This window comes from Streptomyces sp. NPDC043176, from assembly GCF_056436715.1.
Genome location: NZ_JBWKCA010000031.1, coordinates 1 through 57,671 on the forward strand (window position 1 = coordinate 1; position 57,671 = coordinate 57,671).

At 72.5% G+C, this 57,671-nt stretch carries 44 protein-coding genes and 1 pseudogene (1 of these 45 running past the window's edge); 28 read left to right on the forward strand and 17 right to left on the reverse strand.

Translation table 11 applies throughout. The annotated features are described in order from the left end of the window. Positions 1–88: 88 nt before the first annotated feature. Positions 89–481 carry a nuclear transport factor 2 family protein gene (locus tag AC067A_RS33460; RefSeq protein ID WP_479246829.1) on the reverse strand — a complete coding sequence of 131 codons (393 nt, stop codon included), beginning with the start codon at positions 479–481 and terminating at the stop codon, positions 89–91. Positions 482–604: 123 nt separating this feature from the next. Between AC067A_RS33460 and AC067A_RS33465 the strand changes: the two genes are divergently transcribed. From AC067A_RS33465 to AC067A_RS33475, 3 genes are all read left to right on the forward strand, one after another. Further along, on the forward strand, positions 605–1,198 hold the full coding sequence (locus AC067A_RS33465) for a TetR/AcrR family transcriptional regulator (protein WP_479246830.1): 594 nt from the start codon (positions 605–607) through the stop codon (positions 1,196–1,198). Between the two features lie 211 nt (positions 1,199–1,409). Next, positions 1,410–3,605 (forward strand): TerD family protein, encoded by a 2,196-nt coding sequence (locus AC067A_RS33470; RefSeq protein ID WP_479246930.1) that lies wholly within the window; start codon positions 1,410–1,412, stop codon positions 3,603–3,605. 249 nt (positions 3,606–3,854) lie between these two features. After that, positions 3,855–4,151 carry a hypothetical protein gene (locus AC067A_RS33475; protein ID WP_479246832.1) on the forward strand — a complete coding sequence of 99 codons (297 nt, stop codon included), beginning with the start codon at positions 3,855–3,857 and terminating at the stop codon, positions 4,149–4,151. A gap of 70 nt (positions 4,152–4,221) precedes the next feature. Here AC067A_RS33475 and AC067A_RS33480 read toward each other — a convergent pair whose 3' ends face one another. Beyond that, positions 4,222–4,431, reverse strand: coding sequence for a ferredoxin (locus AC067A_RS33480; RefSeq protein WP_479246834.1), 210 nt, complete (start codon positions 4,429–4,431; stop codon positions 4,222–4,224). Between the two features lie 13 nt (positions 4,432–4,444). Next, positions 4,445–5,635 carry a cytochrome P450 gene (locus tag AC067A_RS33485; RefSeq protein ID WP_479246835.1) on the reverse strand — a complete coding sequence of 397 codons (1,191 nt, stop codon included), beginning with the start codon at positions 5,633–5,635 and terminating at the stop codon, positions 4,445–4,447. A 495-nt stretch (positions 5,636–6,130) separates the two neighbouring features. Here AC067A_RS33485 and AC067A_RS33490 point away from each other — a divergent pair, with 495 nt between their 5' ends. The 3 genes from AC067A_RS33490 (at position 6,131) to AC067A_RS33500 (ending at position 10,065) form a co-directional block, all read left to right on the forward strand. Next, complete coding sequence (locus AC067A_RS33490) at positions 6,131–7,543, forward strand: family 2B encapsulin nanocompartment shell protein (protein WP_479246837.1); 1,413 nt, start codon at positions 6,131–6,133, stop codon at positions 7,541–7,543. 306 nt (positions 7,544–7,849) lie between these two features. Beyond that, positions 7,850–9,166, forward strand: coding sequence for a family 2 encapsulin nanocompartment cargo protein terpene cyclase (locus tag AC067A_RS33495; protein WP_479246839.1), 1,317 nt, complete (start codon positions 7,850–7,852; stop codon positions 9,164–9,166). 14 nt (positions 9,167–9,180) lie between these two features. After that, positions 9,181–10,065, forward strand: coding sequence for a geranyl diphosphate 2-C-methyltransferase (locus AC067A_RS33500; RefSeq protein ID WP_479246841.1), 885 nt, complete (start codon positions 9,181–9,183; stop codon positions 10,063–10,065). 61 nt (positions 10,066–10,126) lie between these two features. Here AC067A_RS33500 and AC067A_RS33505 read toward each other — a convergent pair whose 3' ends face one another. Continuing rightward, on the reverse strand, positions 10,127–11,617 hold the full coding sequence (locus AC067A_RS33505) for an MFS transporter (RefSeq protein ID WP_479246843.1): 1,491 nt from the start codon (positions 11,615–11,617) through the stop codon (positions 10,127–10,129). Positions 11,618–11,750: 133 nt separating this feature from the next. Here AC067A_RS33505 and AC067A_RS33510 point away from each other — a divergent pair, with 133 nt between their 5' ends. Continuing rightward, positions 11,751–12,191, forward strand: a complete 441-nt coding sequence (locus tag AC067A_RS33510; RefSeq protein ID WP_479246845.1) for a MarR family winged helix-turn-helix transcriptional regulator — start codon at positions 11,751–11,753, stop codon at positions 12,189–12,191. Positions 12,192–12,359: 168 nt separating this feature from the next. Here AC067A_RS33510 and meaB read toward each other — a convergent pair whose 3' ends face one another. From meaB to AC067A_RS33525, 3 genes are read right to left on the reverse strand one after another with little or no spacing between them, the layout of a single operon-like run. Next, a complete protein-coding gene (gene meaB / locus AC067A_RS33515; protein WP_479246847.1) occupies positions 12,360–13,343 on the reverse strand; it encodes a methylmalonyl Co-A mutase-associated GTPase MeaB in 984 nt (327 codons plus the stop codon). After that, positions 13,340–15,514, reverse strand: a complete 2,175-nt coding sequence (gene scpA, locus AC067A_RS33520) for a methylmalonyl-CoA mutase (protein WP_479246849.1) — start codon at positions 15,512–15,514, stop codon at positions 13,340–13,342. The genes meaB and scpA overlap by 4 nt, the downstream gene beginning before the upstream one ends. Beyond that, complete coding sequence (locus AC067A_RS33525) at positions 15,514–17,325, reverse strand: methylmalonyl-CoA mutase family protein (RefSeq protein ID WP_479246850.1); 1,812 nt, start codon at positions 17,323–17,325, stop codon at positions 15,514–15,516. Before AC067A_RS33525 ends, scpA begins: the two co-directional genes overlap by 1 nt. 140 nt (positions 17,326–17,465) lie before the next feature. Between AC067A_RS33525 and AC067A_RS33530 the strand changes: the two genes are divergently transcribed. From AC067A_RS33530 to AC067A_RS33550, 5 genes are all read left to right on the forward strand, one after another. Further along, positions 17,466–18,170, forward strand: coding sequence for a DUF2470 domain-containing protein (locus tag AC067A_RS33530; RefSeq protein WP_479246852.1), 705 nt, complete (start codon positions 17,466–17,468; stop codon positions 18,168–18,170). 149 nt (positions 18,171–18,319) lie between these two features. After that, complete coding sequence (locus tag AC067A_RS33535; protein WP_479246854.1) at positions 18,320–20,596, forward strand: MMPL family transporter; 2,277 nt, start codon at positions 18,320–18,322, stop codon at positions 20,594–20,596. A gap of 59 nt (positions 20,597–20,655) precedes the next feature. Continuing rightward, positions 20,656–21,156: an HD domain-containing protein gene (locus AC067A_RS33540; protein ID WP_479246856.1), complete on the forward strand. Its 501-nt coding sequence runs from the start codon at positions 20,656–20,658 to the stop codon at positions 21,154–21,156. A 50-nt stretch (positions 21,157–21,206) separates the two neighbouring features. Beyond that, positions 21,207–21,851, forward strand: a complete 645-nt coding sequence (locus tag AC067A_RS33545; protein WP_479246857.1) for an RNA polymerase sigma factor — start codon at positions 21,207–21,209, stop codon at positions 21,849–21,851. Next, positions 21,848–22,912, forward strand: a complete 1,065-nt coding sequence (locus tag AC067A_RS33550; protein ID WP_479246859.1) for a CU044_5270 family protein — start codon at positions 21,848–21,850, stop codon at positions 22,910–22,912. Before AC067A_RS33545 ends, AC067A_RS33550 begins: the two co-directional genes overlap by 4 nt. 4 nt (positions 22,913–22,916) lie before the next feature. On the opposite strand, the gene AC067A_RS33555 is transcribed toward AC067A_RS33550, so the two are convergent. After that, a complete protein-coding gene (locus AC067A_RS33555; RefSeq protein ID WP_479246861.1) occupies positions 22,917–23,846 on the reverse strand; it encodes a glycerophosphodiester phosphodiesterase in 930 nt (309 codons plus the stop codon). A gap of 263 nt (positions 23,847–24,109) precedes the next feature. Here AC067A_RS33555 and AC067A_RS33560 point away from each other — a divergent pair, with 263 nt between their 5' ends. Further along, positions 24,110–24,820: an IclR family transcriptional regulator gene (locus AC067A_RS33560; RefSeq protein ID WP_479246863.1), complete on the forward strand. Its 711-nt coding sequence runs from the start codon at positions 24,110–24,112 to the stop codon at positions 24,818–24,820. A gap of 180 nt (positions 24,821–25,000) precedes the next feature. Next, positions 25,001–25,471 carry a hypothetical protein gene (locus AC067A_RS33565; protein ID WP_479246865.1) on the forward strand — a complete coding sequence of 157 codons (471 nt, stop codon included), beginning with the start codon at positions 25,001–25,003 and terminating at the stop codon, positions 25,469–25,471. Positions 25,472–25,536: 65 nt separating this feature from the next. Here AC067A_RS33565 and AC067A_RS33570 read toward each other — a convergent pair whose 3' ends face one another. From AC067A_RS33570 to AC067A_RS33585, 4 genes are all read right to left on the reverse strand, one after another. Further along, positions 25,537–26,979, reverse strand: coding sequence for a GH1 family beta-glucosidase (locus AC067A_RS33570; RefSeq protein WP_479246867.1), 1,443 nt, complete (start codon positions 26,977–26,979; stop codon positions 25,537–25,539). A 71-nt stretch (positions 26,980–27,050) separates the two neighbouring features. Further along, the gene (locus tag AC067A_RS33575; RefSeq protein ID WP_479246869.1) at positions 27,051–27,962 is read right to left on the reverse strand and encodes a carbohydrate ABC transporter permease; all 912 of its coding nucleotides are present in this window, start codon (positions 27,960–27,962) and stop codon (positions 27,051–27,053) included. Positions 27,963–27,966: 4 nt separating this feature from the next. After that, complete coding sequence (locus tag AC067A_RS33580) at positions 27,967–28,968, reverse strand: carbohydrate ABC transporter permease (RefSeq protein WP_479246871.1); 1,002 nt, start codon at positions 28,966–28,968, stop codon at positions 27,967–27,969. Positions 28,969–29,059: 91 nt separating this feature from the next. After that, positions 29,060–30,412 carry an ABC transporter substrate-binding protein gene (locus AC067A_RS33585; RefSeq protein WP_479246873.1) on the reverse strand — a complete coding sequence of 451 codons (1,353 nt, stop codon included), beginning with the start codon at positions 30,410–30,412 and terminating at the stop codon, positions 29,060–29,062. A 357-nt stretch (positions 30,413–30,769) separates the two neighbouring features. On the opposite strand from AC067A_RS33585, the gene AC067A_RS33590 reads away from it, so the two are divergent. Beyond that, a complete protein-coding gene (locus AC067A_RS33590; protein WP_479246875.1) occupies positions 30,770–31,801 on the forward strand; it encodes a LacI family DNA-binding transcriptional regulator in 1,032 nt (343 codons plus the stop codon). A 116-nt stretch (positions 31,802–31,917) separates the two neighbouring features. Here AC067A_RS33590 and AC067A_RS33595 read toward each other — a convergent pair whose 3' ends face one another. Continuing rightward, complete coding sequence (locus AC067A_RS33595; RefSeq protein WP_479246877.1) at positions 31,918–33,669, reverse strand: glycoside hydrolase family 6 protein; 1,752 nt, start codon at positions 33,667–33,669, stop codon at positions 31,918–31,920. A 16-nt stretch (positions 33,670–33,685) separates the two neighbouring features. Then, a complete protein-coding gene (locus AC067A_RS33600; RefSeq protein WP_479246879.1) occupies positions 33,686–35,224 on the reverse strand; it encodes a cellulase family glycosylhydrolase in 1,539 nt (512 codons plus the stop codon). 275 nt (positions 35,225–35,499) lie between these two features. On the opposite strand from AC067A_RS33600, the gene AC067A_RS33605 reads away from it, so the two are divergent. The 8 genes from AC067A_RS33605 to AC067A_RS33640 all read left to right on the forward strand — a co-directional run bounded on the left by AC067A_RS33605 (position 35,500) and on the right by AC067A_RS33640 (position 48,659). Next, positions 35,500–38,409 carry a glycoside hydrolase family 48 protein gene (locus AC067A_RS33605; protein WP_479246881.1) on the forward strand — a complete coding sequence of 970 codons (2,910 nt, stop codon included), beginning with the start codon at positions 35,500–35,502 and terminating at the stop codon, positions 38,407–38,409. 195 nt (positions 38,410–38,604) lie between these two features. Next, positions 38,605–40,128, forward strand: coding sequence for an arabinosylfuranosidase ArfA (arfA, locus tag AC067A_RS33610; RefSeq protein WP_479246883.1), 1,524 nt, complete (start codon positions 38,605–38,607; stop codon positions 40,126–40,128). A 160-nt stretch (positions 40,129–40,288) separates the two neighbouring features. Further along, on the forward strand, positions 40,289–41,572 hold the full coding sequence (locus AC067A_RS33615; protein ID WP_479246885.1) for an ABC transporter substrate-binding protein: 1,284 nt from the start codon (positions 40,289–40,291) through the stop codon (positions 41,570–41,572). Then, complete coding sequence (locus tag AC067A_RS33620) at positions 41,572–42,582, forward strand: carbohydrate ABC transporter permease (protein WP_479246886.1); 1,011 nt, start codon at positions 41,572–41,574, stop codon at positions 42,580–42,582. Before AC067A_RS33615 ends, AC067A_RS33620 begins: the two co-directional genes overlap by 1 nt. Next, positions 42,579–43,475, forward strand: coding sequence for a carbohydrate ABC transporter permease (locus AC067A_RS33625; RefSeq protein WP_479246887.1), 897 nt, complete (start codon positions 42,579–42,581; stop codon positions 43,473–43,475). The genes AC067A_RS33620 and AC067A_RS33625 overlap by 4 nt, the downstream gene beginning before the upstream one ends. Beyond that, entirely contained in the window at positions 43,472–44,050 is a 579-nt protein-coding gene (locus AC067A_RS33630) for a hypothetical protein (RefSeq protein WP_479246889.1), read from the forward strand. Before AC067A_RS33625 ends, AC067A_RS33630 begins: the two co-directional genes overlap by 4 nt. Before the next feature lie 791 nt (positions 44,051–44,841). Beyond that, a complete protein-coding gene (locus AC067A_RS33635; RefSeq protein WP_479246891.1) occupies positions 44,842–47,574 on the forward strand; it encodes an exo-rhamnogalacturonan lyase family protein in 2,733 nt (910 codons plus the stop codon). A gap of 35 nt (positions 47,575–47,609) precedes the next feature. Next, complete coding sequence (locus AC067A_RS33640; protein WP_479246893.1) at positions 47,610–48,659, forward strand: rhamnogalacturonan acetylesterase; 1,050 nt, start codon at positions 47,610–47,612, stop codon at positions 48,657–48,659. A gap of 131 nt (positions 48,660–48,790) precedes the next feature. Here the strand turns inward: AC067A_RS33640 and AC067A_RS33645 are convergent. Beyond that, positions 48,791–49,035: pseudogene (locus AC067A_RS33645) on the reverse strand (beta-galactosidase small subunit-related protein); the annotation flags it as partial. A gap of 332 nt (positions 49,036–49,367) precedes the next feature. Between AC067A_RS33645 and AC067A_RS33650 the strand changes: the two are divergent. The 5 genes from AC067A_RS33650 (at position 49,368) to AC067A_RS33670 (ending at position 55,168) form a co-directional block, all read left to right on the forward strand. After that, the gene (locus AC067A_RS33650) at positions 49,368–50,432 is read left to right on the forward strand and encodes a LacI family DNA-binding transcriptional regulator (protein ID WP_479246895.1); all 1,065 of its coding nucleotides are present in this window, start codon (positions 49,368–49,370) and stop codon (positions 50,430–50,432) included. Beyond that, on the forward strand, positions 50,413–50,952 hold the full coding sequence (locus AC067A_RS33655; protein ID WP_479246896.1) for a SigE family RNA polymerase sigma factor: 540 nt from the start codon (positions 50,413–50,415) through the stop codon (positions 50,950–50,952). The genes AC067A_RS33650 and AC067A_RS33655 overlap by 20 nt, the downstream gene beginning before the upstream one ends. Beyond that, positions 50,952–51,623, forward strand: coding sequence for a hypothetical protein (locus AC067A_RS33660; protein WP_479246898.1), 672 nt, complete (start codon positions 50,952–50,954; stop codon positions 51,621–51,623). The genes AC067A_RS33655 and AC067A_RS33660 overlap by 1 nt, the downstream gene beginning before the upstream one ends. Positions 51,624–51,791: 168 nt before the next feature. Next, positions 51,792–53,471, forward strand: coding sequence for a rhamnogalacturonan lyase B N-terminal domain-containing protein (locus AC067A_RS33665; protein WP_479246900.1), 1,680 nt, complete (start codon positions 51,792–51,794; stop codon positions 53,469–53,471). Between the two features lie 101 nt (positions 53,472–53,572). Continuing rightward, positions 53,573–55,168: a carboxylesterase/lipase family protein gene (locus AC067A_RS33670; protein WP_479246902.1), complete on the forward strand. Its 1,596-nt coding sequence runs from the start codon at positions 53,573–53,575 to the stop codon at positions 55,166–55,168. A gap of 55 nt (positions 55,169–55,223) precedes the next feature. Here AC067A_RS33670 and AC067A_RS33675 read toward each other — a convergent pair whose 3' ends face one another. Both AC067A_RS33675 and AC067A_RS33680 read right to left on the reverse strand, forming a co-directional pair. Continuing rightward, entirely contained in the window at positions 55,224–56,363 is a 1,140-nt protein-coding gene (locus AC067A_RS33675) for a pectinesterase family protein (protein WP_479246904.1), read from the reverse strand. A gap of 23 nt (positions 56,364–56,386) precedes the next feature. Beyond that, positions 56,387–57,671: the 3' portion of a pectate lyase family protein gene (locus tag AC067A_RS33680; protein WP_479246905.1), read on the reverse strand. It continues 11 nt past the right edge of the window; only the last 1,285 of its 1,296 coding nucleotides appear in the window; its start codon lies off the right edge, out of view; the stop codon is at positions 56,387–56,389.

Consider the following 57,671-nt stretch of genomic DNA (forward strand, 5'->3'; position numbering starts at 1 on the left):
CAGTCATCTGGCACAACCGGACCAACGGAACACCGCTGACCAGGTCACTTACCGCCTACGACCACTGACCAACTTCGGACTTACTCGTCTAGTCCGCGGTTCCGGTGGTCAGCGGGACCTCGCCGGCGGTCTTGCTGAAACCGAGGGCCTCGGCGATCCGGCCGTCGGTGACGCGCATGACGTTGACGCCGTGGACCCACTCGTCGGCACCCTCGCCGAAGCGGTAGGTCCACAGGACGGTGGCGCGGTCGCCCGCGACGATCACCTCCCGGGGCGTGAACCGCACCGCGCGGTCCTCGGCGAGCGCGGTCCACCAGGCCGTACAGGCCTCGCGGCCCACGACCCGTTCGCCCACCGGGGCGGGGCGGACGCTCTCCATGACGCAGTCGTCGGCGATCAGGCCGGCCAGGAAGCCGCCCTCGTGCTCGGTGAACGCGCGGTTGAACAGGTCGATGACCTCGGCGGTGCCGCGTACGGACATGACTCCTCCTTCGGGAAGGACCCGGCGGGACCGTGAAGGCCCCGAAGAGATAGACCGGTCGGTCTCCCGACTCCATAGATAGACCGGTTGATCTACCGCGTCAAGGGGTGGCACACTCGACCCATGACCACCACCGCGAAGCCGGGCCCCCGTGAACGGCTGCTGCGCGCCGCCCAGGAGCTCACGTACACCCAGGGCGTCGGCGTCGGCGTGGACGCGCTGCTCAAGTCGGCCAACGTCGCCCGCCGTTCGCTGTACGAGCACTTCGGCGGCAAGGACGGACTGATCGCCGAAGCGCTCCGGCGCAGCACGGCCGAGGACGAGGAGCAGTACCGCACGACGATGGCCGCCGCGGGCGACGAGCCCCGCGCCCGGCTCCTCGCCGTCGTCGACCGCCTCGGCGTGATCGCCTCCGCCCCCGACTTCCACGGCTGCCGCTACCTCGCCGCGGACTTCGCCCTGACGGACCCGGCCCACCCCGCGCACGACGTCACCCGCGCCTACCGGCGCACCGTGCACGGCCTCATCGCCGACGAGCTCGTCGCCCTCGGCCACGCACAGCCGGGCTTCGCCGCCGACCAGTTCCTGCTCCTCGTCGACGGCCTCCTCGCGGCGGGAGCGACCCGCCCCGACATCAGGCCCGCGCCCGCGGCCCGCGCACTGGCCGAGCACATCATCGACTCCGGCCTCCCCGGCGCCCGCACGCCCGCGTCCTGAACCGCCGGGCGTCGTCTCCGACGTACGCGGGGGCGGCGACACGGAGGGCGAGGGCGCCGGGGCGCGCCCGGTTTCCCGTGCCGTCTCGCGCGCGGCTCCGCGTACGGCCTGTGCCCCGGAAGGAAATCCGCGTGCGAGGCTCCGCGTACGGCCTGTGCCCCGGAAGGAAATCCGCGTGCGAGGCTCCGCGCGCGGCTGGCAGCATGCCGGCATGGTCCACGCTCTCGAACGTCTGGTCGTCCGGCACACCCTCCGTCTCCCCGTACCGGCCGGCGCCGCCGGAGACGGAGCCGGCGCGGCGCGCCGGTTCGACGCGGCGCTGATGTCCGTGGGGTTCAAGCTCTCGGCCGAGCTCCTCGCCGAACTCTCCGGGCGCGCGCCGGAGACGGTCGTCGCGATCGCCGGCCGGACCCTGGCCACCGTCCGGGAGATCGTCGGCGACCACGTGCGGCACAACGTCTACTTCGTGGACTTCCCCGCCAACGTGCCAGACACCTTCGACTTCTGGATGTCCTGCGTCGCCGAGGCGCTCGCCGACGAGAAGTCCCGGGCCGCCACGGGGGAGCAGCTGAGCAGCGGCGTCCTCGACCTGCTCACCCTCCCCGCCTACGGCGACTACCGCCACACCTACGACGAGATGCTGGCCGCGCACGACGAGCTGATCGCCGCCGCCGGCGACCGCGTGACCGTCCTGCACCCCGGCCGAGGCCTCGCCGGCGAGGCCTCGGCCCTCTACCTGGCCCTCGCCGGCAGCGTGACACCGCTCGGCGAGGATGACCTGAAGGACCTCGCGGTGCTCGCCGAGCACTGCGCGGACGGGCCCCAGCCCGAGACGATCCCGGTCCGCGAGAGCCGTGCCGTCGTCAACCGGGTCCGGCTCGCGCTGGGCGCCGACCTCCTCGTCGACACCGTCACCGACGTCCTGCGCCTCGCCTGCGCGCTCTCGGACGGAGACGTCGCCCTGCGGGAGCCCACCCGGTTCCGCGCGCTGTCCCGCCCGGTCCGCCGCGCCCTGCTCGCCTGCCTCGACGCCGTCGTCGCCGCCGCTCCCGACAAGCTCGCCGACGTCACGGCGCACCGCGAACGGTGGAAGCGCCTCGGCGAGCGGCTGCACCCGCACGAGTACCCGCGGTGGCCGCACGCCGCCGAGGTCTTCGCCGTCGCCCGCGGCGAGCGGCGTGCCCGGTCCTTCGACAGCCACGTCGAGGAACGCCTCGGCCGCGACGACGTCACCGGCGCCGCGGAGCTCCTGACCGCCGCCCCGGGCCGGCTGTTCCGCGCCCTCGACCGCCTGCTGCGCACGGCGGACACGCCCGAGGCGCGGGACGCCGTCCTGGCCGCCGCCGAACGGGTCGCACCACGGGTCGCCGGCCGCGTCGTCCTCGCCCTCCGCGAGCACGTCCGGAACCGGACGGACGCGGACGGCGGACAGCGGGTGTTCGTCAACAGGACGGGGGGCGCCTGGGTCCGCGCCGAGACCCGGCCGCCGCTGCCCGAGGACGTACGCGAGCGCCTCACCGCCCTTCTGGACGCCGAGACCCGCCGCCGGCTGCCGGCCCCCGGCCACCTCGTCGTCGACCCGGCCGTCCTCGACGTCGCCCTCCCGCTCAGCGGCCGGGCGACCGCCGCGGGCCTGGGCGTCCTGCCGCGCGGCTCCGTCTCGTCCGTGGAAGGCGACCTGCTGCGCTTCTTCACGTACTGGAAGCAGACCCGCCGCAGCACCGACTACGACCTGTCGGCCCTCGTCCTGGACGCCGACTACGCGACCGTCACCTGGCTGTCGTACACCGAACTCACCGCCCTCGAAGGCGCGCACTCCGGGGACATCACCGACGCCGCCGACGGCGCCTCCGAGTTCATCGACCTGCGGCTCGGGGCCGTGCGCGGCACGTTCGTCGTCCCCCAGGTGAACATCTACTCCGGTGAGGACTTCGAACAGGTGGAGGAGTCCTTCTTCGGCTACATGCTGCGCGACGCCGAACAGCGGGGCCGCCCGTTCGAACCCCGTACCGTCCGCATGAAGTCGGACCTGCGCGGGCCCGGCCGGGTCGCGCTGCCGCTCGCCTTCCGGCGCGACGACGACGGCCGCTGGCACGCACACTGGCTGCACCTCTACCTGCGGGGCGCCCCGTCGGCCAACCGCGTCGAGGAGAACCGCGTGTCGGTCTCCGTACTGCTCCGTGGCCTGCTCGCCCGCACCCCGCTGACGGTCCGCCACCTCGTCGCGCTCATGGCGGACACCGCCGCGACGACACGGCTGTGGGACGGTGGGACCGCGACTCCCTGGGACAGCGGCACCGCACCGGAGGGCCCCGTCACGTACATCGGCCTGGAACGCCCCGAGGGGCTCCCGGCGGGCTCGCGCGTCCTCACGCCGGAAAATCTGCGCGACCTGATCCCGTCCTGACTGCTACGGTCGTCCCGGGCGAGGCCATGAAGGGGCTTCCTTCTCACACTCCCTGAATAGCCTCTTCGCCTTCCTCGCCCCCCTACACGGCACCCCGGTCCACGCGGCCGGGGTTTCGCGTGTGACCCCTCTTCCTTCCGCGGGCCCCGCTCCTTCCCGTAGGCCCCGCTCCCTTCCGCGGGACCCCCGTTCGGATGCTCCGACAGCGGCCGGACCGTGTCCACGCGCGCGCCGGCCCGTTGTGTGGGTGTGATCTCAACCCGACGCATTTCCTCCGTCCTGGCCGTCGCCGCCGCCTTCTCGGCCCTCGGCGGGGCGGCGACCACCGCCGCCGCCGCCACCGGCCCGCTCGGCCCGCCGATCAACCCGGTCACCGAGCTCGACGCCCTCACCACGACCGGCATCCCCGAGGAGTCCCGCGACCGGTTCCCCGGCATCTCCGGACAGCTGGGCGGCCTCAACCGGCTCAACGACCTGCACCAGATCCACCAGCTCACCGACCTGGCCGCACCGGCCACCGGGCTGCTCCCCGAGGTCTCCGCCTGACCGTCCGTCCCCAGGACGACCTCCGCCGGACCGGCGCCGCGCCCCCCAGGGCACGGTGCCGGTCCGGCGTTCAGGCCCCGGCCTCGTCGGCGGTCTCCCGGACCGCGACGGCCTGCACGGGGCAGGCGCGTGCGGCCACCCGGACCAGCGCCCCGCCCCCGTCCTCCCGGCCCGGCAGCACCGTGCCGAACCCGTCGTCGTCCTGCGTGAAGACGTCCGGCGCGGTCAGGGCACACTGCCCGGCGCCGATGCAGACGTCGTGGTCGATCGAGACACGCATCGCGGTGCTCCTCTCACCAGGTGACGGGGAGTTCGAGCATCCCCTGGATCGTGTCGCCCGGCTTGAACGGGACCTCGTCGGCGGGCACCGCGAGCCGCAGCCCCGGCAGCCGCCGCAGCAGGGTCCCGAGGGCGATCTCCAGCTCGGCGCGGGCGAGGTTCTGCCCGAGGCACTGGTGGACGCCGAAACCGAACGCGACGTGATGGCGGGCCGGGCGGGCCCAGTCGAGGGTGTCCGGATCGGGGTAGGCGGCGGCGTCCCGGTTGATGACGGAGGTCGGGAAGACCACGCCCTCGCCCGCCCGGATGACCGTCCCGGCGACCTCGATGTCCTCCCGCGCGACCCGGAGGAGCCCGTCGGCGATCGACAGGAACCGGAGGAGCTCCTCGACCGCGGCGGGCACGAGCCCCGGGTCCGCCCGGAGTTCGGCGAGCCGCTCGGGGTGGCGGAGCAGGGTGTACGTGCCGAGGGAGATCATGTTGGCCGTGGTCTCGTGGCCCGCGACCAGCAGGATCGTGGCCAGTTCCACCAGTTCCTGCCGTCCGGGGCCGTCCTGGGCCGCGCCCCGGGCCACCAGCTCGTCCAGGACGCCGTCGCCCGGATCGTGTCGCTTGCGGTCGATCAGGTCGCCGAGGTAGCCCTCGAGCCGGGCGAGCGCCTCCTCGGTGTCCTCGCCGGTCGGGCCGCGCAGCAGCCGCCGCGACTGCTCCTCGAAGAAGTCGTGGTCGGCGTACGGCACGCCCAGCAGGTCGCAGATGACGATCGAGGGCACCGGCAGCGCGAACGCGCCGACCAGCTCGGCCGGTGGGCCCTGGGCCTCCACCGTGTCCAGGAGCCGGTCCACGGTCTCCTGGATGCGGGGCCGCAGGCCCTCGGCGCGTTTGAGGGTGAAGCTCGGGATCAGCATCCTGCGCTGGGCGTTGTGCTCGGGGTCGTCCCAGCCGAGCAGTGCGGCGCGGCGGCGCCGGCGCAGGGCCGCGGCCCGCTCGGTGGGCAGCGGGAAGTCGTCGCGGGTGGAGTCGGTGGACAGCCGCCGGTCGGCGAGGAGCGTCCGCGCGGCGGTGTGCCCGGTGACGAACCACACCGCCCGCCCGTCCCAGAGGGTCGCCCGCGACAGCGGGCGCTCGTCGTGGTCGCGGGGATAGGCGGCGGGCGGGTGGTAGGGGCAGGTCCGGTCCTGGGGGAACGTCACGGCTTTCGGCATGGGGGGCCTCGCAGACGCGCATCGGTGGCTCGGACGTGGTTGCCGTCTCCACTACATGCCTCAGGCACCTATCAGGTCTACGCGGAGTTCGGCCAAACCACCGGAACGGGCTCGTCCGTCCGATGAGGCCTTCGACGCCCGCGCGCGCGTCGCCCTCCGGACGGACCTCCGTACGTCTGCTCCGAGGACTTTCGCGTGCGGGCCCCCGGTCGGTCCGACGGCACGGGGGCCGTGCGGGTGGTCGCGAAGTGCGCCGGGGGGTGCGGTCGGCCAGCTGGCTCGAATGCCGCTGGTCGCCTGGATAAACCACGCACGAAGCAAGATCACTGCATCGAGGTAATGCCTCCGGACTCTTGGCGCGAGGCGGGCTTACCGGCCGTTACTGTTCCCCGGGATCTGGACGAATTCCCAGAGATTGACCCGCTTTCCCTTCTCTTCCGCCGGTTGGCGCACATACGCCGGCCCGCACCCACGCGTTAAGGAGAGCTCGCCCCCATGACCGTTGAGACCGGTCCGGAAGTCCAGGTGGAGCCGCCCCGGCGGTCCAGCCTGAGCACCGCGGCCGCCCGCAACCTCGCCACCACCACCAAGTCCGCCCCGCAGATGCAGGAGATCAGCTCCCGCTGGCTGCTGCGGATGCTCCCCTGGGTGGAGACCAAGGGCGGCGCCTACCGGGTGAACCGCCGACTGAGCTACACCGTCGGCGACGGGCGCATCGAGTTCGTCCAGGACGGCGGCCGGGTCCGGGTGATCCCCCGCGAGCTCGGCGAACTCGCCCTGCTGCGCGGCTTCGAGGACGACCAGGTGCTCGCCGCCCTCGCCGACCGGTGCGTCCAGCGCGACTTCCGCGCCGGCGAGGTGCTGGTCGAGCGCGGCACCCCCGCCGAGCGGATCCACATGATCGCCCACGGCCGGATCAACCAGACCTCCGTCGGCAAGTACGGCGACGAGGTGGCCGTCTCCGTGCTCGCCGACGGCGACCGGTTCGGCGAGAACGCCCTCCTGGACGCCGACGCCAGGTGGGACTGCACCGCCATCGCCGAGACCTCCGGCACCCTGCTCACCCTGTCCCGCGCCGACTTCGCCTCCGTCGTCGGCCAGTCGCCCGGACTCCACGCGCACATCGAGGCGTTCGGCTCGCTGCCCCGGCAGCGCCAGAACAAGCACGGCGAGGCCGAGATCGCGATGTCGGCCGGCCACACCGGCGAAGTCGCCCTGCCCGGCGCCTTCGTCGACTACGAGCTCAAGCCGCGCGAGTACGAACTCTCCGTCGCCCAGACCGTCCTCAAGGTCCACACCCGGGTCGCCGACCTCTACAACGGGCCGATGAACCAGACGGAGGAGCAGCTCAGGCTCACCATCGAGGCCCTGCGCGAGCGGCAGGAGCACGAGCTCGTCAACAACCCGGAGTTCGGCCTCCTCGCCAACGCCGACTTCAAGCAGCGGATCCAGCCCCACTCGGGACCGCCCACCCCGGACGACCTCGACGAGCTGCTCTGCCGCCGCCGCAGCACCAAGCTCTTCCTGGCCCACCCCCGGACGATCGCGGCGATCGGCCGCGAGTGGAACGCCGCCGGGCTCTACCCGGACACGGTCGAACTCCACGGCCAGCGGGTCCCCGCCTGGCGCGGCGTCCCGATCCTCCCCTGCAACAAGATCCCCATCAGCAAGGAGAACACCAGCTCCATCCTCGCCATGCGTCTCGGCGAGGACAACCAGGGCGTCATCGGCCTCCGCCAGACCGGCCTGCCCGAGGAGTACGAACCGGGCCTCTCGGTGCGCTTCATGGGCATCAGCGAGCAGGCGATCATGTCGTACCTCGTCACCACGTACTACTCCGCTGCCGTCCTGGTGCCCAACGCGCTCGGCGTGCTGGAGAACGTGCAGATCGCGCGTCGGCGCGACTAGGGAGTGTCCTGCCGATCACGGCGGGCCCGCGGGGCCCGGCACGCACGCTCGCCGCGCTGTCGTCGGTCGCCGACGCTCCGCGTCGGCTCCCTCCTCCGCCTCGCGATCGCGCTCGGCATCCGGTGGAGGGATCAGGGAGCCGAGACGGAGCGAGCGAAGCGAGTGCAGTGCACCGGACCCCCGCTCCCTGATCCGGCCTGATCGACAAGACACCCCCTGGAGCCTCTCCGCCCTTCCCACCGGTCCGGGCCGGGCCGGCGCGCCCGGAGCACGGGACGGCCCACCCACCTCTCCAAGGAGCCACGGATGCCCGACCCCGGGCCCTCCCCTCTGCAGTCCAGCCCGCCCTCCGGCGTGGCCGGGTTCGCCGCCCGCGTCCTCGCCGACGCGGCGGCGCACGGCCTCGCCGGAGCGCAGGCCGTCCCCGCCGCGGCGCCCGCCGCGGTCCCGGCGGCCGCGCCCGTCGCAGAAGCCGTCGCCGAACCGGCGGTCGCACCCGTCGCCGGGTCCGGGGGCCCGGCTGCGGTCACCCTGCCCCGGCCCGGCCCGGGCCGGGTCCTGGGCGGCCCCACCGGCCTCGGCACGTCGGCCCTGTCGCTGGTCCCCCGCGCGGAACCCCCGGCGCCCCCCGGACCGCCCGCCGACGCGCTGATCATCCCGGGCCTCTACTACCACCCGGTGCCGGAGCCCGACCCCGTCCGCGTGGACGAGGTCAGCCTCCGCATCAAGTCCTGGGCGGTGGACGAGGTCCAGCTGTTCCCCGACGACTGGGAGGGCGAGTTCGACGGCTTCTCCGTCGGGCGCTACATGGTCGCCTGCCACCCGGACGCCCCGACGGTCGAGCACCTCATGCTGGCCACCCGCCTGATGGTCGCCGAGAACGCCGTGGACGACTGCTACTGCGAGGACCACGGAGGCTCGCCCATCGGCCTGGGCGGCCGGCTGCTCCTCGCGCACACGGCGCTCGACCCGCTGCACTCGACGGGGGAGTACCAGCCGCGCTGGGCGGAGTCGCTCCACGCCGACGCGCCCCGGCGCGCCTACCGGTCCGCCATGGACTACTTCGTCCGGCAGGCGACTCCCTCCCAGGCCGACAGGTTCCGGCACGACATGGCCCGGCTGCACATGGGCTACCTCGCCGAGGCGGCCTGGGCGCAGACGGACCACGTGCCGGAGGTGTGGGAGTACCTGGTGATGCGGCAGTTCAACAACTTCCGCCCCTGCCCCACCATCACCGACACGGTCGGCGGTTACGAACTGCCCGCCGACCTGCATGCCCGGCCGGGCATGCAGCGGGTCCTGGCGCTGGCCGGCAACGCCAGCACCATCGTCAACGACCTCTACTCGTACACCAAGGAACTCGCCGCCCCCGGCCGGCACATGAACCTGCCCGTGGTGCTCGCCGACCGGGAGTCCCTCTCGGAGAAGGACGCCTATCTGAAGGCGGTGGAGGTCCACAACGACCTCATGCGCGACTTCGAGGCGGCCTCGGCCGAGCTGGCCGCCGCCTGTCCCGTCCCCAGCGTGCTCCGCTTCCTGCGGGGCGTGGCCGTGTGGGTCGACGGCAACCACTACTGGCACCAGACCAACACCTACCGATACAGCCTGCCCGATTTCTGGTAAGAACGGATTCTTCTGTGACCAACACCGAGCTCCCCACCGTCAACGGCACCTCCGCGTTCGTCCCCCACCCGGCGACGCCGTACCAGGGAGACATCGCCCGTTACTGGAACGCCGAGGCCAGGCCCGTGAACCTGCGCCTGGGCGACGTGGACGGGCTGTACCACCACCACTACGGCATCGGTGCCGTGGACCACGCCGCCCTCGGGGACGTCGAGGACAGCGCGTACGAGAAGAAGCTGATCGCGGAGCTGCACCGGCTCGAGTCGGCGCAGGCCGAGGTCCTGCTCGACCACCTCGGCCCGATCGGCGGCGGGGACACCCTGGTCGACGCGGGCTGCGGCCGCGGCGGTTCGAGCGTCATGGCCCACCAGCGCTTCGGCTGCAAGGTCGAGGGCGTCACCCTCTCCTCCACGCAGGCCGAGTTCGGCAACCGACGGGCGAAGGAGCTGGGCATCGACGGCCACGTCCGCGCCCAGGTGTGCAACATGCTCGACACGCCGTTCGAGAAGGGCAGCATCGCCGCCTCGTGGAACAACGAGTCGAGCATGTACGTCGACCTGGACGACCTCTTCGCCGAGCACTCCCGGTTCCTGAAGGTCGGGGGGCGCTACGTGACCATCACCGGCTGCTGGAACCCCAAGTACGGCCAGCCGTCGAAGTGGGTCTCCCAGATCAACGCGCACTTCGAGTGCAACATCCACTCCCGCCGCGAGTACCTGCGGGCCATGGCGGACAACCGCCTCGTGCCGCAGGCCGTCATCGACCTGACCCCCGACACCCTCCCGTACTGGGAGCTGCGTGCCACGTCGTCGCTGGTCACCGGCATCGAGGAGGCGTTCATCGAGTCGTACAGGGACGGCTCGTTCCAGTACGTCCTGATCGCGGCCGACCGCGTCTGACCCCCGTCCGCCGAAGGGGCCGGGCCCGTCGCACGACGGACCCGGCCCCTTCGGCGCGGGTTCAGACCGCCGCCTCGGTCTTCTCCGGCACGGGGGCGGGCGTGCTCACCGGGGCGGTACGGGGGGCGTGGCCGCCGCGCAGACCGACCCGGGCGATCACCGCGACCAGCGCGAAGGCGGCGGCCCCGATCCAGAAGGTGAGGGTGAACCCGGACTCGGCGGGCAGGGCCGGGGCGCCGGCGGGCAGGTGCTCCAGCGTCTGCGAGGCCAGGATCGTGGTGACGACGGCGCTGCCGATCGCGCTGCCGGTCGAGCGGGAGATGGAGTTGATGCCGTTGGCGATGCCGCTCTGGTGGTGCGGGACGCTCGCCATGATGACGGCGGGCATGGCCGCGTAACCGAAGCTGACGGCCGCGCCGACGACCACGCCGGCGCCGATCACCGAGGCGATGTGCCCGTGGTCGAGGGCGAGCCAGGCGAAGCCCAGGGCGCCGAGGCCGGCGGCCAGGCCCAGCGCGGTGCGCGGACCGCGGTGGCGGACGAGCCGGCCGCCGACCGGGGAGGCGAGCAGCGAGACGATGGCGCCCGGCAACAGGAACTCGACGGAGGCGCGCAGGATGGACGCGTCGAAGCCGTAGCCGGTGAGGGCCTCGGGCATCTGGACGAGGTAGGAGACGCCGAGGAAGTTCGCGAACATGCCGAAGCCGACGAGGACGCCGGCCAGGTTGGCCATGAGGACCGGACGGTGGACGAACATCCGCATGTCGACCAGGGGCTCGCGGACCTTGAGCTCGGTGAGGACCCAGACGACGGTCATGACGGCGGCGCCGGCGAAGCTGCCGAGGGTGCGGCCGGAGGTCCAGCCCCACTCGTGACCCTGCGAGATGGGCAGCAGGAGCAGCAGCAGGGTGGCGCCGAGGGTCAGTGCGCCGAGGAAGTCGGTGCGGCCGCCGGCCTTGTGGCGGGTCGCCGGGACGAGGGCGACGACCGCGAGCAGGGCGAGCACGGCGAAGGCCGTCGCCATCCAGAAGGCGCTGCGGTAGTCGGCGTCGGAGCCCGAGGTCAGCAGGCCGGTCGCGACGAGCGCGAGGCCGCTGCCGAAGGCCAGGGTGCCGCTGACGAGGGACATCGCGCCGGGCAGCTTCTGCGGGCGGACCTCCTCGCGGAGCACGGAGAGCGCGAGCGGGAAGATCGCGGTGGCGGCGCCCTGGAGGACGCGGCCCAGGATCAGCAGGGGGAGCGAGGTCGCCAGGGCGGCGACGACGGAGCCGACGACCATGATGCCGAGGACGGCCACCAGGGTCGGCTTCTTGCCGTGCTGGTCGCCGAAGCGGCCGAGCAGAGGGGTGAAGACGGCGGCGGAGAGCAGGGTGGCGGTGGTCACCCAGCTCACGCCGGCGGTCGTGGTGCCGAGGTCGTTGCGGATGAGGCCGAGGATCGGGACCGGCAGGGTCTGCATCATCGACACGACCATGGCGGCGAGGCTGAGCGCGAAGACGACGAGCGTCTCGCGCCGCTGTTCGCCGGCGGGCGGGGGAGTCACGTTGCTCATGGGTGGGGGCCTTCTCAGTGCTTCAGGACATAGACCGTTGATGTCATCAAGTATTCGTCGAAGGTAGACCTCGATAGTTGAGGAGGTCAAGTAAACAATTGATAATGTCAAGCATCGCCAGTACGCTCGAGACATGAGCGCGACCACCCCCGAGACGCCCACCAAGCTCCAGCTCCTGGAACTCCTCGCCGCCATCGGCACGGCCCAGTGGCGCGACTTCGCCACGGCCGCGTCCCACCACGGCCTCACGTCCACGCAGGCCAAGGTCCTCGCGCAGCTGAGCGGCCCGCTCCCGATGCGCGCCCTCGCCACCCTGCTGGTGTGCGACGCGTCCAACGTCACCGGGATCGTGGACCGCCTGGAGGCCCGCGGCCTGGTGCGCCGCGAGCCCGACCCCACCGACCGCCGGGTCAAGAACGTCGTCGCGACCGACGAGGGCCGGGACGTCATCCGGCGCGTCCGCGAGGAGATGCAGGCGACCCACGGCGCCCTGGACACCCTCGACGCGGACGACAGCACCACCCTGTACGCCCTGCTCGCGCGCCTGCGCCCGAGCATGGAGAAGGACGCCTGACGGGGCGGTCCCGTACGCCGGGCACGGAGAGGGAGGCCTGACGGGGCGGTCCCGTACGCCGGGCATGGAGAGGGACGCCTGACGGGGCGGTCCCGTACGCCGGGCACGCGGAAGGACGCCTGAGGGGAGGTTCCCCTCAGGCGTCCGTGTCCGTGTCCGTGCGGCCGGTCAGTCCCGGCGTTCGCCGAAGGCGGCCAGGATCCGTTCGGCGGCCAGCGTCGCCGTCAGCTCGCCGTCCCTGACCTGGCGCTCCAGGGCCGGGGCGAGCTCCCGGACCGCCGCGTCGCCGTGGAGGCGGCGGAGGAGCTCGTCGCGGACCATGCTCCAGGTCCAGTCGACCTGCTGGTCGTGGCGCTTCGCGGTGAGGCGGCCGGTGGAGTCCAGCAGGGCCCGGTGCTGCTTCAGGCGGTCCCAGACCTCGTCGAGCCCCGCGGACTCGCGTGCGCTGCAGCTGAGGACCGGGGGCGCCCAGAACGTCTCGGCGCCGTGCATCAGCCGGAGCGCCCCCGCCAGCTCGCGCGCGGCGGCGCGGGCGTCGCGTTCGTGCGGGCCGTCCGCCTTGTTGACCGCGACCACGTCGGCCAGCTCGAGGACGCCCTTCTTGATGCCCTGGAGCTGGTCGCCGGTACGGGCCAGGGTGAGCAGCAGGAAGGAGTCGACCATGTTCGCCACGGCGGTCTCCGACTGGCCGACGCCCACCGTCTCCACGAGCACCACGTCGTAGCCCGCGGCCTCCATCACGACCATCGACTCGCGGGTGGCCTGCGCGACCCCGCCCAGCGTTCCGGCGCTGGGGGAGGGCCGCACGAAGGCCGCCGGGTCGACGGCGAGCCGCTCCATCCGGGTCTTGTCGCCCAGGATGGAGCCGCCCGTCCGGGTCGACGACGGGTCGACGGCGAGGACCGCGACCCGGTGGCCGAGCCCGGTCAGCATCGTGCCGAACGCGTCGATGAACGTCGACTTGCCGACTCCGGGCACTCCACTGATGCCGATCCGCACGGCCTTGCCGGCGTGCGGCAGCAGCGCGGTCAGCAGCTCCTGCGCGAGGGCCCGGTGCTGGGGGCGGGTGGACTCGACGAGGGTGATCGCGCGGGCGACCAGCGCCCGCTTCCCGCCGAGGACACCCGCCACGTAGGCGTCGAGACCGATCACCGAGCGTGCCCGAGGTCGGCCGCGAGCCGGGTGACCAGGTCGTGGGCCGCGTCCGGGATCACCGTCCCCGGCGGGAACACCGCGGCCGCGCCCATCTCCAGGAGCGTCGCCACGTCCTGCGGCGGGATCACCCCGCCGACGACGATCATGATGTCCTCGCGCCCCTCGGCCGCCAGCTCCTCGCGGAGCGCCGGCACCAGGGTGAGGTGTCCCGCGGCGAGCGACGAGACCCCGACGATGTGCACGTCCGCCTCGACGGCCTGGCGGGCCACCTCGGCAGGGGTCTGGAACAGCGGGCCGACGTCCACGTCGAAGCCCAGGTCGGCGAAGGCGGTGGCGATGACCTTCTGGCCGCGGTCGTGCCCGTCCTGGCCCATCTTGGCGACGAGGATGCGGGGGCGGCGCCCCTCCTCCTCGGCGAAGGCGTCCACGAGGGCTCGGGTGCGGTCCACGGACGGCGACTCGCCGGCTTCGTTGCGGTACACACCGGAGATCGTACGGATCTGGCCCGCGTGACGTCCGTACACCTTCTCCAGGGCGTCCGAGATCTCGCCGACCGTGGCCATCGCGCGGGCGGCGTCCACCGCCAGCTCCAGGAGGTTGCCCTCGCCGCCGGCGGCGCGGGTGAGCGCGGCGAGCGCGTCCTGGCAGGCCTGCTCGTCGCGCTCCTCGCGCAGCCGGCGCAGCTTGGCGATCTGCTGGGCGCGCACGGAGGAGTTGTCGACCTTGAGCACGTCGATCTGCTCGTCGGTCTCCACCCGGTACTTGTTGACGCCGATCACCGGCTGCCGGCCCGAGTCGATGCGGGCCTGGGTACGGGCCGCCGCCTCCTCCACGCGCAGCTTGGGGATGCCGGCGTCGATGGCCTTGGCCATGCCGCCGGCCTGCTCGACCTCCTGGATGTGCTTCCAGGCGCGGCGGGCGAGGTCGTACGTGAGCTTCTCGACGTACGCACTGCCGCCCCACGGGTCGATGGTGCGGCAGGTGCCCGACTCCTGCTGGATGAGGAGCTGGGTGTTGCGGGCGATGCGGGCGGAGAAGTCGGTCGGCAGGGCGAGTGCCTCGTCGAGCGCGTTGGTGTGCAGCGACTGGGTGTGGCCCTGGGTCGCCGCCATGGCCTCGACGCAGGTCCGGGTGACGTTGTTGAACACGTCCTGGGCGGTGAGCGACCAGCCGGAGGTCTGCGAATGGGTGCGGAGGGACAGCGATTTGGCGTTCTTCGGGTCGAACTGCTTGACCAGCTTGGCCCAGAGCAGCCGCGCCGCGCGGAGCTTGGCGATCTCCATGAAGAAGTTCATGCCGATCGCCCAGAAGAACGACAGGCGCGGTGCGAACGCGTCCACGTCGAGCCCGGCCTCGCGGCCCGCGCGGATGTACTCGACGCCGTCCGCGAGCGTGTACGCCAGTTCCAGGTCGGCCGTCGCGCCCGCCTCCTGGATGTGGTACCCGGAGATGGAGATGGAGTTGTAGCGCGGCATCCGCTGCGAGGTGTAGGCGAAGATGTCGGAGATGATCCGCATCGAGGGCCCGGGCGGGTAGATGTACGTGTTGCGGACCATGAACTCCTTGAGGATGTCGTTCTGGATGGTCCCGGCCAGCTTCTCGGGCGGTACGCCCTGCTCCTCGGCGGCCACGATGTACAGCGCGAGGACGGGCAGCACGGCGCCGTTCATCGTCATCGACACGGTCATGCGGTCCAGCGGGATCCCGTCGAACAGCTGCCGCATGTCGTAGATGGAGTCGATGGCGACGCCCGCCATGCCGACGTCGCCGGTGACGCGCGGGTGGTCGCTGTCGTAACCGCGGTGGGTCGGCAGGTCGAAGGCGACCGACAGGCCCTTCTGTCCGGCGGCGAGGTTGCGCCGGTAGAAGGCGTTCGACTCCTCGGCCGTGGAGAAGCCGGCGTACTGGCGGATCGTCCAGGGCTGGTTGACGTACATCGTCGGGTACGGGCCCCGCAGGTACGGGGCGACACCCGGGTACGTGCCGAGGAAGTCCAGGCCTTCCAGGTCCTGCCCGGTGTACAGCGGCTTGACGGAGATGCCCTCCGGGGTCTCCCAGAGCAGGTCGTCACCGCCCGCCGCCTTCTCGACGGCGGCGCGCCACGCGTCGGGTCCGCCGTCGGCGGCCGGTGCCCCGAGCTCGATCCCGGAGAAATCGGGGATGGTCATCAGGACACTCCCATGCGGTCAAGGGTGGTGGAGAGCAGTGCGACGGCGTCACAGCCGGCGAAGGCGTACGCGTCGACGCCGGCGTACCCCGCCGGGCGGCCGGCGAGGAGGACGTGGGTGGCACCGGCCGCCCGCAGCTCCGCCGCTGTGGTCTCGGCCGCCTCCTCGTAGAGCGCGTCGCTGGAGCAGAGGCAGGCCTCGACGGCGCCGCTCTCCTCGAACGTGCCCTCGGTGACGGGCTCGATGCCGCCGGTCAGGAAGAGGTTGGCGGCGAAGGCGAGGCGGGCCGAGTGGGCGGCCGCCGGGCCGAGCGCGGCCAGGTAGACGCGGGGCCGGGCACCGGTCGCGGCGAGGTGGGCGTCGGAGCGGGCCCGCAGCGCCTCGAAGGCCTCGTCGCGCCTGACCCGGGGGAGACCGCCGGCCGGCTGCTCGGGCGCGGGGGCGCGGTCGACGGGCTTCTCGTCGAGGTGCGGGAACTCGCTGACGCCGGTGATCGGTTCGCGGCGGGTGGCGAGCTTGGCGCTGCGGGCGGACCAGGTCTCCGCGAGCCGCTCCCCGATCGCGCCGGAGCGCAGCGCGGCCTCCTGGCCGCCGGCCTGCTCGATGCCCCGGAAGAACTCCCAGGCGGCCTGGGCCAGTTCGTCGGTGAGCCGCTCGACGTACCAGGAGCCGCCCGCCGGGTCGATCACCCGGGCGAGGTGGGACTCCTCGATGAGGATGGTGGAGGTGTTGCGGGCGATGCGCCGGGCGAACGCGTCCGGCAGGCCGAGCGCCTCGTCGAAGGGGAGCACGGTCACGGAGGCGGCGCCGCCCACTCCGGCGGCGAGGGTGGCCACCGTGGTGCGGAGCATGTTCACCCACGGGTCGCGGCGGGTCATCATCACCGGCGAGGTGACGGCGTGCTGGAGCTGTGCCCCGGCCTCCGGCGCGCCGCAGGCCTCGGCGACCCGGGCCCAGAGGCGGCGCGCGGCGCGGAGCTTGGCGATGGTGAGGAACTGGTCGGCGGTGGCCGCGTAGCGGAACTCCAGCTGGGCGCAGGCCTCCGTGACGCTCAGCCCGGCCTCGGTGAGGCCGCGCAGGTAGGCGACGCCCGTCGCGAGCGAGCAGCCGAGTTCCTGCGCGGCCGAGCCGCCGGCCTCGTGGTACGGCAGCGCGTCCACGGTCAGGGCCCGCAGGCCCGGGTACGCGTCGGCGCAGCGGCGGGCGAGTCCGGCGACGGACGCCAGGTCGTACGCCGGGCGACCGGTCCGGGCCTCGAAGCCGAGCGGGTCCGCGCCGAGGTTGCCGCGGGCTGCCTCGGGGGCGACGCCCCGCTCCTCGTACAGGCTCAGGAGCCGGTCGGCGGCGGCGGCCGTCTCGTCGCCGGCGTCGAGGACGACGGGTGCGAGGTCGAGGTACACGTCCTTGAGGACGGCGGCGAGGGAGGAGACCGGGATGCCGGTCCCGCCGACGCGCAGCCACAGGGAGGTGACGCCGTTCTCCAGGTCGGAGAGGACCGCGTCGGCGTCGGCGGCCGCGTGGCGCTGGCGCACGTCCCAGCCGCCGGCGGTGTTCCCCTCGGCGCGGTCGCCGCGTACGAAGGGGGCGAAGCCGGGGAGTCCGGGGTCGGGTGCGGTGTCGTGCGCGGTGTACAGCGGCCGGGTTCCGATCCCGTCCTCCAGGACGGTGGACAGGGCGTCCTCGGCCGCGGGGCCGGAGACGTCCTTGCCGGACTTGCGCAGGACACCCGCCACAAGGTTTTGCCACTGCTCGTGTGGCGCGTCAGGGAATTCGGACGCCAAAGAGAGGCCGTCGTCAGGCAGGACCGTCATGCTCGGATGCTAGGTGAGATCGACAAAGGAGCAGGAGAGCGTACGACTGTGACCTTCTTCTCTTCGCGATCATGGGTTAGGTTAGGCTTACCTAAGTTACGAGCCAAGGTGTCTCCGTCACCCGTCCAGGGAGAATCTGCATGCGTCCCCTCCGTACCCGCGCCGACCGGCCGACCCCCGCCGAGCGCGTCCGGTCCGTCCTCTCCGCCGCCCACTCGATGAACGTCGTCACCGACGGACACCACCAGGAGGTGCACCGCCTGGACGGTACGGGACCCATGGGCCACATCCACCTGCACGACCCCTCCGAGGACTGCCCCGCCGGACGCACCGCCCGCATCCCCGTCCGCCTGGAGTTCACCGACATCGCCCCCACCCCCGTCCGTCAACGCCTGCGCGCCCGAGTCACCCTGACGGGGGTGCTGTCCGCGCCGTACACCTCCGACGCGACCACGAGCACCTGCATGGAGTTCGGCCAGGCCGTCCTCGAGGACGCCGACGGGCGCGCCTTCGTCGGGCTCGACGAACTCCAGGAGACCGAACCCGACCCGATGGCCGGCTGCGAGGCCGCCATGCTGACCCACCTCGTCGACGGCCACGCCTCCCTCGTCCCGCTGCTGCTGCGCCTCGTCCGGCCCCGCCCCGACCGCGACCTCGTCCGCGCCCTGCCCCTCGCCCTCGACCGGTACGGCCTCACCCTGCGCCTCGAACACCGCACCGGCCACCAGGACGTCCGGCTCCCGTTCGCCGGCCCCGTCACCGACATCGCCCAGGCCGGCCCCCGGATCCACGCCCTCCTCGCCGCGGCACGCCGCTCCTCCCACACCCACCACCTGCTCACCTGAGGCGCCCCCGACCGCCCGCCCCGCCTTCTCGCCCGGCCCGTCCGGCCGAGATGCCGGAGCGTCGCGGCAGGCGAACAATGGACGGAGTAGCGCGCACGACGTAGGTACCGGATCGGCTCGGGGACCTCCTCTACGAACACGGCCACGCCATGAACGCAGGAAGCCCGGCCACCAGCCGGCCCGCACCGCCCAAAGGCGTCCTGTACCGACTCGGACACTGGTGCGCCCGCCGTTTCCTCGTCGTCATCGCCCTGTGGCTCGCGGCCGTCGCGGGCCTCCAGGTCCTCGACCGGGCCGTCGGCGGGCAGTTCTCCGACAACTTCGCGCTCCCGGGCGTGCAGTCGGCGGACGGCCTCGCCGTCCTCCAGGCCCACGACCCCGCGGCCGGTGGCTACGGCGCCCAGGTCGTCCTGAACCGGCCCTCCGGCCCGCTCACCGACGAGGCGACGGCCGTCAACGACGCCGTCGCCGCCCTCGCGAAACTCCCCGACGTCCTCAGCGTCCAGAACCCGCTGCCGCCGCCCGGGACCACCCCGCCCTCCCTCCCCGCCGGCACCCCCAACGTCGGGCCGCTCTCCACCGACGGCAAGACGGCGTACATCACCATGCGCTTCAGCGTGACGCCCTCCACCCTCGGCAGCGACTACCTGAACGGCGTCGACACGGCCGTGCAACCGCTGAGGGACGCCGGCGTCACCGTCGAGTACGGCGGCCCGCTCGGCGAGCTCGCCCGTCCGGCGGCCGACGACCGCACCAGCGAGGCGATCGGCTTCGCCGTCGCGATCCTCGTCCTCCTCATCGGCTTCGGCAGCGTCATCGGCGCCGTCATGCCCCTGGTCACCGCACTCCTCGGCGTGCTCTGCGGGCTCGCCCTGCTCGGCCTCGCCGCCGCCGCCTTCACCTTCGGCACGGTCTCACCCACGCTCGCCACCATGATCGGCCTCGGCGTCGGCATCGACTACGCGCTGTTCCTCATCACCCGCCACCGCCAGAACCTCATGAACGGCCACGATCCCGCCGACTCGGCCGGCCTCGCGACCACCACCAGCGGCCGCGCCGTCCTCGTCTCCGGCTGCACGGTCATCATCGCCCTCTCCGGCCTGTGGGTCTCCGACGTCACCTTCATCGGCAAACTCGGCCTCGCCGCGGCCTTCACCGTGGTCACCGCCGTCCTCGCCGCGCTCACCCTGGTCCCGGCCATGCTCGGACTCGTGGGCCGCCGCATCGACCGCTACCACGTCCGCAAGCCCGTGGCCGAGACCGACGCCGAGCCCGGCGCCCCCGCGCACGGCACCTGGCACCGGTACGCCCTGCGGGTGCAGAAGCGCCCCTGGTGGTTCCTCGGCGGCGGCGTCATCGTCCTGCTGATCCTGGCCTTCCCCCTGCTCTTCATCCAGCTCGGCCACATCGGCGACGGCGCCGACCCCAAGTCCTTCACGGACCGCCGGGCGTACGACCTGATCTCCACCGCTTTCGGGCCGGGCGCGAACGGGCCGCTGACCGTCGTCGTCGACCAGTCCGCCGTGCCCTCCTCCGACCGGGCCGCACTCGCCACCAAGCTCCAGCAGTCGCTGACCGGCGTCCCGGACGCCGCCTACATCACCCCGCTGCAGCCCACCCCCGACGGCGACGTCCTCATCGGCACCGCGTACTCCGTGGCCTCGCCGCAGGACGAGAAGACCACCCAGCTGACCGACCACCTCGTCGACGACGTCCTGCCGCAGGCGGTCGCCGGCACCGACGCGCAGACCTACGTCACCGGCACCACCGCCGCCCAGGTCGACTTCCTCGACATCGTCTCCAGCCGGCTGCCCCTCATCATCGCCGTCGTCGTGGGCCTGGCCTTCTTCGTCATCCTGATCGTCTTCCGAGGTCTGCTGGTGGCGGTGAAGGCGGCCGTGCTCAACGTGCTCTCCATCGCCGCCTCGTACGGCGTGGTCGTCGCCGTCTTCCAATGGGGCTGGGGAGGACCCGCGCTCGGCGTCTCCGGCAAGGTGCCCATCGAGAGCTACGTCCCCATGATGATGTTCGCCATCGTCTTCGGACTGAGCATGGACTACGAGATCTTCCTGCTCTCCCGCGTCCGCGAGGCCTGGCTGCGCACCGGGGACCCCGAGGCCTCGGTGGCCCACGCCCTGGAGATCACCGCCCGGGTCATCACCTGCGCCGCCCTCATCATGGTCAGCGTCTTCGCGGCCTTCGTCGTCTCCGACAACATCGTCGTCAAGATGCTCGGCCTCGGCCTCGCCGCCAGCGTCCTCATCGACGCCACCGTCGTCCGCCTGCTCCTCGTCCCCGCCGTCATGACGCTCCTCGGCGCCCGTGCCTGGTGGATCCCCCGCTGGCTGGACCGGGCTTTGCCCCACCTCGACACCGAGGGCGAGGGCGAGGTCGAACCGGAACCGGTCGCGGCCGCGAAGCGCTGAACCCGGCGAGGCGCGGGGGAGCCGCCGGGCGGCCGGCGCCCGCCCGCGATGATGAGGGCATGAAGACACTCGCCGAAGTGGACGAACTGGCGGCCCGGGCGCATGCCGGGCAGACCGACAAGGTGGGAGTGCCGTACGTCGAGCACGTCCGTGCGGTGGCCGCGGGCCTGGAACCGCTCGGGGCGCACCTGGCCATGGCCGGACTGCTGCACGACGTCGTGGAGGACACCGGGTGGACGGTGGAGCGGCTTCTGGCGGCGGGAGTTCCCGCGCGGGTCGTCGCCCTCGTGGACGCCGTGACGAACCGGCCCGGGACGGCGTACGAGGAGAAGATCCGCCGCATCACGGAGGACCCCGAGGCGACGCTCGTGAAGATCGCGGACAACGCGCACAACAGCCGCGCGGACCGGGCCGCCGGGCTGCCGCCCGAGCAGCGGGAGCGGCTCGCCGCCAAGTACCGCGCGGCGCGACGGGAGTTGTGGGCGGCGGCCGACGCCGAGCACATCACGACGATCCTCCGGGTGGTCAACCCGGAGCTCCTGGAGGAGCTCACCCCCTGATGTGACGGGGGTCACGGGAACCGGCCCGCGGGGCCGGACAGGCGAGAGAAGTGAACATCGACCTGCGCGCGCGCATCCGGGACGGAGACCCCTCGGCCTTCGCCGAACTCTTCGACTCCTCCTCACGGAGCGTCTACAACCACGCCTTCCGGCTCACCGGCGACTGGTCGGTCGCCGAGGACGTCATGGCGGCGACCTTCATGGAAGCCTGGCGGCTCCGGGGAAAAGTGGACCCCGAAGGGGGTTCCGTACGGCCCTGGCTGCTCGGCGTCGCCACCAACGTCGCCCGCAACCACTGCCGGGGCAACCGCCGTTACCGGGCCGCCGCCGCCGCGTACGCCGCGGCCGGCCCGTCCGGGGCCTCGGTGCCCGACCACGCCTCCGAGGTCGCCGGCCGGATCGACGACCGCCTCCGCATCGCGGCCACCCTGCGGGCGCTCGGCACGCTCCGCCGCACCGAGCGCGAGGTCCTCGTGCTCTGCCTGTGGGAGGGCCTCGCCTACACCGAGGCCGCCGAGGCCCTCGGCGTCCCCGTCGGGACCGTCCGCTCCCGGCTCTCCCGCGCCCGCACCAAACTCCGCACCGCGGCGGAGAAGGAACTCGTCCGCGAGAAACGGGAACCCGCCCCCCGCCCCCGACAGACAACAGGTGATCGCGTGAACGCGGTCCGGCCCGCGCAGGAGGGAACCCGATGAACCCCGAACCGAACCCGCCCCGAACGGCGAACCGGCAGGAGAACGGAGACCTCCCGGCGATCGAGGAGCACGACCTTCCTCCGGGCCGCCACCAGTTCCACAAGGAGCGCCTGATGAACCGGATCCACGACGACCGCCTCGCCGCCGCCGCCCGCCCCGCGCGCAACCCCTTCCTGCGCAAGGCGATCCTCCTCCCGGCCGCGACCGCCCTCGCCGGCGCGCTCGCCGTCGGCGTCCTCGTCCTCACCCCCGGCGGCGCCACCGGCCCCGCCGACCGCGCCACCGGCCCCGCCCTCACCACCTCGATCGGCACCGCGGACGCGCACGGCGCACCCGGCTTCCTCGACCGGATCTCGCTCGCCGCCGCCGAGGCGGACGCCCCGCAGGGCCGCGCCGGCCAGTACGTCTACATCGAGACGCGGGCCGCGAACACGTACGTGAAGACCGTCGACGGCAAGAGCGGCCTCGTCAGCACGCCGCTGCACACCCGGCAGACCTGGCGGTCCCCCGACGGCCTCAAGGGCTGGCTGATCGAGCCCGGCACCACCGGCCCCGAGGGGATCACCCTCGAAGGCCGCGACGAGCAGGGCGACATCCCGACGCCGCACCTCGGCGCGCCCTCGCACGACTACCTCGCCGGCCTCCCCACCGACCCCGACGCACTCCTGCGGAAGATCTACAAGGAGACGGAAGGGCAGGGCAACGGCAAGGACCAGGAGGCCTTCACCACCATCGGCGACCTGCTCGTCGAGAGCTGGCCGTCCCCGCAGCTGACGGCCGCGCTCTACAAGGCCGCCGCGAAGATCCCCGGCGTCGTCCTGGTCGACAGCGCCACCGACGCCGCGGGCCGCAAGGGCGTCGCGGTCGCACGGCTCGACGAGGTCGGCGGACAGCGCACCGAATGGATCTTCGACCCCAGGACGTACACCTTCCTGGGGGAGCGCACCGTCCAGGTGAAGGGCGACGGCGGCGAGGGCGGCCTCATCAAGCCGGGCACCGTCGTCTACACCCACGCCGTCATGGTCCGGGCCTTCGTGGACGACATCAAGGCCACCCCGTAACGGCTCAGCCCTGCCGGGCCGACAGCCAACCGCCCAGCTCCGTGGGGCGGTTGGTGATGATCCCGTCCACCCCGAGCGCGTCGAGCTCCTTCCAGCGCGCCGGGCGGTCGACCGTCCAGACGTTCACCGCCACGCCCGCCGCGTGCAGCTCGGAGACGACCGCCGGGCGGGCGGCGAGCGCCGTGTCCGAGACGTTGTACGCGGAGAGGTCCAGCTCCTCGGCCAGCGCGACCGGGTCCGCGTCCAGCTGGACGCGGAGCAGGCCGATCGGCAGTTCGGGCGCGAGCTCGTGCGCGTGCTTCAGCGACGGGACGTCGAAGCTCTGCACGAAGACCCGGTCGCCCATGTCCTGCTCGCGGACGTCCCGCACGATGCGGGCGACCTGGGCGCGGGTGTGCGCGCCCTTGATCTCCAGGAGGAGGTTCCCGCCGCGCTCGCGCAGGTCCGCCAGCTGGGCGGCGAGCGTCGGGACGCGCACCCCGGCGTACGCGGGCGCGAACCAGGACCCGGCGTCGAGCGCGTCCAGCTGGGCGGCGGTCAGGGACCGGACCCGGCCCGTGCCGTCGGTCGTCCGGTCGACGGTCGTGTCGTGGAGGATGTACGGCACGCCGTCCTTGCTCGGCTGGACGTCGTTCTCGATCCACTTCGCGCCGCCCCGGCGGGCCACCTCGTCCGAGACCAGGGTGTTCTCGGGAGCCGCGGACGGCGCGCCCCGGTGGGCGATCACGATCAGCGGCGCCCCCGCCCGGCGGAGCCAGGAAGCCGAGCCGTTCGCGTCGTCCGCCGCGGGCACCGCCGGGCGGGGCGCGGACCGCGACGGCGGTGCGGCGACCACGAACGCCGTGGCGACGGCGGCCACGCCGAGCACCGTCGTGGCGAGGGCGGCGTTCCTGCGGCGCCGCGACCGGGGTGCGGACGGATGGGCGTCTCTCATGAGCGGACACCCTACGCGGCCGGACACCCCGCCTCGGCGCAGGCCCGCGGGGACTCCCCGCGAGATCGCGCGTCCGGTCCGCGCCCGGCCGCCGGAGCGCCGGCGACACGACGCGCCGCGCAAGCCCCTCGCCGATTCGTCCGGGTCTGCGGCATGGTGGGAGGCGGGCCCGGAGCCGTGCCATCGGGGGACCACGGCTGGGGCGTGAGAGTCGGGGGAGACTCATGGACACCGGTACGGGACGTGGGCCGGAAGGTGGCGCGGTGGCCACCGGGACCGGCCGGGAGACCGCACGGAGGCAGACGGCCGAGCGCGGCCGCGGCGTTCTCGAAGGGGCGTTCGCGCTGCTCGACGCCTTGCGCCGGAGCGGCGACGAGGCCGGCGTGACCGAGCTGGCGCTCGCCTGCGGCGTACCCAAGGGCAGCGTGCACCGGCTGCTCGACCAGCTGGTCGGGGTCGGCGCGGTCGAACGCAGGGGCAACCGCTACCGCGTCGGCCCGCAGCTCTACCGCCTCGGCCTGGCCTGGGAGCCGCACCCCGGCCTGGTGCCCGCCGCCCGGCTGCCGCTCCAGCGGCTCCGGGCCGTCACCGGCGCCACCGTGGTCCTCGCCGTGATGCGCGAGGAGATGGCCATCACGGTGAGTTCGGCGCCGGGAGACCTGGAGCCGCTGCTGCCGGTGCGGGACGGCATCGCCTTCCGCCTCGACACCGCCGCCGGAAAGGCCCTGCGCGGCCCCCTCAGGGGCGGGGCGGTCCTGGACCGCGAGGACGTGATGGAGGGGGTGTGCTGCGCCTCGCTGCCGGTCCGCGCCCCGGACGGACGCACCGTCGCCGCCCTCGCCGGCATGGTCCCGGCCGGCCGGCGGCTCGACGCGCTCGCCCAGGCCGTCGCCGAGGCCGGCGCCGCGATCACCCGTGCGCTCACCCGGGGCGGACAGCGAAGACCGGTCCCGTCGACCGCCCTCGTGCCCTGAGGACCCCCGGCGAAGCACGGATTCGCGGGCCCGTTCCGTCCAGCGGAACGCGCGTAGAACAGGACCGGTCCGGCCGGGCACAGTAAGTGTCGTGCCGGGGGGAAACGGCACACCGGCCCCGCCGAAGAGGGCGGACCGGAAAACACGTCACACGAGTGACCCGATGTGTGGGGGGACCACATGCGCAAGAACCGAGCCGTCCGACTGGCCGCCACCGCCCTGCTCGGACTCGGCACCGTCGGCGCCTTCGCCGGCACCGCGCACGCCGAGCCGATCGACTACGTGAAGATCGAGCTCTTCGAGCTGCACTGCCAGCAGAACAGCGAGGGCGACCACGACGAGGCCTACCTCAAGATCACCGACGCCAACGGCAACGCCGTCAAGGTCTGGCCGGGCAACGGCATCAGCTACCAGACGATGGGCTCCGGCTACGTCCGCTCCATGGCCGACGGCAACGGCAACGCGGCCCTCATCCTCGGCCGCGAGCAGGCCCGGACCCTGACCCTCTGGGACAAGGACACCTTCGGCGGCGACGACAAGCTGGGCTCCACGCTCGTCACCGGCAGCGAGGTCGGCGCCGAGACCCAGTGGCGCACCGTCGAGGGCTCCGGCGGCGTCTACGTCATCGGCTACCGGGTCGTCGACATCTGATCGGCGGTCACCCCACGGGGAAGGGCCGTGCCGGGCGACCGGCACGGCCCTTCCCCGCTGCCGGATCAGTCGCCGTCGGGCGCGAGCAGCTCACCCGAGCGCGCCACCCGCGCGTACCACCGCGCGCTCGACTTCGGCGTGCGCTCCAGCGTGTCGTAGTCCACCCGGACCGCCCCGAACCGCTTCGCGTAGCCGTAGGCCCACTCGAAGTTGTCGAGCAGCGACCACAGGAAGTAGCCGCGCACGTCCACCCCGTCGGTCATCGCCCGGTGCACGGCCTCCAGGTGCGCGTGCACATAGGCGGCGCGCTGCGGGTCGTGGACCGTGCCGTCCTCGCCGACGACGTCCTCGTACGCCGCCCCGTTCTCGCTGATCACCAACGGGAGTTCGGGGTACGCGGCGGAGACCCGGGTCAGCAGGTCGTACAGGGCCCCGGGGTCGACCGCCCAGCCCATCGCCGTCGGCTCGCCCGGCGCCCGGTGGAAGGCCACCGAGTCCGCGCCCGGCCACGGCGAGTACGCGCTGTTGCCGTGACCGTCGTCCTGCGGCTTCTCCGCCCCCTCCGGGACGTGCGAGACGACCGTCGGCGTGTAGTAGTTGATCGCGAGCAGGTCCAGCGGCTGCTTCGCCGTGGCGGTGTCGCCGTCCCGGACGAAGGACCAGTCCGTCAGCTGCGCGGTGTCGGCGAGCAGGTCCTCCGGATAGGCGCCCTCCAGCATCGGGCCGAGCCAGACGCGGTTGCCGACGGCGTCGATGCGGCGGACCGCGTCGAGGTCCTCGGCGGAGCCGGTCAGCGGCCGCACCTCGTGCAGGTTGAGCGAGACCGCGATCTGCCGGTCCGCCGGCAGCGAGGCCCGCAGCGCCTGGACGGCGAGGCCGTGCCCGAGGTTGAGGTGGTGGGCGGCGCGCAGCGAGGCCACCGCGTCGGTGCGGCCCGGGGCGTGGACCCCGGAGCCGTACCCCAGGAAGGCGCTGCACCACGGCTCGTTGAGCGTGGTCCACCGCCGGACGCGGTCGCCGAGGGCGTCGGCGACGATCCCCGCGTACTCGGCGAACCGCTCGGCGGTCGCGCGCTCCGGCCAGCCGCCCGCGTCCTCCAACTCCTGCGGCAGGTCCCAGTGGTAGAGCGTCAGAGCCGGCTCGATCCCGGCGCCGAGCAGCTCGTCGACGAGCGCCCGGTAGAAGTCCAGGCCCTTCTGGACGGCCGGCCCCCGCCCGGTCGGCTGCACCCGGGACCAGGAGACGGAGAACCGATAGGCGTTCAGCCCGAGTTCGGACATGATGCCGACGTCTTCGCGGAACCGGTGGTAGTGGTCCACGGCCACGTCACCGGTGTGGCCCTCGAAGACCTTGCCGGGGGTGTGCGAGAAGGTGTCCCAGATGGACGGGGTACGGCCGTCCTCCGCCGCCGCTCCCTCGATCTGGTACGCGGCGGTGGCCGCGCCCCAGAGGAAGTCGGGCGGGAACGAACGGGTCGCGGTGAGCGGCCGGGTTTCGGACGCGGTCATAGGAGAGCGCTCCCAACGCGGGTACGGGGTGGTTACGTGCGGAATTCGGGGTACGGGCCCGGCGGCGCCGGTCAGCTCTTGACGGCGCCCGCCGTGATGCCGCCCACGATGTGCTTGCCCAGGAAGGCGAAGACGAGCAGCAGCGGCACGGTGGATATCAGCGCGCCGGTCAGCACGACGGCGTGGTCCACGGTGTGGTTGCCCGCGCCCAGCCCGGCGAGCGCCACCTGAAGGGTGGGGCTGCCGTCCGGGGTGAGGGCGATGAACGGCCAGAAGAAGTCGTTCCAGGCCTGGACGAAGACGAGCATGCCGAGCACCGCCATCGCCGGACGGGCGATCGGGAACACCACGTGCCAGATGACCCGCAGGCTGTGCGCCCCGTCCATCCGGGCCGCCTCCACCAGCTCCATCGGCAGCGCCTCCACGAGGAACTGACGCATGAAGAAGACGCCGAAGGCCGCCACCAGCGAGGGCAGGACGACCGACTGGAGCTGGTCGAACCAGCCGAGGTCCGTGATGATCTGGTACAGCGGGATGACGCTGAGCTGCGGCGGGATCGTCATGGTGGCGACCACGAGGGAGAGCAGCATCCCGCGGCCCCGGAACGGCAGTTTGGCGAACGCGAAACCGGCGAGCGTGGAGAACAGCACGGTGGACAGGGCCACCAGGCTCGCCACGATCGTGGTGTTGATCAGCGCCTCGCCCATGTCGACCTGGTTCCAGGCGAAGCTCAGGTTGTCCAGGAGACGGTTGCCCGGCAGCAGCGGGGCCGGGGCTTCCACGACCCGCTCGCCCGTGTGGGACGCGGCGACCACGTTCCAGTACAGCGGGAAGAGCGAGACGAACGCGGCCACGGCGAGCAGCACGTACGTCAGCGGACCGGCGTGGTGCTGACGCCCGGCCGACGGGCCGAACCGGCGCGGCGGGCGGGCCGGGGCCGGTGCCGGGGTCTCGAGGGGCGAGGTGTCGAGTGTGCGGGCCATGAGGTCAGCCCCCCAGCTTCTTGCGGTTGGAGCGGGACACGAGCGCCTGGACGCCGCCGAGCAGGAGCAGGAGCAGGAGCATGACCCAGGCGATCGCGGATGCCTGGCCCAGCGCGCCGGTCACCCAGCCCTTCTCGTACATCAGCAGGCTCAGCGTCTGGAACTGGTTGCCGCTGCCGCCGCTGATGCCGACGCTGCCGCCGAAGAGCATCGGCTCGCCGAAGAGCTGGGTGGCGCCGATGGTGGAGACGATGATCGTGAAGAGGATCGTCGGCCGGATGGAGGGGATGGTGACGCTGACGAACTGGCGCCAGCGCGACGCCCCGTCCAGCGAGGCCGCCTCGTAGAGGTCCTGGGGCACGGCCTGCATGGCGGCCAGGTAGATCAGCGCGTTGTAGCCCGTCCAGCGCCAGGTGACGATCACCGAGATCGCGATCTGCGCCGGCCACTTGGACGACTCCCAGTTCACCGGGTCGAAGCCGAACCAGCCCAGGAAGCCGTTGATCATGCCGTAGTCGGTGTTGAACAGCTGGGCGAAGACCAGGGTCGCCGCCGCGATCGAGGTGGCGTACGGGGCGAGGATCGCGACCCGGAAGAAGCCCCGGCCGCGCAGCTTGTAGTTGAGCAGGTGCGCCAGACCCAGCGCCATGAGCAGCTGCGGAACGGTCGATATCACCCCGATGGTGAAGGTGTTGAGGAGCGCGTTCCAGAAGAACTCGCTGGTCGCGAGGTCGGTGTAGTTCTCCAGGCCCTTCCACGTCGGGTCGCCGCCGAGCTCGACCCGGTTGAGCGAGAGCCAGCCGGTGTAGAGCAGCGGGAAGAGGCCGAAGGCCGCGAAGGTGAGGAAGAAGGGGGCGACGAAGACGTACGGGATCGCCTTGAGGTCCCAGCGGTACAGCGTGCTGCGCCAGCCGCCCCCGGAGGAGCGGTGGCCGCGGGGGCCGGTGGAGGGCGGTGCGGCGGGCGGCGGGGAGCCGTCGGGCCTCGCCCGAACGGAGGTGGCCACGGGGGCGTCCTTCCAGGTCGATGCGTGCGGTGGTGCGGACGGTGCCGGCCCGCCGCCCGGCAGGCGGCGGCGGGCCGGCGCGTGGTCCCCGCTACTGGTCGATCTTGTCGTCGACCAGCTTCTTGACGTTCTCCCAGGCCTTGGCCGGGTCGGTGCCGCGCTGCTCGATGTCGAGGATGCCGTTGTCGGTGAGGAAGGTCTTCACCTGGCCGTCGTAGCGGCTGATGACGGCGGGGGTGATGCCGGCCGCCGCGCTGGAGAAGATCTTGCCGACCGGGGTGTCGCCGAAGTACGGCAGCTTGGCGTCCTGGACCGTCGAGGAGGCGAGCGTGTCCTTGGACGAGGGGATGTTGCCGTTGACCGCGAAGACCTTCGCGTGCTGCTCGGGGGCGGTCAGCCAGGCCGCGAGTTCGGCGGCCTCCTTGGTGTGCTTGCCGGCCTTGGGCACGGCGAGGAAGGAGCCGCCCCAGTTGCCGGCGACGGGCGGTGCGGCGATGTCCCACTTGCCCTGGTTGGCGGGGCCGGCCTGGTCCTTGATGATGCCGGTCATCCAGCTCGGGCAGGCGACGGTGGCGAACTTCGAGTTCTTGAAGGCCGCGTTCCAGGTGCCCTTCTCGTCGAACTGGCGGAGCTTGGCGGTGAGGCCGCTCTGGGCCGCCTTGACGGCGGTGTCCCAGGCCTTCTTCACGCCGGGGCTGTTCTCCCAGTCGAGTTCGCCGCTGGTGTTGGCGTACTGCACCGGGTCGCTGGAGACGACGGCGTTGAAGAGGCCGCTCGCGGAGTCGTGGAAGGCGGTGCCGGCGGGCGCGGCGGCCTTGTACTTCTCGCCGGTCTCGATGAACTTGGCCCAGTCGCCGGCCCACAGCTTGGCGACCTCCTCACGCGCGGTGGGGAGCTTGGCCTTGGCGAAGAGGTCCTTGTTGTAGCAGATGGCCATGGGGCCGATGTCGGTGCCGAGCGCGATGACCTTGCCGTCGGCGGTGGTCGCCTGCTTGACCTTCCAGTCGAGGAAGTCGGCCGTGTTCGCGCCGCCCTCCTTGCCCAGGTCGACCCACTTGCCCGCCATGGCGGTGCCGGTGGCCTCGGCGATGTAGCCGACCTCGACGGCCTGGATGTCGGCCACGCCGCTGTTCTGGGCGAGGCGCAGCTTGAGGGTGTCCCAGTACTTCTGACCGTCGGAGACGTTCGACTCCTCGATCTTGATGTTCGGGTGGAGCCGCTCGTACTCGGCGTAGAGCTTCGCGCCGGTCTTGTTGTCGTAGCCGAAGGAACCGAACGTCCCGATCCGCAGGGTGATCTTCTCGGTGCCCTGGTTGCTCGTGCCGCCCTTGCCGCCGGCGTCGTCGTCACCGCCGCAACCGGTGAGCAGGGTCGTGCCGGTCACGACGACGGCGACCGCCGCGATCGCCGCACGGCGTCCGCGTCTGCTGCTGGAAGTGCGCATTCCACTCTCCTCGTCCAAGGTGGTGCTCGTTGTGCGCCATGAGGCCCGGCCGGCGGATCGCGGCTCGGCGGCTGCCCTGCAGGGCCTGATGCAGGCTGTGTGCGTCCCGGATGGGAGCGCTCCCACGTCGTTGCCGGAAGGTTGCTGCCTGGCGGGTACGAGTGTCAAGACATGAACGCGGATTCGTTACCGGAAGGTTTTCCGGGGGATTCGCGCCGCCCTGCGGCAACACGGCCGTCATCTCCTGAACGCAGACGCGTGGCGCGCCGGGACGGCCGTGGACTAGTGTGGGAGCGCTCCCATCCCTGCGTGGCCGTGGTGAGCAGCGCGTTGTCCTACGAGGGGAGTTCGGGAGTTGTGAACGGACGGCAGAGCGGCAGACCCACCCTGGAGCAGGTAGCGGCCCGGGCCGGGGTCGGCCGGGGCACGGTCTCCCGGGTCATCAACGGCTCCCCGCGGGTGAGCGAGCAGACCAGGACGGCCGTCGCCAGAGCCGTCGCCGAACTCGGCTACGTACCCAACCAGGCCGCCCGCGCCCTGGCCGGCAGCCGTACGGACGCGATCGCGCTCGTCATCCCCGAGGCGGAGGCCCGCCTCTTCGCCGAGCCCTACTTCCTCGACCTCATCCGGGGCGTCAGCGCCGAACTCGCCGAGGCCGACAAGCAGCTCCTGCTCACCCTGGTCCGCAGCGAGCAGGAGCGGCAGCGGTTCGAGCAGTACCTCGCGGCCCAGCGCGTCGACGGGGTGCTCCTCGCCTCCGTGCACGGCGACGACCCGCTGCCCGAGCGCATCCGGGAACTGGGTCTCCCGGTCGTCATGAACGGACGCCGCTCCGAGGCCGAACCCGTGCCGTACGTGGACTCCGACAACATCGGGGCGGGCCGGGCCGCCGTCGCCCACCTCGTGGCGCGCGGCCGGAGCAGGATCGCGACCGTCACCGGACCGCTGGACATGTACGTGGCGCGCGCCCGGCTCGGCGGCTACCGGGCCGGCCTCACCGAGGCGGGCTTCGCGCCCGACGAGGAACTCGTCTCCGCGGGCGACTTCACCGAGGCGGGCGGCCGGCGGGCCATGCGGCTGCTGCTCGACCGGCGCCCCGACCTGGACGCCGTCTTCGCCGCGTCCGACGTGATGGCGGCCGGGGCGCGCGGTGTGCTGCGGGAGGCGGGCCGCCGGGTGCCCGAGGACGTGGCCCTCGTCGGCGTCGACGACTCGCCGGTGGCGCGCCTGATGGACCCGCCGCTGACGAGCGTGCGGCAGCCCATCGAGGAGATGGGGCGCACGATGGCGCGGATGCTCATCCAGGAGATCCAGCAGGACGGGGCCACGCCGGAGGAGCGACGCAGGACGGTGCTGCCGACCGAGCTGATCGAGCGTTCCTCCTGCTGAGCGCGGGCACGCCGGAGCCCCGCGGGACGATCCGTCCCGCGGGGCGTTCGCGTGCGTGCTCCCGGGCCGGCCGGACCTGCGGGGTCCGGCCGGCCGCGGGGCCCGTGCGGTGGGTGTTACAGCGCCGGGTGGGCGTTCTTCAGGAGCTCCTGGAACTGCGCCGAGAACCACTTGCCGGAGAGCGGCGCGTTCGGCAGCGCGCCCGACATGCTGTTCCCGTTGCGGGCGTTGCCCGTGTACGTCGGGTCGCACATCCGGTCGAAGCCCTTGCCCTCGTCGTTCGGGATCTCCGCGGAGGCGCCGTCGGACTCGCCCGGGGGCTTCATCCACACGTAGGCGTCGATGCCCGCGGCGGGGGCCGCCTGGGGCCGCTCGCCGAGGCCCGCGCCGGACTGGTTGCACCAGTTGCCGAGGTGGATGCGGCGGTCGTAGCGGCCGCCGTTCACGTAGGTGTCGACGCTGGTCAGCGCTCCCGGTCCGGTGGGCCGGGCGGTGCCGCCCCAGCCGTTGCGGGAGGTGTCGATCAGCATGCCGAGGTTGCTCTCGAAGCCGATCGAGACCAGCTTGGCGCGCATCGCCTGGGCGTACGACAGCTCGTCGGTGTAGCGGTTCCAGTCGACCCACTTCGACTGGCGCACGGAGGTGCCGTTGACGCTGTCGTTGATGGTGAAGTGGTCCTCCTTCAGGGCGCTGTAGTTGGCGGTGTTGACGATGAAGCCGTGCACGTTGGAGACCGTGGAGCCCTCGGCCGTGGCGGCCTGCTTGAACAGCTCGGCGGACGGGCCGAAGTTGTCGTCCCAGCCCAGCCAGCCGTGGTGACCGGCGTCGATGTAGTTGTAGACGTTGCCGATCGAGCCGAGCTTCTTGAGCGCGTAGCCGACGCCGGTGATGTAGTTGCCGTTGGCCTTCATGACGTCGCAGTTGGCGGTGGCCGTCGGACGCCCGGAGACGTTGGTGACGAGGTTGGGCAGCGAGTCGATCTCGACCGTGGTGACGATCCGCAGGCCCGCGTACTTGGAGTCGGCGAGGATCGCGGCGATCGGGTCGATGTACTCGGTCTTGTAGCGGTTGATCTCGGTCGGGCCCAGCTCGCCGTTGGAGGCGAGCGCGGCACAGTCGCGGCCGGGCAGGTTGTAGATGACGAGCTGGACGACGAGCTCGCCGGAGCCCTTCTGCTCCAGGGCCTTGTCGAGGTGGGCGCGCAGGCCCATCGAGGTGCTCGAACCGTTGATGGCGGCGATCCGGTCGAGCCAGACGCCGGTGGGCTGGTTGGAGACCTTGGTGCCGCCGGGCTCGGCCGCGGCCTTGGCGGACCACTCCGGGTTCACGTACACCTTGGCGCCGGCGTACGGGTTGTCGGCCTTGGTCCCGGGCGGCGGCGTGGTCGGGGGAGTGGTGGGCGGGGTGGTCGGCGGCGTGGTGGGAGGCGTCGTCGGCTCGGTGGCGCCGTTGCAGACGACGCCGTTCAGCTTGAAGGTGGCCGGTACGGCGTTGGTTCCGCTGTAGGAGCCGTTGAAGCCGAAGGAGGTGGAACCGCCGGTGGCCAGCGTCCCGTTGTAGGAGACGTTCTTGGCGGTGACGTTGGCCCCGGACTGGGTGAGGGTGGCGTTCCAGCCCTGGGTGACCTGCTGGTTGCCGCCGTAGGTCCACTCGACGGTCCACGCGGCGACCGGGTCACCGGTGTTGGTGACGGTCACGTTGGCGCCGAAGCCGGTGTTCCACTGGTTGGTGATCTGGTAGTCGACCTTGCAGCCGGGGGTGGCCGCGCCGGCGGTGGTGCCGAAGACGGTGGCGGTGGCGCCGGTGGCGGTGATCAGGCCGAGTGCCGCCAGGAGGGCGGTGCGACTGGTGCTTCTGGTGCGGCTCATGCGGGGGAGGTTCCTTTCAGGGGGTGAGGTCGCGCAGGTGGTCGCGCAGCCCGATGCCGAATGCGGTGGGTGTGCCGTCGTACGAGGTGATCAGCGCGGGACCGGAGTTGCAGTTCCAGGTGTTCCAGGTCCAGCCCAGGTACGAGAGGCCGCGGTCGTCGAACCACTTCATGACGCGGTCGATGAACGCGTGTCCGCAGGTGTTCTCTCCGATCTCGCCCGCGAGGAGGGGAACCTTGGCGGCTACCGGGGCGAGGGTGTTGTTCCAGCACGTCTCGTCGGAACAGGTGTTGAAGTTGTAGACGTGCCAGGCGGCGGCCAGATTGGCGGCCGGGTCCGTGGGGGCGTACGTGAGCCACTGGCTGAGGTCGTTGGAGTACGCGATGCCCGGGACGAGGACGAGGTTCTTCGCTCCCGTGGCGCGGACCGCGTCCACCAGGTCCTGCATGCCGGCGACCTCGTAGCCGATGCCGGGGCAGGTGCCGCCGTCGCGCCAGCAGGACCACGCCTGTGCCGCGGTGGAGGTCGCCCGGTCCGGATAGGGCTCGTTGAACAGGTCGAAGACGACCCGCCGGTCGTTCTTGAAGGTGTTTGCCACCGAGGTCCAGAACGCCGGGGTGTACTGGGCGCCGGGCATCGGCTTCTGGCAGAAGGCGTGCACGCCGGCGCAGCCCGACGAGTTGCCGGTGTACTGGCCGTGGGTCCAGTGCAGTTCGACCACGGGGGTCATGCCGTGGGCGAGCACCTTGGCCACCAGGTCCTTGACCGCGTTGACGTAGTTCGCGCCGCGGTACTCGGGCTTGATGTTGTCCAGGCCGAGCCAGCACTCCTCGTTGAGGGGAATGCGGACCGTGTTGGCCTTCCAGTCGGCGATGGCCTTGACCGAGGCGTCGTCGACGGGACCGTCGAAGAAGCCGTAGCCCTGGACGCACATGAACTCGCCGCCGGAGCGGTTGACGCCGAGGAGGCGGCGGACCGCGCCGTTCTGGTCGGTGAACTTGTTCCCGGTCACGCCGAGTTCGGGCGCGCCGGAGGCGGGGGTCGGGGGAGGGGAGGTCGGGGGTGTGGTCGGGTCGGTGGGGGTCGGTGTGGGTGTCGTCGTCGACGGGGTCGGCGTCGGGGTGGGCGTGGGTCCTTCGGTGTCGCAGGGCGTGCCGTTGAGCGTGAACGCGGTGGGGGCCGTGTTGGTGCCGGTCCAGGAGGCGATGAAACCGCCCGTGACCTTCGCGCCCGTGGCGAGCGCCGCGTTCCAGCTCTCGTTCACGACCGTGACGGAGGCCCCGGACTGGGACCATTTGCCGCCCCAGCCCTGACTGACGACCTGGCCGGCCGGGAAAGCGAAGCCGAGGCTCCAACCGTTCAGCGCGGCGCTGTTGTTGGTGAGGGTGACGGCACCCTGGTAGCCGCCGGCCCACTGACCGACGACCGAGTACTCCACCGTGCAGGCGGGTGCGGCCGCTGCTCCGGAGGCCGTACCCACGACGGCGAAGGCGGTGCTCGCCATCGTGAGCGCCGCTCCTGCGAGCAGCGCGGACAGACGTGGGGGATGTCGCATGAGCGAGTCCTCACAGCGAGGGCACACCCCTGATGGTGTGCCGACTGGATGGAACCGCTCCCACTGGTCGGGCAGACCGTAGCGCCAACTGCCGCCAAGCAAAAGAGGGGTTGGGTAAATTTCCCTGTCATCCGCCTTCGACTCTTCACACACCTTGACGCCGTTGCGGCTCAACTGCACAGTGGGAGCGCTCCCACTGGTTCAGGGCTTGTCCCCGCAAGCCCTTCTCGCTCTTCGCACCCCCATCCTTCCGAGCCGCGAGGAGAACCACCCGCATGCCACGACCACCCGTACGCCGACCACGCCGGCAGCTGACCGCGCTGGCCGCGGCGCTCTCGCTTCCCCTCGGCCTCACGGCCGTCGGCGCCACCACGGCCCAGGCCGCCGCCGTCCAGTGCAGCGTCGACTACAAGACGAACGACTGGGGTTCCGGCTTCACCGCCGAACTCACGCTGACCAACCGGGCGACGACCGCGCTCGACGGCTGGACCCTCACGTACTCCTACGCCGGTGACCAGAAGGTCACCAACGGATGGAACGGCGTCTGGTCCCAGTCCGGCAAGAACGTCACGGTGACCAACGCGTCCTGGAACGGCACCCTCGCCGCGGGCGCCGCCACCACCACCGGCGCCCAGTTCACCTACAGCGGGACCAACGCCGCCCCGACCGCCTTCGCGGTCAACGGCACCTCCTGCACCGGGGCCCACCAGCCGCCCGTCGCCGTCCTGACCAGCCCCACCGCGGGCGCCGTCTACACCGCGGGCGACGCGGTGCCGCTCGCCGCCACCGCCGCGGCGGCCGACAGCGCCACCGTGAGCAAGGTGGAGTTCTACAGCGACACCACGCTCCTCGGCACCGACACCACCGCGCCCTTCACCCACAGCGCGACCGGCCTCGCCACCGGCGCCCACTCCCTCTACGCCAAGGCCTACGACAGCCTCGGCGCCTCCGCCGAGTCGGCGCCCGTCGGCATCACCGTCGCCGCGGGACCCGCGCTGGTCGCCTCCCCGACCCAGCTCGGCGTACGCCAGGGCGCCACGGGCACCTTCGACCTGAAGCTGTCCACCGCCCCGACCGCGAACGTCACGGTGAGCGTCGCCCGCACCTCGGGCAACACCAACCTCACCGCGACCCCGGCGACCCTCACCTTCACCCCGGCGAACTGGAACACCGCCCAGAAGGTGACCGTCGCGGCCGCGGCCACCGGCACCGGCTCCGCCGTCTTCGCCGCGACCGCCCCCGGCCACGCCAAGGCCGAGGTCACCGTGGCCCAGCTGGCCGCGGACTCCACGTACGACGCCCGCTTCCTCGACCTGCACGGGAAGATCACCAACCCGGCCAACGGCTACTTCTCACCCGAGGGCATCCCGTACCACTCCGTCGAGACCCTGATCGTCGAGGCACCCGACCACGGGCACGAGACGACCTCGGAGGCGTACAGCTACCTCATCTGGCTCCAGGCCATGTACGGCAAGATCACCGGCGACTGGACCAAGTTCAACGGCGCCTGGGACACCATGGAGAAATTCATGATCCCCACCCACGCCGACCAGCCCACCTCCTCCTCCTACAACGCCTCCAAGCCGGCGACGTACGCCCCCGAGTGGGACCTCCCCTCGCAGTACCCGGCGAAGCTCGACTCCGGCGTGACCTCGGGCTCCGACCCGATCGCCGCCGAACTCAAGAGCGCCTACGGCACCGACGACATCTACGGCATGCACTGGATCCAGGACGTCGACAACGTCTACGGCTTCGGCAACGAGCCCGGGAAGTGCTCCGCCGGACCGACGGCGACCGGCCCCTCGTACATCAACACCTTCCAGCGCGGCCCCCAGGAGTCCGTCTGGGAGACCGTCACCCACCCCACCTGCGACAGGTTCGCCTACGGCGGCAAGAACGGCTACCTGGACCTCTTCACCGGGGACGCCTCGTACGCCAAACAGTGGAAGTACACCAACGCCCCCGACGCCGACGCCCGCGCCGTCCAGGCCGTCTACTGGGCCGACCTCTGGGCCAAGCAGCAGGGCAAGGGCGGACAGGTCAGCACGACCGTCGGCAAGGCCGCCAAGATGGGCGACTACCTGCGGTACGCGATGTTCGACAAGTACTTCAAGAAGGTCGGCGACTGCGTCGGCCCCACCGCCTGCCCCGCAGGCACCGGCAAGGACAGCGCGCACTACCTGATGTCCTGGTACTACGCCTGGGGCGGCGCCACCGACACCTCCGCCGGCTGGTCCTGGCGGATCGGCTCCAGCCACGCCCACGGCGGCTACCAGAACCCGCTCGCCGCCTACGCGCTCAGCACCTACGCCCCGCTGAAGCCCAAGTCGGCGACGGGCGCCGCGGACTGGGCGACCAGCCTCGACCGGCAGCTGGAGTTCTACCGCTGGCTCCAGTCGAACGAGGGCGCCATCGCGGGCGGCGCCACCAACAGCTGGCAGGGCCGCTACGCCACCCCGCCGGCCGGCACCCCCACCTTCCACGGCATGTACTACGACGAGAAGCCCGTCTACCACGACCCCGCGTCCAACCAGTGGTTCGGCTTCCAGGCCTGGTCCATGGAGCGGGTCGCGGAGTACTACCAGCAGACCGGTGACGCCGAGGCGAAGACCGTCCTCGACAAGTGGGTCTCCTGGGCGCTGTCCAAGACCACGATCAACCCGGACGGCACCTACCGCGTCCCCTCCACCCTCCAGTGGTCCGGCGCGCCCGACACCTGGAACGCGGCGAACCCCGGGGCCAACGCGGGCCTGCACGTCACCGTCGCCGACTACACCGACGACGTCGGCGTGGCCGCCGCCTACGCCAAGACCCTCACCTACTACGCGGCCAAGTCCGGCCACGCCGAGGCCAAGCGCGTCGCCAAGGCCCTCCTCGACGGCATGTGGAACCACCACCAGGACCCACTGGGCATCGCCGTCCCGGAGACCCGCGCCGACTACAACCGCTTCGACGACCCGGTCTACGTGCCGACCGGCTGGACCGGCGTCATGCCGAACGGCGACGCCGTGAACTCCTCGTCCACCTTCGCCTCGATCCGCTCCTTCTACGAGGACGACCCGGCCTGGCCCAAGATCGAGGCCTACCTGGCGGGCGGCGCCGCCCCCGTCTTCACCTACCACCGGTTCTGGGCCCAGGCGGACATCGCCCTGGCCATGGGCTCGTACGCGGAGCTGCTCGAATAACAGCCCGCCCCGCGAGAGCGGGCTCCGCGTACGACGAGGCCGGGCGGCCCCCTCCACGGGGTCCGCCCGGCCTTCGGCCGTTCCCGGCGCCCGTCCGGGGATCCATTGACGACGCCCGACTCCCGCTCCTACGTTCGCGTTCGGACATACGACCGCTGGTCGAAATTTCGAACACATCGAACGAGAGGGAACCCTGTGTCCCGGACCGAACGCACCACCCGCACCGCTCGTTTCACCCTCGATCCCGACTTCACCGTCGGCCCCGTCGATCCGCGCCTCTACGGCTCGTTCGTCGAGCACCTCGGGCGCTGCGTCTACACCGGCATCCACGAGCCCGGCCATCCCGCCGCCGACGAGGACGGACTGCGGGCGGACGTCCTGGAGCTGGTCCGCGAGCTGGGTGTGACCGCCGTGCGCTACCCCGGCGGAAACTTCGTCTCCGGCTACCGCTGGGAGGACGGCGTCGGCCCGGTCGACGAGCGGCCCCGGCGGCTCGACGTCGCCTGGCGCTCCACCGAGAGCAACCGGTTCGGCCTGGCCGAGTTCATGGCCTTCCTGCGGAAACTCGGCCCGCAGGCCGAGCCGATGATGGCGGTGAACCTCGGCACCCGCGGCATCGCGGAGGCCATGGACCTCGTCGAGTACGCCAACCACCCCGGCGGCACCGCACTCTCCGACCGCCGGATCGCGCACGGCGACAAGGACCCGTTCGGCATCCGGCTCTGGTGCCTCGGCAACGAGATGGACGGCACCTGGCAGACCGGCCAGAAGACCGCCGAGGAGTACGGCCGGCTGGCCGCGCAGACCGCCCGCGCCCTGCGTGGAATCGACCCGGGACTCGAACTCGTCGCCTGCGGCAGCTCCGCCCGGGACCTGCCGACCTTCGCCGCCTGGGAGGCCACCGTCCTGGCGGAGACGTACGAGGTGGTCGACCACGTCTCGCTGCACGCCTACTACGAGGAGGTCGACGGGGACCGCGACTCCTTCCTGGCCTCCGCCGTCCACATGGAGGCGTTCGTCGAGGAGGTGATCGCCACCTGCGACCACGTGGGCGCCCGGCTCAAGTCGCCGAAGCGGCTGACCCTCTCCTTCGACGAGTGGAACGTCTGGTACCAGCGGCGGCCCAACCCCCATCCCTTCGAGGACTGGCAGGAGGCCCCGCGCCTGCTGGAGGACGTGTACACGGTCACCGACGCCGTCGTCTTCGGCACCCTGGTGATCGCGCTGCTGCGGCACGCGGACCGGATCGCGGTGGCCTGCCTCGCCCAGCTCGTCAACGTGATCGCCCCGATCATGACCGAGCCCGGCGGCCCCGCCTGGCGCCAGACCACCTTCTTCCCCTTCGCGCAGGCCTCCCGGCACGGCCGCGGGACCGTCCTGGACGTGCGCGTGGCCTCGCCGACGTACCCCACGGAGCGGTACGGGGACGTCCCGCTGCTGCATGCCACGGCCGTGCGCGGCGAGGACGGCGGGGTGACGGTGTTCGCGGTGAACCGTGGCCGGAACGCGCCCCTGCCGCTGGAGGTGACCCTGCGGGGGTTCGGTCTGGGCCGGGTCGTCGAGCACAGCGCGCTCGCCGACGAGGACCCCGAGGCCCGCAACACCCTGGACGAGCCGGAGCGGGTCGTGCCGCACCCCGTGGCGGGTGCGGAGCTGGTGGACGGGGTGCTGCGGGCCGTCCTCGAACCCATGTCGTGGAACGTCATCCGGCTGGCCTGACGGGCCCATTGTTGAATCCTTTCATCACGGGGCCCGCGACGCCGGCTTCGAAGCGCTTCGAAAGATCCTGCCCGAGGCGTTGACGTGGCTGGCCGCCCACCCTACTTTGTCCCAGCAAGCGCTTTCCTGAAACGTTCTAATAACGCGCGGAGGACGAACTGTGCGTACTCAAGGCACTGTTGACCGTCGGAGCCTGCTGAAGGTCGCCGGCAGCTCCCTTGCGGCTCTCGGCCTGACCGCGGCGGGATGCGGCACCGGCTCCGGCTCGGGAGACGGCACCGTCACCATCCGGTACACCTGGTGGGGCTCCGACGACCGGGCCAAGCGGATCAACCAGTCGATCGCCCTCTTCGAGAAGAAGTTCCCGAAGATCAAGGTCAAGACCGACTTCCAGCCCTACGCCGACTTCTGGAAGAAGTTCAACACCCAGGCGTCGGGCGGCAACGCACCGGACGTCTTCCAGAACGCCATCGGCTTCCTGCGCAAGTACGACGCGAAGAACGTCCTCCTCGACCTGCGCGAGCAGGCCGAGGCGGGAAACCTCCGCCTCGACGGATTCCGGGCCGGCCTCGAGAAGTTCGGCGAGGTCGACGGCAGGCTGCTCGGCGTACCCGTCGGCAGCAACTCGATGGCCCTCGTCGTCGACCAGGCCGTCTTCACCAGGGCCGGCGTCACCCCGAAGCCCGGCTGGACCTGGGACGAGTACCACGCCGCCCTCGCCAGGATCCAGCAGAGCCAGGGCAGGGCCGGCGACGCCGGCCCGTACGGGATCATGTACCTCTACGACCTCTACCTGCGCCAGCAGGGCAAGGCGTTCTTCACCACCTCCGGCCTCGGCTTCACCGAGGCGGACCTCACGGACTGGTGGACCAAGGCCTACGAGCGCGTGAGGTCCGGCGTCTACGCCGACCCGAAGAAGACCATCCAGGCCAAGCCCAAGTCGGCGGTCACCGCCGAACTCGCGGGATCCGAGTTCACCTGGGACAACTTCGCCGTCCGCTACACCGCCGAGGGCAAGAGCACCTACGGCCTCGCCCCCATCCCCACCACGGACGGCCGCAAGACCGGCCAGTACCTCGGCTCCCTCATGCTCAGCGCCTCCAAGCGCACCGAACACCCCAAGGAGGCAGCCCAGTTCATCGACTTCATGGTCCACGACCCCGAAGTCGGCAGGATCATGGGCTACGACCGCGGCGTCCCGGCCACCGAGGCCCAGTTCCAGGCGTACGTGCCCACGGACGAGGTCGGCAAGCAGATCGCCGCCTACGAGAAGCAGCTCGTCGAGTCCCGCGTCCTGGAACCGATCACTCCGCACCCGGCCGGCGCCGACGTCTGCGAGGCCGCGTTCCTGCGGCTGGCCGAGGAGATGTCCCTGGGCAAGCGGCCCGTCGCGGACGCGGTGAAGCAGTACTTCGCCGAGGCCAAGACGGCGCTCTCCTCCTGATGGACACCGCCGTGACCCCCGCACCGACCCCCACGCCGGTCACCCGCCCCGCCGGGGAGACCGCGTCGGCGGGCCCCCCGGCCGGCGACGGACGCCCGCCCGGCCGCACCCGCACCAACAGGGCCCGCCGCGAGAACCTCGCCGGCTACCTCTTCATGTCCCCCTGGATCGCCGGCTTCCTCCTGCTCACCGCGGGGCCCATGGTCGCCTCGCTCTACTTCGCCTTCACCGACTACAACCTCTTCGACGCCCCGAAGTGGATCGGCCTCGACAACTTCACCGAGATGTTCGGCGACCCCCGCTGGCGCACCTCGGTCGAGGTCACCGGCTGGTACGTGCTGATCGGCACCCCGCTGAAACTGGCCGCAGCCCTCGGCGTCGCCCTGCTCCTCAACCAGAGCAGGCGCGGCCAGGGCTTCTACCGGGCCGCGTTCTACGCGCCCTCGCTCATCGGCGCCAGCGTCTCGATCGCCATCGTCTGGCGTGCCCTCTTCTCCGACGGCGCCGCCGTCGACCGCGGCCAGCAGCTCCTCGGCCTGGACCCCGGAGGCTGGATCGGCGACCCCGACCGGATCATCTACGCCCTGGTCGCCCTGACCGTCTGGCAGTTCGGCGCCCCGATGGTCATCTTCCTCGCCGGGCTCAAGCAGGTGCCGCGCGAGCTGTACGAGGCGGCGCAGGTCGACGGGGCGAGCCCGTGGAGCCGGTTCTGGCACATCACCCTGCCGATGATCTCCCCGGTGCTCTTCTTCAACGTGCTCCTGGAGACCATCCACTCCTTCCAGATCTTCGGCTCCGCCTACATCATCGGCAGCCAGGGCAACGCCTGCGGGCCGGCCGACGGCACGCTCGTCTACACCTGCTACCTCTACATCCAGGGCTTCGAGAACAGCCGGATGGGCCTGGCGTCGGCGATGGCCTGGATGCTGCTGCTCGCCGTCGGGCTGGTCACGGCGGTCCTTTTCTGGTCCCAGCGCCGCTGGGTGCACTACGAGGAAGGGGCCCGATGAGCCTCGCGACACGTGCCGCCACCGGGACCGGAGCGGAGACCACCCCACCGAACAGGACTCGGCGCACGGCGGGATCCCTCGCCTGGCACCTCGGCGCCCTCGCCGTCCTCGCCGTCATCCTCTACCCGGTGGTGTGGGTGATCGGCGGCTCCTTCAAACCGAACGACGAGATCGTCGGCAGCCTGGACCTCCTCCCCACCCACCCCGTCACCGAGAACTACCGGCGGCTCGCCGACGGCATCGCAGACATCCCCATCTCCACCTTCTTCGGCAACTCCCTCTTCCTCGCCGTCGGTTCGGTGATCGGCGTGGTCCTCTCCAGCTCGCTGGCGGCCTACGCCTTCGCCAAGATCGGCTTCGCCGGACGCGGGCTGCTCTTCACCCTGATGATCGGCACCCTGCTCCTGCCGTACCACGTGCTGCTCATCCCGCAGTACGTGCTCTTCCAGAAGCTCGAACTGATCAACACCTACACGCCGTTGCTGCTCGGCAAGTACCTCGCCACGGACGCCTTCTTCGTCTTCCTGATGCTCCAGTTCATGCGCGGGCTGCCGAAGGAGCTGGACGAGGCGGCCCGCCTCGACGGCTGCGGGCACCTGCGGACCTACTGGTCCATCGTGCTGCCGCTGTGCAGGCCCGCGCTCATCACCAGCGCGATCTTCACGTTCATCAACGCCTGGAACGACTTCATGGGCCCGCTGATCTACCTCAACGAACCCGAGAAGTACACGGTCTCGCTCGGCCTGAAGATGTTCGTCGACCAGGACGGCGTCGCCAACTACGGCGGCATGATCGCGATGTCGCTCGTGGCCCTGCTGCCGGTGATCGCCTTCTTCCTCGCCTTCCAGCGCTACCTCATCGACGGCATGGCCACCTCCGGACTCAAGGGATGAGCGCCCGCCCGCGGGGCCACCTCCTCGCCCGCTTCGGAGTCTTCGCCGAGTGCCTCCTCACCGGCGTGTGGATCGCCCTCGCCGCACTGCCGCTGGTGACGCTGCCCGCCGCGCTCGCCGCCGGCGCGGCACACCTGCGGCGCTCGACCGGAGACCACCCGGCGGGCGTGCGGTACTTCGCCGCCGACCTGCGCGCCGCCCTCCGGGGCGGAGGCTGGTCGACGGGCCTCGGCTACACGGCCGCGCTCGCCCTGGTGGGCGCCGACCTCGCCCTCGTACGAGCGCTGCCCGTGCCCGGCGGGCCCCCGACCGGGGCCCTCGCCGTCCTCGCGGCGCTCTGGCTGACGGTCGCCGTCCTCCGCGCCGCCACGGCCTGGCGCCCCGGCCTGCGCTGGCGGACCCTCCTCGGCCCCGCCGCCCGCCGCACCCTCCGCGACCCGGCGGGCTCCCTCCTCCTCGTCTGCGGCCTCGCGGTGATCGCCGCGTCCGCCTGGTTCTCCGCCCCGCTGGCGGCGCCGGCCCTCGGCGTCCTCGTCGCCGCCACCCTCGCGACCGAACACCGCCCGGCCGCGTGACCTCCGCGCCCCCGCCTCGTGGACCGCGCCCTGTGCGAGCCCCCGTGCCGCCGGGGCCGGCCCCACCGACCCCGTTGCGGGCCACCGTTCCGCCGGTGCCGCGCCCACCCCCGGGCTGCACCCGCGCCCCTGCGTCGTGGGCCGTCGTCCCTCCGGGCGGTGCCCACCCCCGCGCCCACCCCGTCGTGCGCGATCGTTCCGCCGGGTCGGCCCCCCGCGTCCCGCGCGTTGTGGCCCTCGTTCCGCTGGGGCGGTGCCCACCCGCAACCCCCTCGCCCCCGTTGTGGGCAATCGTTCCGCTGGTGCGGTGCCCACCCCCGCGCCTCCGCCCACCCCCGTTGTGGGCAATCGTTCCGCTGGGGCGGAACGGGTGGGCACAACGGACGGCGCCCCGTGCCGGGCCCAGGCTTCCGCGCCCGAACCCGCACCCAGTGCTCGGTGCACAACTCGGTGCGGGTCCAGGCGCGAGGGGCGGAGGCGCCGCCGAGGGCGCCGTCCCGTGTGCCCACCCGTCCCGCCCAGCGGGACGATTGCCCACACGGCGAGTGGGCGAGGGCGACGGCCCGCACGACAACGGGCGCGGGGCCGCACGGCGGGGGCGCCAGCCCAGGCGGCCGTGGGGCGCACGGCGGGGGCGCCAGCCCAGGCGGGCGTGGGGCCGTATGGCGGGGGCGCCAGCCCGGTGGGCGAAGGCCCACATGGCTGGGGCGTGGTGGGCATCGCGGGCCCGTCCCCCGAGCACCTTTCACTTCCGTAGCCGCGCCGCAGGCGCGTCATCGAATGGAGTTCTCGTGTCTTCTCTTCCTCGTCGTTCGATTCTCAAGGCGGCGGCCGTCGCCGGGGCAGCCGCGCAGTTCAGTTGGGTGCTGGGGCGTGGGGACGCCCGGGCGGAGGTGCCGGGGGAGGTTCCGTCGGGGGAACGGCCGGCGACCGTGACGTGGCTGGAGCCGGGTGGGCTCGGCGCGGCCGCGGGGTCGACGTTCGGCGTCGCCTGGCCGAAGGGGGTCCATCCCGGTGACCAGGTCTTCGCGCTGACCGGCGCGGACGGTGCTTCCGTCCCCGTGCAGACGTGGACGACGGCGCGCTGGCCTGACGGTTCGCTGAAGTGGACCGCGCACGCGGTGGGGCCCGAGGCGGCGGGGGCCGAGCGGTTCAGCCTCGCGCCCGGCACTCCCGCGGTGGCCGCGAGGACCGTGTCGGTGGTCGGGTCCGGCCGTCGGATCACGGTCGACACCGGCACCGTCAGGGTGGTCGTGGGGAAGGACGGGGGGAAGCTCGTGCAGTCCGTCACCCGGGACGGGGTGAGGATCGCGACCGACGGGCGGCTGGTGCTGCTCCGGCAGGGCGATCTCGACGACGGCGATCAGGGCAACGCGAAGTGGGAGCGGTTCGACGGCGAGATCTCGGGTGCGACCGTGGAGCAGTCCGGTCCGGTGCGGGCGGTGGTCCGCGTCGACGGCAAGCACCGCAAGGGCAGCCGGAGTTGGCTACCGTTCTCGGTGCGGCTCTACTTCTACGCCGGTTCGGAATCCTTCCGCATGGTGCACACCGTCACCTACGACGGAGACCACACCAAGGACTTCATCCGCGGTCTGGGCGTCCGCTTCACCGTCCCGATGCGCGACGCGGCCTACGACCGGCACGTCCGGATCGCCGGCGAGGGCGCGGGCTTCCTGACCGAGGCCGTGCAGGGCGTGACGGGCCTGCGCCGCGACCCCGGCGCGGCGGTCCGTACCGCCCAGGTCAAGGGGGAGGAGCTGCCCGACCCGGCGACCTGGGACCAGCGCGTCACGACCCGCATGCAGTACGTCCCGACCTGGGGCGACTACACGCTCGCGCAGCTCTCCGCCGACGGCTTCTCCCTGCGCAAGCGCACCAGGTCCGGCCACGGGTGGATCCCGGCGGGCGGCGGTCGGCGAGCGAGCGGCTTCGGCTATGTCGGCGGCGTGACCGGCGGACTCTCCTTCGGCCTGCGGGACTTCTGGCAGAAGCATCCGGCGCAGCTCGACATCCGGGGCGCCGCGGGCGACGAGGCGGAGGTCACCCTCTGGCTCTGGTCGCCGGAGGCGCAGCCCATGGACCTGCGCTTCTACCACGACGGCATGGGCCAGGACACGTATGCCGAGCAGCTCGAAGGCCTCAACATCACCTACGAGGACCACGAGCCGGGCTTCGGCACTCCGTACGGCATCGCCCGCACCAGCGAGCTGATGTTCTGGGCCAACGCCGCCACCCCCGCCGCGGCGACCCTCGTCGCCCAGGCCGAGGCGGTCCGCACCCCGCCGCAGCTCGCCGCGAGCCCCGAGGACCTGGTCCGTGCCCGGGTGTTCGGCGGGCTCTTCTCGCCCGTCGACCGCTCCACCCCCGCCAAGGCCAGGATCGAGGACCACCTCGACTTCCTCTTCACCTACTACAAGGACCAGGCGGAGCAGCGCCGTTGGTACGGCTTCTGGGACTACGGCGACATCATGCACACCTACGACGAGGACCGGCACCAGTGGCGGTACGACGTCGGAGGCTACGCCTGGGACAACTCCGAGCTCTCGCCGGACCTGTGGCTCTGGTACGCCTACCTGCGCTCCGGGCGCGCCGACATCTTCCGCTTCGCGGAGGCCATGACCCGTCACACCGGGGAGGTCGACGTCTACCACCTGGGCCGGTGGGCGGGTCTCGGCACCCGGCACGGCGTTCAGCACTTCGCCGACAGTGCCAAGCAGCAGCGCATCTCGACCGCCGTCTACCGGCGCCCGTACTACTTCCTCACCGCCGACGAACGCGTCGGCGACCTCATGCACGACCAGGTCGACTCCGACGAGACCTTCCTCGTCCTCGATCCCATCCGCAAGATCCGCACCGAGCCCTACACGCCCGACCGCCACGCGCTGTCCGTCGGCTTCGGCACCGACTGGAGCGGACTCGCCGCCGCCTGGCTCACCGAGTGGGAGCGCGGCGGTCCCAAGGCGGCCAAGGCGGAGGCGCGGCTGCGTTCCACGATGGAGACCATCGCCGCCCAGCCCAACGGCTTCGTCCAGGGCACCGGGCTCTACGACCTCGACACCGGCCGCTTCGCGATCGCCGAGCAGCCCGTCGTCGGCGTGTCGCACCTCTCCGCCATGTTCGGCCTGGTCGAGATGTGCGCCGAGCTCATCGACCTCGTGGACATGCCCGCGTTCAAGAGCGCCTGGCTCGACTACTGCCGCTACTTCAACGCGAGCAAGACCGAGCAGGCCGCCCGCTACGGCCAGAACTTCGGCACCCTCCTGCTCTTCCAGGGCCACTCGCGCCAGGACGCCTACGCCGCGGCCCAGCTGAACGACGCCAAGCTCGCCCAGCGCGCCTGGGCCAAGTTCGACAAGAGCGACGGGTACACGGCGGCCATGGTCTGGGACAAGACGCCCGTCCAGGGCTCCGCCGCCCTCGAACCCGGCTACGAGCACCTGTGGATCAGCACCAACACCACGGCCCTGTTCGGCCTCGCCGCCATCCAGAACCTGGCCCTCGTCGGCGACCACCTTCCCAGGTGAACCCACCCACCCCAGTGACGACAGAGAGGCGCACGATGAGGAAGACCGCACTCCTTGCCGCGGCGGCGACCCTGCTCGGGACGCTCGCCGCCACACCGGCCGCGCACGCCGACGGCCCCTACGGGCAGGGCCTCGACCACTGCGCGCCCAGCGACGCCGGACCGCTCGCCTGCCACTTCGACGTGGCTCCCGGTACGTACGACGTCACCGTCGTCCTCGGCGGCGAGACGGCCGGGTCGACCACCGTCGGCGGCGAGACGCGGCGCGCCCTGCTCGCCGAGACGGCCACCGCGGCGGGGCAGACCGTCCGCCGCTCGTTCACCGTCGACGTACGGGAGCCGGAGGGCGAGCCCACCGGGCCCGCCGGCAGCCCCGGTCTCGACCTGGTCCTCGGCGGCGCGGCCCCGCGTGTCGCCGCGCTGCGGGTCACCCCGGCGCCGGCGGCCCGCCGCCTGTTCCTCGTCGGTGACTCGACCGTCTGCGACCAGCCGGCGGACCCGTACACCGGCTGGGGACAGCGGCTGCCCGTCCACCTGAGGCGGGGCGTCGCCGTCGCCAACCACGCCGACTCCGGCGAGAGCACCGTCAGCTTCCTGGCGAACCCCGCCCTGTTCGACACGGTCGAGGCGGCGATCCGGCCCGGCGACCCCGTCCTGATCCAGCTCGCCCACAACGACAAGCAGACGGACGCGGCCGGCTACCGCGCCAACCTCACCACCCTCGTCGAGCGGGTCCGGGCCAGGGGCGGCGAACCCGTCCTCGTCACCCCGATCGTCCGCCGCTGGTTCAACGCCGACGGCTCCCTGGACAACGGCGCCGCCCTGTTGGTCAACGGCCTCGGCGTGGACCATCCCGCCGAGATCCGCGCCCTCGCGGGCTCGCTGGGGACCCCGCTGATCGACCTCACCGCCCTCACGAAGGCGCGCGTCGAGCAGCTGGGCCCCGACGCCTCCAAGGCGCTCTACCTGACCGCCGAGAAGCGGGACAACACCCACACGTCCGTGCGCGGCGCCACGGAGTACGCGGCCCTCGTCGCCGGCGAGCTGCGGGCCCAAGGCGTCCTGCCGGCACCGTTGTTCCGGTAGGGGGTGCCTTGCCGACCAGGCCCCGCGAGCCCGGCCTGATCGACAGGACACCCCTGGGGCCTGGGCGTTCCCCGTCGGAGCCGCGCCTGCGATGCCGGTGATCGTCGCCGCCGTGGTGGACCACGGCGGCGCTACCGTATGCCGTACGTCGACATGACCTGAGCCCCGGGCCCCGCCGGGGGCCGGGGAGAAGGTCGGCCGAGTGGGACGAACAGGAGCGAGAACGACGCCGGGGCCGCGTCGAGGTGGTACGCGGGCAGGACGCCGGGACGCAGGACTGGGAGCCGATGCCGTGCTGGGCGTGGTCCAGGTGCAACCAGAGGGTGTCGCCCGCGACGAGGTCCCCGTCATGGGCGGCGGCGTCCAGCGCCTCGGTCCGGGCGTACCAGGCACGCGGCGGGAGCGTGCCGCGCCCGGGGGAGACGTCCTCGTACCAGGGCGGCGACGGGGGCGCGCGGAAGGGCGGGGCGGACATGGTCCTCCTGTCGGAGAGGGGGGGAGGGGAAGAGGAGGGCGAGGGCGCGGAAAGCGCTTGCGGTCCGGTGTCCGTCCCGCCGCGCGCCCCGCCGCCGCACAACCCCGCCGGGCCACCCGGCCCTTGGACTCTTCGCGACCCGCCTGGACAGCTCGTCGAGCCGCCGCTTAGGGTCGGGAGCCGAATCGTCGGGCGGTCGCCCGTAACACCGGGAACCGTCCAGGAGCGCGCACGTGGTCACCCTCGCCGATGTCGCCCGCCACGCCGGGGTCTCGGCCAGCACCGTCAGCTACGTGCTCAGCGGCAAACGCTCCATATCCGGCCCCACCCGCGAGCGCATCCAGCACAGCATCGACACCCTCGGCTACCGGCCGCACGCCGGCGCCCGCGCGCTCGCCAGCAGCCGCACCGACATCCTCGCCCTGATGATGCCGCTGCGCACCGGCCTCTACGTGCCCGTGATGATGGAGATCGCGATGGCCGTCACCACCACGGCCCGCGCCCACGGCTACGACGTCCTGCTGCTCACCGGCGAGGAGGGCCCCGAGGCCGTCCGCCGCGTCGAGGGAAGCGCCGTCGCCGACGCCATGATCGTCATGGACGTCGGCCTCGACGACCCGCGGATCCCCTGCCTCCAGGCCGCCGAACGGCCCGCCGTCCTCATCGGCCTCCCCGCCGGGACCGCGGAGGAGGCCGACGCCACCGGACTCGACTGCGTCGACCTCGACTTCGAGGCCGCCGGCGCCCGCTGCGTCGACCACCTCGCCGCCCTCGGCCACACCGGCGTCGCCGTCCTCGGCGAACCGCCCGCCGTCTACGAGCGCGGCACGGGCTTCGCCGCCCGCACCCTCACCGGACTGCGCGCCGCCGCGGCCGCCCACGGCGTCGGCCTGCTCCACCGGCCCGTCGACGGCACCTACGCGGCCGTCGCCGCCGCCGTCACCCGCGTCTTCGAGGAACGCCCCGCCACCACGGCCCTCGTCGTCCAGAACGAGGCCGCCGTCGAACCCCTGCTCGCCCTCCTGCGCCACCAGGGCCGCGCCGTCCCCGAGGACGTCTCCGTCGTCGCGATCTGCCCCGACCAGGTCGCCGTGCACGCCTCCGTGCCCCTCACCGCCGTCTCCGTACCCGCCCAGGAGATGGGGCGGCGGGCCGTGGAACGCCTCGTCGAGCGCCTCGCCGGACAGACCCCGCGCGGCACCGAGCTCCTCGCGCCCCGGCTCACCGAGCGCGCCAGCACCGGCCCCGCCGCACCCGCCCTCCCCACCGAGGACCGTCGTGGCCGTGACGGACGCTGACACCGACGACAGCGCGACGGAGTTCCGGGCCTTCTTCGAGCGCCACTACGCCGAACTCGCGCGCCTCGCCCACCTGCTGACCGGTGAGACCGACGCCGCCGACGACCTCGCCGCCGACGCCATGCTCGCGCTGTGGCACCGCTGGGACCGGGTCCGCGCCGCCGACCACCCCGCCGCCTACGCCCGCGGCGTCGTCGCCAACCTCGTCCGCACCCGCATCCGGGGCACCGTACGCGAACGCCGCCGCATCGCCGCCTTCTGGGACCGACGGCCGGAACACACCGAGGATCCCGACGTGCCCGCCGTCGTCGACGTGCGGACGGCCCTGCGCGCCCTGCCCTTCCGCAAGCGCGCCTGCGTCGTCCTCCGGCACGCCTTCGACCTCTCCGAACGCGACACCGCCCTCGCCCTCGGCGTGTCGGTCGGTACGGTCAAGAGCCAGACCGCCAAGGGCATGGCCGAACTCCAGCGGCTGCTCGGCCCCCGGGCCGCCACCGAACTCACCGCGGGGAGGCAGTGATGGACGAGACCCGGCTCCGCCGCGAGCTCAGGGAGGCGGCGCTCGCGCACCGGCCCGACCGCGCCCGCATCCTCGCCCGCGTGGAACGCGGCCTCGCCGAGGCCGCCCCCGCCCCCGAGCGCCTGCCGGCCCCCGGCGGCCGGCTCCGCCGCCGCTGGACGGTGACCGTCGCCGTCACCGCTGCCGTCGTCGGCGTCGTCGGCATCGGAGGCCTGGCCGCGACCACCCTCGGCGACCGGCCGGCCGGGCCCGCCACCACCCTGCCCGCACCCGGGCCGACCGCCCGCGCCACCGGCACCATCGCCCCCGGCAGCAACCGCTGGTGGGCGCAGAGCGACCTCGCCCTCACGACGGACACCCCCGTCTCCGCCCTCACCGTCGAACTCCGCGTCGCCCGCACCCCCGGCGTCGTGACCACCGGCCGCTGGCAGACCCGCCCCGCCGACGACTTCACCGTGACCGTCACCGAGCGCGCCACCGCCCTCGTCTACCGCTGGACGCTCAAGCCCGGCCGCTCCCTGCCGCCCGGCCCCCACGTCTTCGCCGCCCAGTACAACCACGCCGAAGGCGTACGCGACGCCTCCGCCGACACCTACACCGCCCTCCTCACCTCACCCGACGGCGGCCGTACCACCCTCACCGGCGGCTTCGGCCCGGCACCCGCCCGCTGACCGGACCGGGCCCGCGTCCCTCGGGCAGCCGGCGTCTCCGGGCCCGCGGCGCCTCCGCGGCGACTCTCTGAAACGTTTCGAAACTCCCCGGCAACCCTTCCCCCGGCGGCGGCGACCTAGGAGCGACCGGGAGCCGCCCCGCACCGCCGTACCGAAGGAGCCACGCCGATGAGCTCGTACGACACGACCGAGAACGCCCTGCGCCGACGGACCCTGCTCGGGGCCGCCGCGGCCGGAACGGCCCTGGCCGCGGCGGGAGGGATCGTCCCGGGGAACGCCTCGGCCGCCGGGTTCGGGTGGAGCGACGACGGCACGCGGTACGTGCTCGACACCGGGGCGGGGCTGGTGTTCAAGGTCTCGAAGTCGACCGGGGACATCACGTCGCTGGCGTACAAGGGGAAGGAGTACGAGGGGTACGGGGGCAAGCACTCGCACGTGGAGTCGGGGCTCGGCGCCTCCACCGTGACCCTCGCGCAGAGCGGCGCGACCGTGCTCGTCACCGTCGCGCACGGCACGCTGCGGCACTACATCGCGGCGCGCGCCGGACTGAACAACGTCTACCTGTGGACGGACAAGGCCGACACGTCCTTCACCGCCACGCGCTTCATCGTCCGGCTGAAGCCCGGCATCTTCCCGAACGAGGGGCCCGACTCCTGGGTGGAGGGCGCCGACACCGTCATCGAGGCCGGCGACGTGTGGCGGCGTGCGGACGGGCAGACCCGCTCCAAGCACTACTCGGGGGTGCGGGTCATGGACTACACCCACATCGGCTACACCACCGGCTCGGTGGGCCTCTGGATGATCCGCTCCAACCACGAGAAGGCGTCCGGCGGCCCGTTCTACCGCTCCCTGCTCCGGCACTCGAACGAACTGGGCGTCGGCCTGTACGAGATCCTCCACTACAACCAGTCCCAGACGGAGGCGATGCGCTTCGGCCTCCAGGGGCCGTACCTGCTCGCGTTCACCGACGGCGGCGCCCCCGACCCGGCCCTCCACGCGGCGAACCACGACACCTCCTGGGTAGACGGCCTCGGCATCCCCGGCTGGGTCGGCGCCGCCGGACGCGGCAGGGTCGCCGGAGTCGGCCTCGCCGGCATGGACGCCGCCCACCCCTACACGGTCGGCTTCGCCAACGCCGACGCGCAGTACTGGACCCGCGCGACCGCCGGCACCGGCGCCTTCTCCTGCCGGGGGATGCTCCCCGGCACGTACGCCCTGACCGTGTACAAGGGCGAACTCGCCGTCCACACCGGCACGGTGACGGTCACCGCGGGCGCCGCCACCGCACTCCACACGATCACCCTGGCGAACGACCCCGCCACCGCCCCCGCGATCTGGCGGATCGGCGCCTGGGACGGCACGCCCGGCACGTACAAGAACGCCGCCCTCATGACGTACGCACACCCCGCCGACGTCCGGGCCGCCTCCTGGACCGGGAACGTCGTCGTCGACGGGAGCGACGTCTCGGGGTCCTTCCCCTGTTGTCTGTGGAAGGACGTCAACGACGGCGTCCTCGTCCACTTCCGGCTCACCGCGGCCCAGGCCGCTGCCGCGCACACCCTCCGGATCGGCGTCACCACGGCCTTCCTCAACGGACGCCCCCAGGTCACCGTCAACGACTGGACCTCCGCGATCCCCTCGCCGCCCGCCCAGCCCTCGACGCGCTCCCTGACCAACGGCTCCTACCGGGGCAACAACCACACCTTCACCTACGTCGTCCCGGCGAACGCCTGGAAGACCGACCCGAGCCAGTACAACGTCCTCAGGCTGAACATCGTCAGCGGCTCCTCCGGCACCGGGTTCCTCAGCCCCGGCACCGCGATCGACTGCGTCGACCTGCTGCCCTGACACCACCCCGACGCCGGTACCCGGCATTGACACCCGTCGCGCGTGAATCGTCGTGATCCCGGTGTTGGTGCCGGTCACCGGCGCGGTGGGAAGCTGCGGACATGAACGCCTTCAAGACGACGAGCGGTGCGGTACGAGGCCTCCGGGCGCCCTCCGGCGTCGTCGCCGTACTCGGAATCCCGTACGCCGCACCGCCGTTCGGCGCCGACCGGTTCCGGGAGCCGCGCCCGGCGACGGCGTGGACCGGCGTGCGGGACTGCACGGCCTTCGGCCCCATCGCCCCGCAGTCGGCGCGGCTGCCGGGCTCGCCCGACTGGTCACCCGGAGACGAGGACATCCTCACCGTCAACGTCTGGACCCCTGCTCCGGACGGCGGTCGCCTGCCCGTCCTCGTCTGGATCCACGGCGGCGCCCACACCTTCGGCTCCTCGGCCCAGCCCGACTTCGACGGCGAGACCCTGGCCGGGGCCGGCCTCGTCGTCGTCACCCTCAACTACCGGCTCGGATTCGAGGGGTTCGGGCACATACCGGCCCCCGGAGCGGACGAGCGGCCGCACCACGCGGCGGCCGGACGGCGCGGCCGGCCCGACGGCCGCGCCGCCGGGGCGGGCGGACACCCGGACAACCGCGGCCTGCTCGACCAGGTCGCGGCCCTGCACTGGGTCCGGGACAACATCGCCGCGTTCGGCGGCGACCCCGGTAACGTCACCCTCGCCGGCCAGTCCTCCGGAGCCGCCTCCGTCGCCTTCCTGATGGTGATGGACCGCGCCCGCGGTCTGTTCCGCCGGGCCATCGCCCACAGCCCCGCGAGCCCCTGCCACACGCGGGAGATCGCGGCCGCGACGACCCGCGAGGTCGCCGCCGCCGCGGGCTGCCCCGCCACGGCGGAGGGACTCCTCTCGACCGCCCCGGAGGCCCTGGTGGCCGCCTCCGACCGCGTGGTCGACGACTACCGGCACGATCCCGCCTCGGGCTCCCGCCACTACGACCCCTCGCTCTACGCCCCCGTCCTCGACGGCGACATCCTGCCCGGCGACCCCCTCGCGGAGATGGCCGCCGGAGCCGCCCGGGACGTGGACCTGCTGGTCTGCCACACCACCGAGGAGTACTGGCTGCTCGACGCCGTCGGCAGCAGCGCCAAGGTCACCACCGAGGAGCAACTGGCCCGTTTCGCGGCGGACTTCGGCCTGCCCGACGGTCTGATCGCCGGCTACCGGGCCGAGCGCCCCGACGCGCCGGTCCTCGACGTCTACCTCGCCGTCTTCGGCGACCTCCTGTTCGGGGCCTACGCCGACCGGCTCGCCGAACGGCACGCCCGGGGCGGCGGCCGGACGTACCTGTCGCGCTTCGACCGGCGGCGCACCGGCCCGGACGGCCCGGTGCGCGCCTGGCACTGCGCGGATGTCCCCTTCGCCTTCGGCAACGTCGACGAGGACTGCGTGGCCTTCCTCATCGGCGGCACCCCCACCCCCGCCGACCACGAGCTCGCCGGCCGCATGGTCCGCGCCTGGGCCGGTTTCGCCGCCACCGGCGACCCGGGCTGGCCGCCGTTCGCCGAGGCCGACGGGGCCGCCGAGGTGTGGAGGACCCACGAGCAGAGGAGCGACGACCAGGGGAGCCACGCCCCCGGCGCCGACGACCGCGGCGCCGTCCGCGCGCTCTGGGCCCCGGTCCACTTCCCGTTGCTGCGTCCGTGAACGCGGGAACCACCCGGGCCCCCCGACCGAGGCCCGGGTGGTGCGTGCGCGTGCGTCAGGCGCAGGGCCGCCGCGGCGTCCAGTCACCCAGATACGTCTCCCGGGTCGCGGCTGCGGCGGCCGCGGCGTCGAGCTGGGGGCGGTTCTCCGGGGCCGTGACCACGGCGCCGGGACCGGTGTTGCGGTACTCGGCGAACCGCTGTGCCTGCCACGGATAGGCCTCGCGCATGTTCGCGTACGGGGCGACGGCGTCGATGCCGGGGCCGAGGACGCTGTCCCGGACGACGAGCGACGGCCAGGCCGTGGTGTTCGAACCGGGCACCCAGGGCCGGGCCAGCTTGTAGAAGCCGTCCGGTGCCCCGCTGGTGACCCGGCAGCGGGCGGCGAGGAAGCCGTACGGGTCGGACCGGGCCGTGGACGGGGCGAAGACGAAGCCGTGCGGCCCCGCGGCCAGGTCCGTGCGGAGCAGCGTACGGAAGTGGCAGTGCTCGAAGACGGCCCGGGCCCGGCCGAAGACGAAGTCGACGTCTCCTTCCGCGTAGCAGTGGGCGAAGTACTGGCGGGCGACCGCCGCCAGGGACGTCGAGTCGGCGTACAGGGTGTCCTGGTGACCGAGGAAACGGCAGTGGAAGAAGGCCGAGCGGTCGCCCTGCACCTTGAGCGCGACGGCCTGGGTACCGGGGTTGCCCGGAAGGTCGGTGCGCAGGAAGTCGTTGGCGAAGGTGACCCCCTGGGCGGTGAAGCCGTCCGCCTGGACGGTGGTCGTCGCCGAGCCGGTCGTGCCGTGGGTGCCGCCCTCCGGGCGGGGCGTGCCCGCCGCGTTGGCGTACACCACGACGACGTCCCGGGGATCCCCGGTCGCGCCGATCCAGGTCATGTCGGTACGGGCGGCGCTCACGGCGACCGTCTCGCGGTATGTGCCGGGAGCGAGCACCAGCGTCCAGCCGGAACCGGACGACGCGGTGACCGCAGCCTGGACGGTGGCGTGGTCTCCGAGACCTCCGGGATGCACGTACAGCGTCCGCTCGGTCAGCCGGGCCGCGGGAGAGCCGAACCGGCCGAAGGGGCCGGAGGGGCCGGGCGGCGCGGCGGCCGCGGTCCCGCCCGGCAGGGCCAGGGCGAGCGCGGCGCCGACGCCGGCGGCGAGCAGGGAGCGGCGGCCGACGGCCCCCGCTCCGTTGGGGTGCGCGGGCATGCGGATCCTCCTCGGAACCCGGGTCAGCGGAGCCGGCCGGCGCCGGCCCGGTGGTCGACGAGGGCGGGGACGGCCCGCGGGTGGTCGACCCGGGTGCGCAGGACCGGGGTCCAGCCCGCGTCGGCGCGCAGCTCCTCCGCGGGATACTGCTCGTTGTGGACGGCGAGCAGGTCGACCGGGGCGCCGTTGACGTAGTTGCCCGCGACCGTCACCGGCGCGTCCTTCCACTTCTTCAGGATCTTCCCGGCGGGGACGTCCGCCGCGAGCGTGAACGCGTTCTTCTCCGCGAACAGCTGCGACTCCTGACCGATGCCGAGGCTGTACACGTAGGGGCCGCTCGGCACCACGAAGTGGTTGTTGTACGCGTCGACCCGGCCGAAGCGGACCCGCGGCGCGCGCTCCACGACGTTCTCGAAGAGGTTGTGGTGCAGGGTGACCCGGAGCTTGCCCCGGTCGGTGGCGCCGGCGCTGTCGCTGTTGCCGATCATCAGGGTCTTGTCGTGGTCGGTGAACACGTTCCACGACGCGGTGACCAGGTCCGCGCCCCGCACGACGTCCAGCTCGCCGTCGTGCTGCTGGTAGACCTCCCCGTAGTAGGAGGGCAGCGAACTGTCCGGGTGCGCCCCGTCGGTGAAGGTGTTGTGGTCGATCCAGACGTGGGTGGAGCCGTACACGACCAGGCTGTCGTACTCGGAGTTCCACGCCCCGGTCGCGCCGTCCGTCGGGTCCCACTGCGGGAAGCAGTCGAGGGGGCTCTCCAGCGTGAGGTTGCGGACGATGACGTTGTCCACGCCCTGCACCTGGAGGCTGCCGCCGGTGATCCCGGCGTGCCGGCCGACGCCGACGATCGTGGTGTTGGCGGGCACCTTCACCTTGACGGCCTCGCCCTGGGCGGTGGCGGAGGCTGCCCGCAGCACCTCCTGGGGGCCGCTGACCTCGTTCTCGTACCCCCAGACGGCGGGGTCGTAGTCGGCGAGGTAGCGGGCGAAGTCGTAGCCGGGGGCCTCGAAGGCGGCGCAGCCCGCGGCGGTCGCGTCCAGCGTGCCGGCCACCCTGACGATGCGGGGCTCGGCGCCGGGCACGGCGAGCGCGGCCCGGAACTCCTCCCAGGTGGTGACGGTGAAGACCCGGGAGGCGTCGGCGGCGGACCCGCCGGTGGTGCCGGCGCCCTCGGAGGCCCAGCCGTCCCCGGCCGGCAGGGTGGCGCGGGCCGGGTCGGCGCCGGGCCGGTGACCGGCGTGGGCACCCGCGGCGGGCGCGGTGACGGTCAGGGCGAGGGCGGTCGCGGCCACCACTCCCCGTCTCTTG

Coding starts and splice junctions, on each gene's coding strand:
- AC067A_RS33530 (WP_479246852.1), top strand. CDS start 17,466: ATGCGTCCCCTCCGTACCCGCGCCGACCGGCCGACCCCCGCCGAGCGC.
- AC067A_RS33490 (WP_479246837.1), top strand. CDS start 6,131: ATGACCGTTGAGACCGGTCCGGAAGTCCAGGTGGAGCCGCCCCGGCGG.
- AC067A_RS33625 (WP_479246887.1), top strand. CDS start 42,579: ATGAGCCTCGCGACACGTGCCGCCACCGGGACCGGAGCGGAGACCACC.
- AC067A_RS33535 (WP_479246854.1), top strand. CDS start 18,320: ATGAACGCAGGAAGCCCGGCCACCAGCCGGCCCGCACCGCCCAAAGGC.
- AC067A_RS33540 (WP_479246856.1), top strand. CDS start 20,656: ATGAAGACACTCGCCGAAGTGGACGAACTGGCGGCCCGGGCGCATGCC.
- AC067A_RS33480 (WP_479246834.1), bottom strand. CDS start 4,431: ATGCGTGTCTCGATCGACCACGACGTCTGCATCGGCGCCGGGCAGTGT.
- AC067A_RS33630 (WP_479246889.1), top strand. CDS start 43,472: ATGAGCGCCCGCCCGCGGGGCCACCTCCTCGCCCGCTTCGGAGTCTTC.
- AC067A_RS33555 (WP_479246861.1), bottom strand. CDS start 23,846: ATGAGAGACGCCCATCCGTCCGCACCCCGGTCGCGGCGCCGCAGGAAC.
- AC067A_RS33570 (WP_479246867.1), bottom strand. CDS start 26,979: ATGACCGCGTCCGAAACCCGGCCGCTCACCGCGACCCGTTCGTTCCCG.
- AC067A_RS33620 (WP_479246886.1), top strand. CDS start 41,572: ATGGACACCGCCGTGACCCCCGCACCGACCCCCACGCCGGTCACCCGC.
- AC067A_RS33465 (WP_479246830.1), top strand. CDS start 605: ATGACCACCACCGCGAAGCCGGGCCCCCGTGAACGGCTGCTGCGCGCC.
- AC067A_RS33665 (WP_479246900.1), top strand. CDS start 51,792: ATGAGCTCGTACGACACGACCGAGAACGCCCTGCGCCGACGGACCCTG.
- AC067A_RS33600 (WP_479246879.1), bottom strand. CDS start 35,224: ATGCGACATCCCCCACGTCTGTCCGCGCTGCTCGCAGGAGCGGCGCTC.
- AC067A_RS33495 (WP_479246839.1), top strand. CDS start 7,850: ATGCCCGACCCCGGGCCCTCCCCTCTGCAGTCCAGCCCGCCCTCCGGC.
- AC067A_RS33550 (WP_479246859.1), top strand. CDS start 21,848: ATGAACCCCGAACCGAACCCGCCCCGAACGGCGAACCGGCAGGAGAAC.
- AC067A_RS33675 (WP_479246904.1), bottom strand. CDS start 56,363: ATGCCCGCGCACCCCAACGGAGCGGGGGCCGTCGGCCGCCGCTCCCTG.
- AC067A_RS33585 (WP_479246873.1), bottom strand. CDS start 30,412: ATGCGCACTTCCAGCAGCAGACGCGGACGCCGTGCGGCGATCGCGGCG.
- scpA (WP_479246849.1), bottom strand. CDS start 15,514: ATGACCATCCCCGATTTCTCCGGGATCGAGCTCGGGGCACCGGCCGCC.
- AC067A_RS33575 (WP_479246869.1), bottom strand. CDS start 27,962: ATGGCCCGCACACTCGACACCTCGCCCCTCGAGACCCCGGCACCGGCC.
- AC067A_RS33595 (WP_479246877.1), bottom strand. CDS start 33,669: ATGAGCCGCACCAGAAGCACCAGTCGCACCGCCCTCCTGGCGGCACTC.
- AC067A_RS33505 (WP_479246843.1), bottom strand. CDS start 11,617: ATGAGCAACGTGACTCCCCCGCCCGCCGGCGAACAGCGGCGCGAGACG.
- AC067A_RS33640 (WP_479246893.1), top strand. CDS start 47,610: ATGAGGAAGACCGCACTCCTTGCCGCGGCGGCGACCCTGCTCGGGACG.
- AC067A_RS33660 (WP_479246898.1), top strand. CDS start 50,952: ATGGACGAGACCCGGCTCCGCCGCGAGCTCAGGGAGGCGGCGCTCGCG.
- AC067A_RS33485 (WP_479246835.1), bottom strand. CDS start 5,635: ATGCCGAAAGCCGTGACGTTCCCCCAGGACCGGACCTGCCCCTACCAC.
- AC067A_RS33565 (WP_479246865.1), top strand. CDS start 25,001: ATGCGCAAGAACCGAGCCGTCCGACTGGCCGCCACCGCCCTGCTCGGA.
- AC067A_RS33670 (WP_479246902.1), top strand. CDS start 53,573: ATGAACGCCTTCAAGACGACGAGCGGTGCGGTACGAGGCCTCCGGGCG.
- AC067A_RS33510 (WP_479246845.1), top strand. CDS start 11,751: ATGAGCGCGACCACCCCCGAGACGCCCACCAAGCTCCAGCTCCTGGAA.
- AC067A_RS33470 (WP_479246930.1), top strand. CDS start 1,410: ATGGTCCACGCTCTCGAACGTCTGGTCGTCCGGCACACCCTCCGTCTC.
- AC067A_RS33605 (WP_479246881.1), top strand. CDS start 35,500: ATGCCACGACCACCCGTACGCCGACCACGCCGGCAGCTGACCGCGCTG.
- AC067A_RS33460 (WP_479246829.1), bottom strand. CDS start 481: ATGTCCGTACGCGGCACCGCCGAGGTCATCGACCTGTTCAACCGCGCG.
- AC067A_RS33525 (WP_479246850.1), bottom strand. CDS start 17,325: ATGACGGTCCTGCCTGACGACGGCCTCTCTTTGGCGTCCGAATTCCCT.